Raw genomic sequence first — 57,671 nt, forward strand, 5'->3', positions numbered from 1 at the left:
CGCTGCAGCGCTTCCATAACGACCTGGTAATGAACCTTGGGCGGAACCGCAACGTACAACAGATCGATCTGGCATTCGTCCAATAGTGCCTTATAATTCGTATATATACTCGCTCCCGGGTAGGAATCCGCAAAAGCACGCAGCCCCGCCTCGTCCGTATCGCATGCAGCCACGATTTCGATCGAAGCGCCAAGGTCATTTCGACCAGCCTGCTCAAGCATGTGATTTCCCATTTTGCCCAAGCCGATCATCGCCATTCTAATTGTTGTCATCCCACTTCACTCCAATCAGACTCCAGTATACCAGAAATGTAGGAAACATGGCTTTATTGCATAAATGAACACAGCAATGCGAACATGCGAAGCATGCTCCGCCAAACAACCATATTATGATATTTTTCGATTTTATTTTACATAAAAACTATTAATTATAATTTCTTAAAATAGAAAGACAGGCTTATGCGACTATTTATTTTTTCCAGCAGCCATAAGGCATAAACCGTTTACAACTTTAGATTCAGGAAAATTTACCCACAAAACAAGTTGACAAAAAACCACAAAAAAAGCTACTCTTCCTATTAACAAAGGATTTTTCCTTTCATATCTTCATCACGACGATCATTTGAACACAGAACACACCCTTTGGGTCTATCAACCTATTTGCGAAGCGAGGTGTTTCACATGACAACCGTAGCAGATATTTTGGCGAAAACTCTTTATGATTTGGGCGTTACCCACTTTTTTGGAATTATCGGAAAATCCATATGCCCGGCTGCTCTGAAAATGGTGGATTACGGACTTGAAATGATCCCCGGCAGACACGAATCCAGCTCGGGTTTCGCAGCTGCCGGTTACGCCCTTCAGACAGGCAAACTCGGCGTTGCCTTTGCCACTTCGGGACCTGGCGGCACCAACCTGCTTACAGCTGCTGCACATGCCAAGGCAAATAACCTGCCTGTGCTGTTCATTACCGGCCACCAATCTATACAGGAATTAGGAATCCCCCAATGCCAAGATTCCTCGTCCTATCTCGCCGACCTGGCAGAGATGTTCCGACCTGCAACGCTCTTCAGCAAGCTTGTGGAACGCGGCGACCATTTCGGCACGCTGCTGAACCATGCCCTATCCATTGCACTTGGTCCTAATAAAGGGCCTGTCCACTTATGTCTTCCATTCGATGTACAGACCGAACGCTTGAACGACTGCCGCATTGTCCTGCCGGAACACGAACCATTGCTCAGCGTATCCAATCTGAATCGCGTACTTCCGCTGCTGCAGCAATCCGAGCGGCCGCTGATCATTGCCGGAAAAGGCGTTAACCGGGCAAGGGCACACGATGAACTGGTGCATTTCGCCGAAACGTTCAACATCCCTGTCGTGACCTCGCCTGGCGGAAAAGGCGCAATCGCCTGGGACCACCCGCTCTACCACGGCCCATGCGGCGTTGGCGGCGTTCCCCATGCTGACGAAATGCTGAACCGGAGCGATCTGTTCATCGTGCTTGGTTCACGCTTGAGCGACATGACGATATGCAATCTCAAGCGCGAAAACCACCCTGCTCATCTGATTCAATTCGATACGGATCCGACATTCATCGGTAAAATCCTCGACTCGCATACCTTACATATCACCGGTGATCTGAAAGACAGTCTGCAGTTTTTGCTGGGCACGATATCCGGACACCCGATTCCGAAACCAAAAGAACAACCGCTTCCCCCTGACTACACATTGCCTTTGCCGGAACTGACCGGGCTGTCCCTTGCTTCCATATTGGAGAATATGAGCGACCTTCTCCCCTATGATCATATGCTGTTTGTTGACGACGGAAGTCACGGTTTCCATGCGGTTCAACGTTATAAAGTGAAGAAACCGGGAAGCTTTGTCTTTGATGCTTATTTTGCCTGCATGGGCAATGCCATCGGCATGGCCATTGGCGCAAAAGCGGCCGCGCGCCAGGAAACGATCGTCTGCATTACAGGGGATGGCTGCTTCATGATGCTGGGTACCGAAATTCATACCGCGGTCTGCAACCAGCTTCCCGTCATTTTCATCGTCGTGAACAATAAACAACTGGACATGGCTTTAAAAGGCATGCAAAAAACGACCGGGCGAATCGATGGCACGTTGTACGAAGTCCCCATGGATGCAGCCAAGTTTGCCGAATCGCTGGGTGCGGCGGCATATCGGGCCGAGACCCAAGCGGAGTTCGCTACCGCCTTGCAATCTGCCCAGCGTCTGCAGCAGGTCGCTGTCATTGAGCTTCTGACGGATCGCGATGAGATTCCGCCTACGGCTCACCGCACGCTGAATTTGGACTAGGAGGACAAAGCATGAACGAACAGGTGAATCAAGGGTTGGAGCGCTTCGCCAAGCTGTCCGGAAATTATGGAGCCAAAGCGCTTGCTCCCATTAAAGAGCATTTTCCCGAGCTTTCCGAATTTATTATGGGTACAGCTTACGGCGACATTTTTCAACGGACCACAATCAGCGAGCAATGGAAGGAAGTCGCCATCATCTCTTCGCTCATTACGCAAGGACAATACGAACAGCTGGGGGTCCATTATGCGATGGCCCTTCAGGTTGGCGTGACGGTGGACGAGCTTAAAGGCGTACTGCTGCATCTTGCGCCATGCGTAGGAGCTCCGCGCATTATCAGCGCATTTAATGTTTTGTTGGCTACGCTGGAGGAAATCCAATGATTCACTTTTCTACATTTATATACACGATTCGACTTTATTATTGATCTTTTAACATGGCCGCCTTTATAATATGGTTAAATTATCCTGACCTATGATATGGGTACTCAACGTATTGTTACGACCAGTCATTTTGTCTGCAGGGTAGCTTAACTCATTTTGAAGGAGAGAACGATTATGGGAAGTTTTATTCTGAAACCCGATGTATCCAAAAAGCTGTTAAACATTGAATTGGAGGGTTCTTTCTCCGAAGAGGACGGGCTGCGCTCGATCTCGGCATATCAGGACACGGTTGCAAAGCTCACTCCGGCGGAATACGAATTGCACATCGATTGCAAAAAGCTGAACGTCACTGCACCGGAAATTGTCCCCCTTCTGGAAGGCTGCTTGGCCATGTTTAAAAAGGACGGCTTCAAAAAGGTTATTCTGACGCTCGAAAACAATGCCATTCTGAAAATGCAGCTATCCCGTCTCGGACGCACCGTTGGTCTGGACAATCTAGAAATCATATCGACCGTTACTTCTTAAACACCCAATAAATCAGGCGGAACCATCTGGTGTCATCCATCCGCGGGAGGAGATTAACATGGCCGGAATTCGTATCGTAGACATCGATATCTATCATCCAGCAAACAAGGTGGGCAATGCGTTTTACATTGATCATTTTGATGCAAGGGGTGTGGATATTCGCGGATTGTTAAAAGCACTGGGTCGCGATCAGCGTTACAAAATCGACAACGAGGATGAAAACTCGCTCAGCATGGCTTTTGAAGCCGCCAGCAACGTGCTGGAGAAAACCGGGCTGTCCGGCGCCGATATCGATCTTATCGCTTACGCAAGTCAAACGCCGGAGTACATTTTCCCTACGAATTCCTTGATGATTCATCGCCTCATCAACGGAGCTTCCCATACCATCTGCATCGACAGCAATGCCAACTGTGCCGGAATGACCGCGGCCTTTGAACAGGTGAGCCGCCAGATGCTGGGCAACCCGCGCATACGACGGGCACTGATCATCGGCTCCGATTATGTCGCTCCTCATGCAAGCCCGGATGATCCGGTCTATTTCGCCAACTTCGGGGAAGCCGCGGCAGCCGTCATCGTCGAACGTGACGAGCATGCTGTCGGTTTTATCGATTCCATCTATCAGACGGATACTTGCGTGTACAACAACTCCCTGTTTCCGGCAGAAGGCTTGGCCAAGCTTGGCCAAACAGGAGTGGATGCAGGCGCGCTTCATGTCAAGTTCATTCCGTTCGACGACTCCATCTGCGTGGATGCCGCTTCCGAATCCATTCTTACCATGCTGTCACGCAATGAAATCGGCGTAGACGAGATCAAAGCGGCCTGCTTCTCGCAGCTTTCCATCGCTAACATCCGCGCCGTTTCCAAAAATATCGGAATCTCCGATGATGTTGCCGTATATATCGGCGATGAGTTCGGATACACCTCGACCAGCAGTCCATTTATCGCCTTTCATCGGGCCATTACGTCAGGCCAGATCCAGCGCGGCGACAAGGTTCTGTTCTGGACGGTCGGCGCAGGGTGGCAAAATGTTGCCATGGTGGTGGAATACTGAAAAGGATTGGCATTGGCCCATTCGGCCGACACGGCCGCACGGCCAGCATATCACGAGAAAGCCCTCCTATATGATCCATGGAGGGCTTTATGTTGTGCATATGAGTCATTTTTGCCATGAAGGGAATCGCAAACGGCATTCGGCCGCAGACGCTAAAATATTTTTTTCGTTTCCCGGTCATCCTTCAACATTTCCACGGCCTCGCGGAACCTCAATGAATGCACGATTTCCCGCTCCCGCAAAAACTTGAGGCTGTCCTGCAAATCCACGTCATCCGTCATGTCGATCAGCCATTGATATGTAGCCCGCGCTTTCTCTTCTGCTGCGATATCCTCGTAGAGGTCGGCAATGGGATCACCTTTTGCCTGGATATAGGTTGCGGTGAACGGCACGCCGGCGGCATTGCTGTAGAACAGCGCCCGGTCGTGATTGACATAATGCGCGTCCAGCCCGGCTTTCTCCAGCTCTTCGACGGTAACATCCTTGGTGAGCTTGTAAACCATCGTGGCAATCATTTCCAGATGCGCGAATTCCTCTGTCGCGATATCGTTAAGCAGACCAATGACTTTATCCGGAATCGTATACCGTTGGTTCATGTATCGGAGCGCTGCAGCCAGCTCTCCATCCGCCCCGCCATATTGCTCCATGAGCAGCTTTGCCATATGGGGATCGCATTTGCTTACCCGCACGGGATACTGCAGCTTTTTTTCATAGATAAACATGCAATACGCCTCCTTTTACCGTTCAAAGTGGTTCCTTGCTCCCGTTCCGCTTCAGGGCCGCTACGTTTTCATTTCTTCAGAACATGTGTATGTCGTATGGCAAATGGCTAGAAGCAGCAACTCAACTTGGCGATGCGAAGGCACCTCAACCGATGGAAGAAAATCGTTGAAGTGCCTTTTTTCATGGTCCGCAAAACAGCCCACACGATGCAGCAGCCGATCCGGGCATCGATTATACCTGCCAAGGCCAGGGAGACTGGGACCATTCCCAGGGGTATTTGGAAAATGAATTGCCGAAGTTCTGAAGCGGGCCGTACAACTGCTGGAATTCATGGGCAACCCGCATCCGCTCCTGCGCAAACTTGTTGAATTGCTCGATGCTTTGATAATCCCCGGGATGCGTATCCAAATAGAGCGTCAGCTCTACCAGCACAAAATCCAAGGCCTGAAGCTCTTCAAGCAACTCATAATATTTCAGGTCGCCAGCCTTCGGTTTGTCAGCATCCATCCCCCTTCACCTCGCTTTCCACAAACTTTTTCGACGTGTACGGACTGTACAGCGCAGGCCACAACGTACCTGCTCTCAATGCCTCGGACGGGCTGAACTGGGGCCACCCCATGGGCTGAAACGGAATAAACAGCTGGGGCGGGACAAGATAGGTTCGAATCTCCATCGGTTTGCATGGGTCAAACGGTCCAATAAACGGCCTGTATGCGCGAATCTGAGGATCAATCAAAGAAACTCGCCTCCCTTAATAAACACGATTCTTAGGCACAACGCTATATGCCGAATCCGTTGCGTCACTATAACCTTATGTCGTTACGGACCAAGTTAATCCGAATTTTATTAAGGGTTGAGATTTGGAGATACCGGAATTTTGTCCTGTCGCCTGGATGCGTAAAAGTAAAAAAAGACCTTTGGCTTGTTGCCTCCATGCGCAACAGCCAAAGGTCCAAATATGTTCATAAGGTATGCCGAAAGCAAGTAGAGCCCGTGTAACGTTGCACCCTTCAATTCAAGGAATCTCCCGGTGGCGACGGCCTTTGCCCCGCCAAACCTTGATCCGCAAGCTGTCCTTCGGATTGCAGATCCTTATATATCCTCACTCTCGTAATGCGCAGACGCGTAGACTCTTCCACTTCAAATACGTAATCGTCCAGTTTCTTGGCCTTTCCTTTAGACGGGCTCCCTTCAAGCTCTTTGAACAGCCAGCCCCCGATCGTGTCCACTTCATCATCTTCGATCGCCGAACCTGTCCACTCGTTCACTTCTTCAATCAGGCAGCGGCCGTCCACGGAAAAGATACCGTCCTTGCGCTCCACATCCGGACGTTCATCCTCGAACTCGTCATACAGTTCGCCGACAATTTCCTCCAAAATCTCCTCCGCAGTCAATAGTCCAGCCGTGCCTCCGTACTCGTCAACAACAAGCGTCATCTGGGAGTGCTTACTCTGCATCAAACGTAATACATGGCTGATTTCCATCGATTCGGGCACATTCAGGATCGGTCTGACGAGCGAAGCCAAATCCTGCTGCCGTTCAGGTTCGGCCAATAGCAGGTCCGTGATATGGATGAATCCGATGATTTGGTCCTTGTCTTCCAAGGCAACCGGATAGCGGGAATGCTTCGTTTCGTTAATGATTTTCAGGTTATCTTCAAGCGGCAAATTCGCGTAAAGACAGTGCATGTCCGTTCGCGGCAGCATGACCTCGCGGGCGAGCATGTCCGAGAAATCAAAAATGTTGTCCATCAATTTGATCTCATCCTTGTCGATCACGCCGCTCTTGGCACTCTGTTTCATCAGAATTCGAAGCTCGTCTTCGGAATGGACCTCGCTTTCGCTCGCCGGTTCTATGCCGACCAAGCGCAGCAATGCGTTGGCCGACGCATTCAATACCCAAATGAACGGGAAAAACACCTTATAGAATATGAGCAAAGGCGCCGACAACAGCATCGCGATGCCGTCCGTTTTTTGAATCGCCAGCGACTTGGGCGCAAGCTCTCCGAGAACGATGTGCAAAAAAGTAATGATACAAAAGCCGACGATGACGGAAACCGTCGAGATCAATGCGGTATCCGTGATGCCGAGCTTGCTCATCAACGGTTGTACGAGCAGCTCGGAAATGGCCGGCTCACCGAGCCATCCAAGCCCGAGGGATGTCAGCGTGATGCCGAATTGCGTTGCAGACAAATACGCGTCCAGCTTGCTGTTGACTTTGAGCGCGTAGCCTGCAAGCCGATGCCCCTCGGTCAGAAGTTGTGTCAGCCGGGTCTGCCTCACCTTGACGAGCGAAAATTCAGCTGCCACGAACACGCCGTTCAAAAAAACGAGCATGAACACGCAAAACAGATTAAACAGCAGCTGTCCGAAATGAAATTCCGTATGAATATCCAAGTCGAAGCTCCCCTTTATGATCTATTTGCAGGAATTAAACCTGGATTCCTAACGCAGAATGGCTTTTCGGGATTTGAAATCGATCCCTTTATAATACATGTCTGCCACAAGCAGATTCGGTCCGCAGCAGGAAGCCTCATCACAGAAACAGTTGACGGTTTGGTTTAGCGGATGTTCCGCAGACCATTCATGGAAGATGTCGTCCAGCTTCCGGTCCTGCACATTGCCGAAGGCGGGAATGTCTGCGAAGTCGGTGACGTATACGTTCCCTGTAAACATGTTGACATTGACGCGATTCCTCCCGTCAGGGTCATTGCGGACCGTCACATTGGGCTCGCTGCGCAGGCGGCTGATCAACTTACGATCCTCCTCCGATGCACTGCAAGCAAAAAACGGCAATGTGCCAAACAGCATCCACATATCCTTGTCACGCACATCCAGCAATCGGTGAATGGCTGCTCTCATATGTTCCAGAGAAAGGACCGGCAACGAAGACGCGAAATTGGAATTGTACATCGGATGCACTTCATGGCGGACGCAGCCCATTTCGCGAATCAGTTGATGAATGCCTTCCAGTTTCTCATGCGTGCGGAAATTAATCATCGATTCGGCGGAAATGAACATGCCTGCCTCACTCAGCTTGCGCGAGTTTTCAATCATTTTCTCGTACATTTTCACAGCAACCTCGCGTTTAACCGGTCTGTTGCTGTTGGCAAAACCGACCTGATGAAAATCGTCTGCATTCAAATAATTGAATGAAATATGCATGACATCCAAGTAAGGAAGCAATTTCTCGTATCGGCCGATGTCCAGCGTCAAATTGGAATTGATCTGGGAACGGATGCCGCGTTCCTTCGCATACTTCAGCAAAGGAATGATCATCTCGTCCACCGTCTTCTGGCTGAAGCTGGGCTCTCCGCCCGTCAAGCTGATCGTTTGCAGGTGTTCGACTTCATCCAGCCGTTTCAGCATAAGGGAGATGGGCATGGACGGCGCTTCGCGCATCGTCAGCATATCTCCTACCGCGCAGTGTTCGCAGCGCATATTGCAAAGATGGGTTACGGTCATTTCTACGCTGGTCAGTACATGACGGCCATATTTACGAAGTGAGACGATCGGGTCCCACGGATCATTTGCAGGCGATAACGGCAAGATTGATTCTGGCGCTCCTGAGTTTAGCATGGTCATTGTTCTTCACCTTATTCCTTTTCTTAACCTAAAAAGTTCGATTCATATCATATCCCATCTGTATCTTATGGGAATTACCTTTAATCATAGCACAATTTTGCGGGCTTCGGGATGAAGGCCTCTGTCCATTACATGACAAAAACGCCCGGCAATTCCAGGCATGCCTGCCCTGGATATTGCATCTGAGCGTCTCCGAATCGCATATGTGAGCAATTAGGAAAATTCATTGCAGTCCAGTTGGGGCGGGATCTTTTCCGCTCCTTCTACACCGGTAATCATTACCGACAGCGCTGTAGTAAGATCGATCTCATACGGCTGAGCCAGCATCTGCCCATCGGCATCTTTCAACACCCTGATCCGCGGGCGCTGCGGGATGCGCGGATGAATCGCGGACACTACCCCGACTTCGCCCGTACTGAGCATAACGGATATACCGATCGGGTAAATGGCCACGCAATCGCGAAATTTTGCCAGCATCCATTGTTCGTAGAGCGTTCCCGAACCCGTGTATAACACTTCAACGGCCTGATGGGGCAGCAAGGCCTGCTGGTACACCCGGTTGCTTGTCATCGCATCATAAGAATCGGCGAGTGCCAGCCATTTGGCATACTCATGAATCTCGTTTCCTTTCAAACCGAAAGGATAACCGCTGCCATCAATCCGTTCATGATGCTGCAGTGCGCAATGGGCGGCCAGAAGCGGGATTCCGGGTTCATCTTTCAGAATGCGGTGTCCATATGTAGTGTGCTGCTGAACGATTTTGAACTCCTCATCACTCAATCTGGCAGGCTTATGCAGAATTTCTGCCGGAACCTGGGTTTTTCCGATATCGTGCAGCAGTGCGCCAAGCCCGATCTCCGTCAGCTGATGCCTTGTATACCCCGAAGCCACACCCAGTACCAGGGTATAGACACATACATTGAGAGAATGATTGTATAGATCAAAATCGCTCGTGTTCATGTCCATCAGCATGATCATCGCTTCCTTCTGGCCGCCGATATCGTCCAGAATTGAATCCATCAAACCGCTGAACGCTTTGCCGAAATGCGGCATCCGGCTCTTTGTTTTGACCGTCGACATGTTCTGGAACTGCTTTCTGATCTCCACCAGGGCCCTGCGCCTCGTGTCTTCGTGCAGCATGTCGGGAACGATAATGTCGTCCGTGGCCGCGTCCTTGATATATACATAGCCGATCCCCAACTCTTTGAGGCGTGCAATCAAGCGACTGGTTAATTCGACCCCCTCACTAAGCAAGACCAAACCTTCTTCACTAAATATTCGTTTTCCCAGCTTCATGCCAGGCTGCAATAGGTTTATATGTACCAGACGCACAGCCTATCCTCTCCCGCTCCGTAGATGTAATTGCCAACAGCCGCCGTTATAGCAGAAGGCAAGTCTCGTTAAATATGTTGCCAGCGGGTTCGCAAACATTCGTCCAGCGCCCCTGGTCTTTTCAGTTCCGTTTCAATCAAATCGCGTATGAATTCGGGAAGACGGTACCTCGTCTCTGTTCCTTGGGCGAGGGAGGGATACCCTACATTAAACGTAAACATGTCCAAGGTCCCTATCACGATTTCCTCTTCGCCGCCAAGCGGTTCCCCGTCCAGGGAGATCGAACGGATCCGTTCATATGGACCACCATCAGGGTCAAAAGTGATCTCTAATCCGTCCACGCATAACGTGCCAAGAATATTCCCGCGGAACCCGAATCCGATAATCGGCTTGTCCGTGTACTCAGGCAGCAGACACTGCTCCAAAGCCTCCCGGAGATGACGGCCTTTTAACACTATTGTACAAGCATTGATCGGAGATGGACATAGGGAATGCAACATTCCTTTCGTAATGTCGCCTGAAGGCAAATCACCCAGCAGTTGGCCCGCGTTGACTACCGAAACCCGCGCGCCGGTAAAGCGGCGCACGGCTTGGGCCAGCAGATTGGCAAAGGGGGATTCGTGCACGTAATCGATGGCTAGCGTCCTGTCGCTAATAACCGCGGTCTGCCGAAGCGCTTCATTGGCAGCCATCTGGTCCGTTTCGATCGCGAGCACCACCTTTTCCTCCAGCAGCGATCTGTCGACCGGAACGCAGCCGCCGTGCACCAAAACCGGCCTTCTCGATTCCGCTTTGCGTTCGAGCACCATTTTACCCAGCCACTGACCGAATTTCCCACCAGCTCCGAGCGCCGTCCCGCCAATGATCAAAGGCTCCTCCAACACGTGATGGGTATGTCCGCCCAAAATGAGATCGATGCTATCCGTCTGCTCGGCCAGCCTGCGGTCCGTGGACAGTCCCAAATGGGACAGCACGATGACGACATCCACCTCGGGACGAATCGCCTCGGCCTGTTTACGAAGCGTTTCCACCGGGTCCAGCACATCCCAGCCAAGCAATTCGTAAAAGGACGTAAACGGCGCCGTAGCACCTAATAGGCCGATTCTGAAACCGCCTTTATCCACGATCAGGGAGGGCTTCATCCAGGCAGGAGGGAGGCCCGTCCGTTGATCCAGAACGTTTCCGCATACGACCGGACACTGCAAACCCGAATAGGACTTGGCCAGCTGCTCCGGCGTAAAAGTCAAACCTTCGTTGTTGCCAATCGTAATGGCGTCATATCCCGTCAGATTGATCACGTCGACGTTCGCCGACCCCAGTGTTCCTTCCGTTTCCACCGCCATGCGATCCATGTGGTCCCCTATATCCAAAACCAAAAAGGCTCCGGCTTCGCGCCGTTCCCGTTCAATCATAGCGGCGATGGAACTCATGGAATCAAAATGACTGTGAATGTCGTTGGTATGAAGTATCGTTAATCGCTCATTTTCCATCAGGCTCATCCTTCCGCCAATTATAGGTCTTGACATGCGTATATTCCTCTAATAGATAAGCATAACATTTTCGGCGTCGTTATGATATATTGAAAGGGTTTAGAGATCAAAAAGAGGTGAACTCCAGCATGAAATTGAAAATTCAGTTATTTGCAGGCATTGCCGAACGAATCGGCACGTCTGTCCTTGAACATGACTATCCCGGGGAACAGCCCACGGCTGCCTCGTTAAAAGAAAGCCTTGCCCTCGCCTATCCTGAGGCGGCTGCGCAAATCCGCTCCGCTTTTCTGGCCGTCAATCAGCAGTATGCCCCGGCGAGTGCAGCAATCCAGGCTCAGGATGAGCTTGCATTGATTCCGCCTGTATCCGGAGGAGACGGCTCCGATGCATCGCCTGACCAGCCCGCCATCACCGCCGCCGAGCACCGGACGCCGGATGGCATGTACATGATCACTTCCTCCCCTTTATCCGTCGAGGCCACGACCAGACTGGTGATCACCGCAAACCATGGAGCAACGCTGACTTTCGTTGGCACGACGCGTGAAATGACGGGAGAACAACGAACGGTTCATCTGGAATACGAAGCATATGTTCCGATGGCCTTATCTCAAATGGCGGCCATCGGAGCGGAAATTTCCGAACGCTGGCCTGGCGTGCAGTGTGCGATCAGCCATCGCATAGGTAAAGTGGATGTCGAGGAGATTAGCGTTGTCATTGCGGTGTCCTCTCCGCACCGCAGCGATTGTTATGATGCCAGCCGTTATGCGATCGAAAGGCTGAAGCAGGCCGTACCGATCTGGAAAAAAGAAATATGGGAAGATGGTGCTGAATGGAAAGGGCACCAACTAGGTCCATGGGACCCTACCAAAAACCTTGATAATTAGTCTTTCCATCTCTTGAAAGCTCACATGGATCAGTAAATAAGTCGTTGTCAACCCATTTTTTTCTTGTTATTATTACTATATGTGTCGATATAAGTCGAGGAAAAGGTGGTTTATACGTGAGAGTGCATGTTACTGATCTTAAACCTGGCGATCTGTTAAAAAGCGATGTATACAACAGTACAGGTCTCCACATGCTGATGAAAGGTTCCACACTCAGCGAAGACGATATTTTCAAATTGCTGCAACATGGAATCGATTATGCAGATGTAGAGCACACAGCATCCAACGAACACTCTGATGCACAAACCTTGCCTTCCGATCAAACCCGTCGGTTACAAACTCTGTTTGACGATACGATCAAAGGTACTGAAGTGTTATTCAAACAAGCGCTGGAGAAAGGGTTCATTGACGATGAGCAGGTGAATGAGATCGTCGTTCCCCTCACCACCCAACTGGAAAAACAAAAAGACGTTGTTTCCCTTCTCCTGATGCTGGATGGAGACAATGAATACACATATAACCATTCGCTGCAAGTAGGTATGCTATCATTCTACATCGCCTGCTGGATGGGATACGATCCGGATGAATGCCTCACCGTAGCCAAGGCAGGCTACCTGCATGACATCGGGAAATCAAAAATCCCTGCTGAAATTCTACATAAACCAGGCAAGCTGACTTACGAAGAATTCGAAGAGATGAAGAAACATACCTCTTATGGATATGAGATTATCAAGAAATCCACGCAAAGCGAAATTCTTGCTACCGTAGCGCTGCAGCATCATGAACGCGAGGATGGCAGCGGATATCCTTTGGGCCTGAAGGGGGATGAAATTCATCCGTACTCCCGCATCACGGCTGTGGCAGACGTATACAGCGCGATGACCACAAACAGGGTATATCAGACTAAACAGGAACTGATTTCAGTTCTGTGCGAGCTGTACAGCCTCAGTTTCGGACAACTGAATGGGGAAGCCACACAGGAATTAATCAAGCATATGCTTCCGAATTTTATCGGCAAGCGCGTCCTGCTCTCTACAGGGGAAAACGGCCTGATCGTCATGAATAATCCTGCCGATTACTTCCGGCCACTGGTTCAAACTTCCTCCGCTTTTATCGATTTGGCCAAGGAAAGGGATATTGCCATTGTTGAAATTTATACGAATTAATCGATGACCGTCCAGCAAAACGCTATAAAGGGAAGCCTGACCACAGGCCTCCCTTTTTTAAATCCACGCTCGCTTCCGGCCCCTTCCTTCACACTTGCATACCACGCAGTCCATCGGATGAATTTAGGATGAATTTAGGACTCTACTTAGGCTGTTCCCCCATCGGACTGCGAAGTCACCGATAACCCTTTTTCTTTACGATACATGATCACCAGCATCCGCCAAAAATCATAACTGCCCGTCTCCGTCAGCATATATTTACGATAATAGTCATATGCGTCTTTTGCCCAGGCCGGACAGCTCATATTGGCTAACTTTTTCTGCTGCTCCACCCAAGCTGCCTGAGCATCCACCTTTTTCTGCAACGCCTCAAAGGCCAGCTTCTCTTCATTTGTCATGGGCGCATGCTCCTCCCCGTTCGTGCCGTATTCAGATTTCAAGTAGGCTTCCGGTTCCACTACACCGTCTTCACTAGCCGTATAGCCATAGGAAGGGGCGCTAGTTTTGCGTATTTCGTAGTGAAGGTGAGGGCCCGTGCTCTGCCCGGTGCTTCCCTGATTGCCGATCCGCTGTCCACGTTTTACCTTTTGGCCTGTCCGTACGCCAATGCTGGACAAATGGGCATAACAATGCAGGTAGCCCCGATGGTCCTCCAACGCTACTGTAAGGCCGTAACCGCCGAATCCCGAACCAGTAGCCCCCTCGGCAGCAAAACGCACAATGCCGTCCATAAATGCAAATACAGGCGCATTCCAAGGCACTTTGACCAAATCTATCCCCCGATGAAATGTCTGCCCTCCATGAAGAGGATGGATCCGATAGCCAAATGAACTTGTGACGCGGTATCCTTCGAATGGATTCATGCTCATGGAAATGGAATCACCATCCTTTTCGATTAGTAGATGCACATGTCCCACAATTTGACTGTGTTTTTGATCCTATTATACTCCCCATCTTCCTATGAAAAGCAAAAAAATAACAAAGTTACCCTGCCGATTTTTAAACGCAAAAAAGAACCAAGGGATATCCCTTGGTCCTGTTGGATGCCAACGATCGATTAACCGATGCTGCCTTCCATTTCGAATTTGATCAAACGGTTCATCTCTACCGCGTATTCCATCGGCAGTTCTTTGGTGAACGGTTCGATAAAGCCCATGATAATCATTTGCGTTGCTTCGGCCTCGGTCAATCCGCGGCTCATCAGATAGAAGAGCTGATCCTCGGATACTTTGGATACCGTTGCTTCATGCTCCAGCACAATGTTATCGTTCATGATTTCGTTGTAAGGAATCGTATCGGATGTGGACTCATTGTCGAGAATGAGCGTATCACATTTGATGTTGGCTTTGGCGCCTTCAGCCTGACGGCCAAATGAAGCCAGTCCGCGATACGTTACTTTACCGCCATGTTTACTGATCGATTTGGATACGATCGTGGACGTTGTATCCGGTGCAAGGTGAATCATTTTCGCCCCTGCATCCTGATGTTGGTTTTTGCCTGCTACCGCGATGGACAGAACGGAACCTTTCGCTCCGCGGCCTTTCAATACAACCGCAGGATACTTCATGGTCAGTTTGGAACCGATGTTGCCATCGACCCATTCCATCGTTGCATTTTCTTCGGCAACCGCACGTTTGGTTACGAGGTTGTAGATGTTTGGTGCCCAGTTTTGGATCGTTGTGTAACGAACGCGGGCATTTTTCTTACAGATGATCTCAACGACCGCACTGTGCAGCGAGTTGGTGCTGTAGATCGGAGCCGTACAGCCCTCAACATAGTGAACGAAGCTGTCTTCGTCCGCAATGATCAGCGTACGCTCGAATTGTCCCATATTTTCGGAGTTGATCCGGAAATAGGCTTGCAAAGGCACTTCGCATTTCACGCCTTTTGGAACGTAGATGAAGCTGCCTCCGGACCATACCGCACTATTCAATGCAGCAAATTTGTTGTCTGCCGGCGGAATGACCGTTGCGAAATATTCGCGCAAAATTTCTGGATGCTCTCTGAGCGCAGTGTCCGTATCCATGAAGATCACGCCTTGGTCTTCCAGTTCCTTTTGCATGTTATGGTATACAACCTCGGACTCGTACTGAGCGGATACCCCTGCCAGGAATTTTTGCTCTGCTTCAGGAATACCGAGTTTGTCGAACGTTTCCTTGATTTCGGAAGGTACCTCTTCCCATGTTTTCCCTTGTTTTTCGGAAGGACGAACATAGTATTGAATATCGTTGAAATCCAATTCGTCCAGATCTCCGCCCCATTTCGGCATTGGCATCTTTTCAAATTGTTTCAGAGCTTTCAAACGAAACTCCAGCATCCACTCCGGTTCGTTTTTGATCCGGGAAATTTCGGTGACGACTTCAGCCGTCAGACCTTTACCGGTTTGAAAGATGGATTTGTGTTCGTCGCGAAAACCATATTTGTACTCTTCCAATTCTGGTGCTTTTTTAGCCATCTTGCTCTACCTCCCTATCGTTATTGTACATTGTCCTCATCGTCAATTCCTTTGCGCAGTGCATTCCAGGCCAGAGTGGCACATTTGATGCGTGCAGGGAACTTGTTCACACCGGATAGGGCTTCGAGATCTTCATAATCGTCGAAATCAACTTCTTCCCCTTTCATCAGTGAGGAAAAACGGTTCGCCAGATCGAGCGCCTGCTCCATCGTTTTGCCTTGGATGGCTTCGGTCATCATCGACGCCGAAGACATGCTGATGGAACAGCCTTCTCCCGTGTATCTGGCCTCCTGAACGATTCCGTCCTTCAACATAAGCTGCAGTGAAATCCGGTCGCCGCAGGTTGGATTGTTCAAGTCCACCGTGACGGCTTCATTATCAAACGTTCCGCGATTGCGCGGGTTTTTGTAGTGGTCCATTATGACTCGCCGGTACAGATCATCAAGTTGCATCGCCAAAATACTCCTTTGTCTGGATTAAGGCGCTGACAAGCCGGTCCACATCTTGTTCGGTATTATACAGATAAAAGCTGGCGCGAGCCGTCGCGCTGACCTGCAGCCAACGCATCAATGGCTGGCAGCAGTGGTGTCCGGCACGAATGGCGACTCCGCTGGCGTCAAGCACGGTTGCCACATCATGCGGGTGAACGTCGCCCAGATTAAAGGTAACGACACCGACATGGCGTTTGGCAGGTCCATAGATGGTCAGTCCACCGATTTCAGACAGGCGTTCTGTGGCATACGCCGCCAGCACGCTCTCATGCCGGGCAATTTCGTCCATGCCGATCTGCTCCAGGAAGTCAATCGCAGCGCCAAGCCCTACTGCACCGGCAATAATCGGCGTACCGCCTTCGAACTTCCACGGCAGCTCTTTCCAGGTGGAATCGTAAAGACCGACATCGTCAATCATTTCACCGCCGAACTCGACGGGTTCCATGGACTCCAGCAGCGCCTTTTTGCCGTAAAGCGCACCAATTCCGGTAGGACCGCACATTTTGTGGCCGGAAAGCGCATAAAAATCACAATCCAAGTCCTGCACGTCAACCTTCATGTGCGGTGTGCTTTGCGCTCCGTCCACAACGATAACAGCACCGTTGCGATGCGCAATTTCGGCAATTTGTTTCACTGGATGGATGACACCCATCACATTGGATACATAAGCGATCGCGACAATTTTAGTATTGCCCGTGATCGTTTTCTCAACATCGGCCAGATCGATATTGCCGTCCGGCTGAAGCGGAATGTATTTCAACGTCGCTCCAGTTGCCTTGGCCACTTGCTGCCATGGAATCAGGTTGCTGTGGTGCTCCATCGCCGTAATCACGATTTCGTCGCCTTCCTTGCACACGGAGCGTGCATAGGAAGAAGCGACGATATTTAAAGCCGTCGTTGTGCCGCGGGTGAAAATGATCTCCTGCGTGCGACGGGCATTGATGAATTTGGCAACCTTCTCGCGAGCGCCTTCGTAGGCGTCCGTTGCCCGGCTTCCAAGCGTATGAACTCCGCGATGCACGTTGGAGTTCTCAAAATCATAATAATGCTTAATCGCATCGATAACCGACTGCGGTTTCTGCGACGTCGCCGCATTGTCCAGATATACGAGCGGGTGTCCGTTGATTTCCTGGTGGAGGATCGGGAACTGCTCGCGGATGGATGGGTTCATCGACCCAGCTTCCGTTCGATCAGGGATTGCAATTGGGTACGCAATGCTTCCAAAGGAATATCCGCCACCACCGGAGCTAGGAAGCCGATGATGATCAGGCGTTCCGCATCCGTACGGTTAATCCCGCGCGACATCAAGTAATGAACCTGCTCTGCATTGACTTGGCCTACCGAAGCTGCGTGACCTGCCGTTACGTCATCCTCATCGATCAGGAGGATCGGGTTAGCGTCTCCGCGTGCTTTCGGGCTCAGCATCAACACTTTCTCTGTTTGCTGTCCGTCCGCTTTGGTTGCGCCTTTTTCGATCTTCGTGATTCCGTTGATGATCGCCGAAGCTTCTTCGCGCATTACCGCGCGTGTGATCATTTGGGATGGCGTATTTTTACCGAAGTGACGTGCTTCGGTCGTGTAATTGATTTTTTGCGATCCGGAACCAACCGCGATCACTTTGGAATCGGAGTTCGAACCATTGCCTTTGAGCACGCTCATCGTGTTGCTCGCCGTATCTCCATTGTTCATTTCCCCGACGATCCATTCGATCGTTGCGTCGTTCTCCAGAACAGCGCGGCGGAACGATACGTCCGTCACTTGAGCATCCATTTGATGGACTGTCGCATAACGCACTTTCGCGCCAGCTTTGGCGATGACTTCTACGACGCCGTTATGGAATACAGGTGCAGACAGCTCGCTCGAAACATAGTTATCCACGTAAGTAACGGAGCTGTTCGTATCCGCAACAACCAGCACGTGCGGCGCAAATGTGGCAGAAGCATCATCGGTCAATAAAACGGCTTGCAGAGGCACTTCGATTTCCACGTTTTTAGGAACATAAAGGAATACTCCACCGTTCCAAAGCGCTGCATGCAGCGCAGCAATCGAATGCTCATCGGCTTTGACAGCCGTATTCAGGTACGGTTTCACCAGGTTTTCATGTTCACGAGCCGCCGTAGCGAGATCCGTGAAAATAACACCTTTGGCCGCGAGCTCTTCCGACAGTTTCGCGTATACGTTGCCGGAATTGCGCTGGATGACCAGACCGCCTTCGTTTTGATCCTGTACCAGGTCTTTGATGCTCGCAGGAGCATCATCCAGGGAAGTCAGGGCTTCCGCTGCTTTATATGTTCCATATTCGCTGATATTCCAGCGTTCGATTTTTTGCTTTTCCAGTTTGGGAAGCGCGAGTTCGCCTGCAAGCTTCAGTGCTTCAAGACGCTGCTCAGTCAGCCAGCCGGGTTCTTGATTGCTTTCCGACAAGGCGCGAAGCGCTTCAGATTCAACCGGAAGAATGGTTTGTGTAGTCATGAAATTTCCTCCTCCGTTTAGTCTTTACGCTTCTTGGCCTACAGTTTCGTCTGTAATTCCCAGTTCTTCTTTAACCCAATCGTAACCTTCTGCTTCAAGGCGTTCAGCAAGCTCAGGACCGCCGGATTTGACGATACGGCCTTGCATCATAACGTGAACGTAGTCAGGCGTGATGTAGTTCAACAAACGTTGGTAGTGAGTGATGATCAAGAAACCGCGATCTTCGCTCTTCATGGCATTGACGCCATTCGCTACGATTTTCAAAGCGTCGATATCGAGACCGGAGTCGATTTCGTCCAGTACGACGATTTTTGGATCAAGCAGCATCATTTGCAGAATCTCGTTCCGTTTTTTCTCACCGCCCGAGAAACCTTCGTTCAGGTAACGATGCGCAAATTCCGGGTTCATGTCGAGATCTTTCATTTTGCCTTCCATTTGACGAATGAACTTGATCAGGGAGATCTCGTTGCCTTCGCCGCGACGTGCATTGATTGCGCTGCGGAGGAAATCGGAGTTGGTTACGCCTGCGATTTCGCTCGGATATTGCATGGCCAGGAACAGACCGGCGCGTGCGCGCTCATCCACTTCCATCTCCAGCAGGTCTTCACCGTCCAGCGTTACGGTTCCATCGGTTACTTCATATTTAGGATGTCCCATCAATGCGGAAGCCAGCGTGGATTTACCGGTTCCGTTCGGACCCATGATCGCGTGGATTTCTCCACCTTTCATTTGCAGGTTGATTCCTTTCAGGATTTCTTTGCCTTCGATCTCCGCTTTCAGACCTTCGATGACGAAATTCGTAGCCATGTGTATTGTTTCCCTCCATTGGTAGAATTGATGTTAGCTGTCAAAACGAAAAAGCACCCATCATTGTATCTGAACAGGGCTTCCCCTGAATTTCCGGTTGTCTTCAACCATCAGCATAGAACTTTAGAATAATTCTAATCTGATTCTCACTGATTATCAAGACATTTCCTAAAGAAAGGATGTCTTTCCTTCAAACATTATTCTACATGATTCTATAATAAATCGGGACTTGAATCAAATTAGAATGCGGTGCCGCGGCAATTGAACAGTGAGAAAAATCACTGAAATTGACAAACGGCATCTTGGACCCTTTCTTTGTAAAGCCAAAAAAAGGACTTATCCAGATTATGGACAAGTCCTTTCCGCGTTAATCCGCTCGCAGCGCTTCTTCAATTCGCTTCACCCGTCTGTCATATTCCGCAACGTCCAGCACCGGCGTCATTTCGCGCAGCACCGGACCATTAGGAACGGAAATCCAAGATTTGCAGCCATTGTATTCGGGCAGCACAGGGATCTCCATCGGCTCATTCAGACGATATACGCGAAGCAGCAGCACATGAAGCGGATCTTTTCTTTTCCATTTTAAACGCGCTTCCGCAAAATCCGAAGTCCACATATGAAATTCTTGCAGTCGCTCCAGCGTTTCCTGATCCCGGATCTCAAGATCCTTCGTCACTTCGGCGTACGCCGTCAATTGGATCGCCTGCAGATCCGGGGACCACCCCGCCATGGATTCATCTACACGCGGTTGTTCTGCCGGCTTGATCAATTCTTTGCGTTGGTGCTCATAGGTCGGATACAAATAGAAAGCAGGGCTTTTCAGTTCGAAATGCCTCGTTTCCTCCACGATGCCGCCTTTGCGCATCACCAAAATTTGACGGCCGCTTTCCAGCTCTTTGATCGCAGAAGCCCATTCCTTCAGAGCCGGAGCCGTTGGTTGTGACATGTCGTTCCCCTCCCGAATCGGTCTTTGTCAGCAGTATAGATGCTTGGCGCATTTCTGACAACTTATCCTTTCGGAAGAGGAACCTTCAAGCCGGGTGAGTATTTATTATCCAAGGAACGAGCGCAGCATCCACATGTGTTTTTCCAGATCGGCCTTAAAGCCGGTCAACATGTCCGAGGTCGGTTGATCCTCCGCTTCCTCTGCAGCGTCAATGCCCTCCTGATACTCGTTCGACAGCGTTGCGAAATCCTCGATTAAATTCTGGACCATCGCGTTTGCATCTTCTTTTCCGGATGCCTCCTGAATGGTGGAGAGCTCCAGATACTCTTTCATCGTAGCGGCAGGGCTGCCTTTCAGGGTCAGCAAACGCTCGGCGATTTCGTCCATCTGTGCCGTAATTTCGTTGTAAAATTCCTCAAATTTCACATGCAATGTATAGAAATGCGGGCCTTTGACGTACCAGTGGTAGTTGTGGATTTTCACGTAAAGGACGTTCAGGTTGGCCACCTGACGATTCAGTATTTCTTGAACGGTTTTTGCTTGATTGGTTTTATTTGTTGTAGCCATGCATATCCCATCCTTTATCTAAAATTAGCCTGTCATGCCATGCTTCCCGGGTTCATGCGCGGGCACCACAGAGACTTTACCAATGATTCGTGATCTCCCGGGCACTTTCTCCGTCGGGCCTATCCTGATTTTACCCATGCTTCCCCGGGTTGAACCAAGCTTGAACGCCCTGCAGCAAAAAAAAGTACAAAAACGCGGGTATTTCCGATATACTGACACTTATACCAAGCAGAGAAGTAGGTTTTCTGTTTTCTTAACCATGGAGGTGGCATCCTTGACTCAATATCATCCATTGACTTCCCAAGACGCGATGGAACTCGCAAAAACGATACCCGGTCCATTCACGGCCGATTCCGAGTTGGAATGCCGCGAGATCGGCGACGGCAACCTGAATTTGGTTTTTCACATCACGGACCGAAACTCCGATAAAAGTATCATTATCAAACAAGCCCTCCCTTATGCGAAAGTCGTCGGTGAGTCTTGGCCCCTTTCCTTGGAGCGCGCCCGGATTGAAAGGGAAATTTTGCAGGAGCAATATCGCATTTGTCCGGGATCGGTCCCGGCGGTCTACCATTATGATGACGTTCTTGCTTTGACGGTGATGGAGGATTTGAGCGATCACACCATTATGCGCAAAGGCCTGATCGACGGCATGTCTTATCCGCTCTTCGCCCGCCATATCGGAGAATTCATGGCGCGGACGCTGTTTTTCACCTCGGACCTGGGCATGGATCAGAAATCGAAAAAAGAGAAACAGGGCCGCTTCATCAACCCTGACCAGTGCAAAATTACGGAAGACTTGATTTTCGACGAACCTTACCGCATTGCGGAAAAAAACAACTATGAAGCCTCCATCGAGGATGAGGCCGAAGCCCTTCGCACGGATGCAGCATTGCATCTTGAAGTTGCGCTGCTGCGGGAAAAGTTTTTGACCCATGGCGAAGCTTTAATCCACGGCGACCTTCACACTGGAAGCATCTTCGTTACCCCGGAATCGACCAAAGTCATCGACCCGGAATTTGCATATTACGGACCGATGGGTTTCGATATCGGCGCGGTGCTGGCCAATTTGCTGCTTCATTACGCTGCCGTGCCGGGGTGGATTCAGGATGACGCTGCCCGGAAGGTTCGCGAAATCGAAATGCTGGACATGGTACGGGATGTATGGACCGAATTCGAATCCCGTTTCCGTGCCTTATGGACAACCCATTTGCTCGATCCTGTGGCGAAAGCCCCGGGCTATGAGGATCATTATGTACAAAAACTGCTGCGTGACACTGCCGGTTTTGCCGGCGCCAAAATGGTCCGGCGCATCGTCGGCCTTGCCCACGTCGCGGATATCGACACGATTAAGGATGCCGCTTCCCGCGAGCGGGCCCAACGCAAATCGCTGGCCATCGGCAAAGCATTGATTAAAAGCAACCGCAGCTTGAATTCGATCGACGAACTGCTCGATACCGTGGCTGCGGCCGGATCCACGCTGGAACGCTAAAAACAGGAACGGGGGAACACCATGACAACAACCGATTATCAACCTCTGTCTTCCCTTATATGGAAACAGGACAAGCTTGAAATGCTGGATCAGCGACTGCTTCCCGAAAGCATCGTTATGCTGAAGCTGTACACGCCGGAAGAAGTATGGGAATCCATCCACTCCATGAAGGTCCGCGGAGCGCCAGCCATTGGCATCGCTGCTGCCTTTGGCGTGGTGCTGGGTGCCAAAGCTTATGACGGCTCATCCATCGAAGGATGGCTGGAACATGTCAAATCGATCTGCGCCCACCTGGCTACATCGCGTCCTACAGCCGTGAACCTGTTCTGGGCACTGGATCGCATGTTGAACAAAGCGCAGGAATTGGCTCAAGCCGGAGCCTCCATCGATGACGGCAGCGCCGCCTTGGAAGCGGAAGCCTTGTTGATCCAAAAAGAGGACGAGGAAGTGTGCCGTATGATCGGTGAAAATGCGCTGCCACTCTTCGAGCACGGCATGGGCGTGCTGACGCACTGCAATGCCGGCGGACTCGCTACGGCCAAATACGGTACGGCGACCGCGCCGATGTACCTTGCCAAGGAACGCGGCATCGAACTCAAGGTATTTGCGGACGAAACCCGTCCCGTGCTGCAAGGCGCACGCCTGACTGCATTCGAGCTGCAGCAAGCCGGCATCGACGTTACGCTGCTATGCGACAACATGGCCGGCATGGTCATGTCCAAAGGATGGATTCAAGCCGTTATCGTTGGTACGGACCGCGTGGCGGCCAATGGCGACGTAGCCAACAAAATCGGCACGTACAGCCTCGCCGTATTGGCGAAGGCCCACAATATTCCGTTCTATGTGGCAAGCCCGCTGTCCACCATCGACTTGTCCACGCCGTCCGGCGATCTCATTCCGATCGAAGAACGCGCAGCCGAGGAAGTCACCGAAGGATTTGGCAAACGCACGGCGCCGCAAGGCGTCAAAGTGTTCAATCCTGCGTTCGACGTGACCCCGAACGAATATGTAACGGCCATCATCACGGAAAAAGGCGTCGTGCGCGCACCGTTTAACGAAAACCTTGCCGCATTGTTTGCGGACGAGCAGGCTTAATAATAATAAAAATAAAGAAGGCTCCCCTCCGGGAGCCTTTTGTCATCATGTCGTAATTAAATCGAAATTAAATCATTTTCAATAGAGCTTCGACGCCGCTCATGCCCACGGTAATGCCCATCGCTTCGGCTTCGGTCGTTACCGATTCCATTGGCGCATGCAGCAGCTGATCCAACGTGCGTACGCCGACCGCACGGGCGGCAATGATTTTACGGTCCCCTAGCTTCTCATTCAGCAGCCCAACGTCCAAGGCACCACACATGATGTATCCCTTCGACGTATTTATCGTCAGCAAAGTGGTTTTGGGCAGCTTCACTTCCACGCCTGTCAGAACATGCCCTTCCACCACGATCGGTTCCATGGTCACCATCTGTTCGTTCCTCCTCTTCATCGCAGATCACGATAAAGTGTATGCCTGAATCAGGGCGGCTGTGTGGACATCTGCCCGGGTTTAATAAGATCTCGATGATGGGCCGCAACCTAACTTATCAACGTTAATCTAATAGGGTTTACGTGCACCCACGGTTCGAAGCGAACCTCAAGAATACGGATTCGTCGTTCCGTTTTTGAAGTTGTCTTAATTAATCATATTGCAACCATTTGTGTCTTAATATGATATGATATAAGCAGAACTTTTCCTATATGTAGGGTTTATATGTATTTAATTCACAATTAGACAATTGGAACTATATAAAACTCCATGTATTGGCAATACCATTATGTAAGCAAAAGACGGTTACTTTCTTGATTATAAGGGAGGAACTCCAATGTTCTTTAACATAATTTTAAGTGTTAGTGTAGCCCTGTCCGTACTAGCACCTGACACTTCAATTAACGCTGGTGAATTAATCTACAGCTATACTAACCGATTTATCACTGTAGCGAATCCTAGTGATTCAATCATTGCGCCTAAGGATGTTCAACTTATCATCTCAGGCACTTATAGCAGTTATAATGCTTATGAAAAATCTTTTACTTTAGATCCTAATAACGGTGAAGATGCAAACCTGTGGATTAAAAATACCAGCACGGACACACTTTATGCGAGAATTACTATGGGCAGTAACAGCCCACTTGAGGTTTCAATTGATAAGGACAGCCAAAAAACAATTAAAATGGGTGCAACCAAAACAACCGATGTCAAAGTTTATGTTTACAGCAAAACGGGACATAAGATGGATATAACCATCAGCGCAAGACAATTTTAAAAAGGTACATATAAAGACCAACCTAATCCGAAACAGAAAGAAAGTGAATTAGATGGCTAGACCAAAGAAGAAGAACCGTTATATGCTCATCATGTGCATCTCAACAATAATCACATCTATAAGCTGTATGTTAATAGAAACCAGCAGCAGCGTTACAGGAGTGACAGTAAAGATAATCTGCTCCTTAACTATTCTTTTATCTTTATACAATCTATACAGATTCGGTAGGTACAACTAACATCAAATAACAACAGTACATAACGCCCAGCCAATGTGGCTAGGTTTCTTTTATGTGTTCCTTCTCTTCAACCGATTGACCCTTGCAATGATCGTCGTCATTTTTGCAGCCGCTAATCCCTCAGCCGTGAATATGTAATAATTAAAATAACATGATGTATGGGGCAAGTTCTACCTGCTCCTTTTCTCTTTCTACCAAAATGATGGTGCCTCAACCCTAGGACAAAATAAATAGCCTGAACCCTCGTTGAGAGGCTCAGGCCACCTTCATTTTTTGATTTCCGTTTTTTGATCGGGATAAGGTTTTCCTTCCGCATCATCCTCAGTGTATACATACCAGTGAGTGTACACTGGTTCATCTTTATCCGTTTCGACGTTCTCTGGCATGCAGATGAACCGGTAGACCGCAGCATCTTCTCCGCGAACCGTTAAAGTAATTGCAAGCTCCGGGTCGCCCCAACTTGGATACTTTATACGGTACTGACCATCAATCACCTCGCTTTGAAAGGATGGACTTGTCATGAATGCTTGGGTCTTCGTAAAAAGAAGCTGCACCTCTGCTTCGTTAAGTTCTTCTTTGAGCTTGTAAGTAACTTCAACCCTAGGAGTGGAGTAACGAATCTCCGTCTTTTGGATAAGTGGAAAATTCTGCTTGATATCCTGCCTGAAAGCTTTAACCCCTTCCGAAGACACTTTGGTGTACGAAGTGCACGCCGTCATGAAGAGAACCAGAGCCAGAACCGGCGCCATCCGGAATACGCTGAAGTATGGCGTAGTGCTAAACCTCATCCGATCACCTGCTTTTTGAAGATTCGCCTGTTTCCTTAAAGTGAACCTTGGAAGTTGGGAGAACGATTTTCCTCATTCACCAAACCGCGAATAAAGGTGTCAACATCGGGAGCCAGCCAAGTGATCTTGTAACCTTGGTTTTTATCGATATGAACAACCTCGGGCTCGCCAGCATTCCCGGATGCCCGATAATCCAGCATCACTACCTCTGACTCAGCCGGGCACTCGCATAGCACTACGCCAATTTCCGGGTAGCCTCCCTGCTCGATGATGAATCGGCTGCCGGCTTCTCCACACAGTGAGTGTTTCTTCTCCCGCCCAATGCCCAGCATGCCCGAAATCTCAATGCGTCTCTTCTCGGTAGCGTCCGCATCGCTGACAGGGAAATACCGATAACGGGGGACTCCACCATTATGTAATTTCATCATTTTAATATATGATGCGGGCAGCTTGAAAACCAATTGTTCCTCCACGGCAGCAATCTGCTCATCGGTCGGCGGGGCCAACACAAATTGTTCTGCGGTTTCTGCGTGATCATCCCAAAAATCCCCGATTTCCGCTTCGCCAATGCTTGCCGTTTCGATTGGGGTTCCGGCGGCAGATTGGGCTGTCCCTACAGCCTTCTCATCGGTTTTAGTTTTGCTCCGAATCCATTCCAGAAATTCTTGCGTATCCTCATCTCCCGGATCCAGTCGGTCTGCCTTTTCAAAGGCTTCACGGGCATGCTCATATTGCTCCAAATAATAATAAGCCAGACCGATGCGATAATGCCAGAGCGGGTCATCCTGTCCCTCTTCCGCAACCGACAAGAACTGCTCGACTGCTTCTTCGTAACGCTCCAAATTATTCAGCGCTCTCCCCAGATGGCTGACCAGGGCATAATCCCGCTCTTCCTCCTTGATCTCTGTAATCGAATCCACGATTTCTTCGAATTCATCCTGTTCATGCCAAGCTTCGAGCCGTTCCAAGAGCTCATCTCTCATTGGCCTTGCCTCCCTCTCCTATTCTTTGTAGAAATTATATCATTTAGGTGCTGCACACTCCACAAAGGCGATCGATACCAAACATCCGTCGTCTAAAACCGTGCAGACTTCTCTTCATTTTGAAAACGGGTCCATGTCCTCTTTTCTTGTACAGTTTTTGTATACTCGTTTCGTTTAATATCAAAAAGGATTTTTATTTCTTGGGAGGTAGGTTATGAACGTTTCATTAAAAAAGTATGCTGCTGAATTCATTGGAACTTTTGTTCTGGTTCTATTCGGCTGTGGCAGTGCCGCAACGGCAGGGGGAGAGCTTGGATATTTGGGCATTGCATTGGCATTCGGGCTGTCTATTGTGGCGATGGCCTACGTGATCGGACCGATTTCCGGATGCCATATCAACCCGGCGGTTTCACTCGCCATGTTCATGAGCCGTAAATTAAAGGGTGCCGACTTTATCGGGTACGTTATTTCGCAAATCCTTGGTGCGATCGCGGCCTCTGCCCTTCTGTACGCCATCATCGTCTCCGCAGGCATGCCCACGACGGGGCTCGGTCAAAACGGTTTCGGCCCCGGCTACGGGATCGGGATTACGGCGTTCATGGCGGTCATTGTCGAGGTCGTTTTAACCTTCGTATTTATTTACACGATTCTGGGCGTGACCTCCAATGAAAGCAATGGAAACATCACCGGTCTGGTCATCGGACTGACGCTCGCTTTCGTACATATTCTTGGCATCGCCTTGACGGGAACGTCCGTCAACCCTGCAAGAAGCTTGGGACCAGCTCTTTTGCTCGGCGGACAGGCCTTATCCCAATTATGGGTGTTTCTAATCGCCCCGCTTGTCGGTTCTGCATTGGCCGTTGCTGTGTATCAAGGGCTGAATAACCATAGGGGAAAGTAAGGATATAACGCTCTTCTATTTTTTAACGTATAGCCTCCGCTCCTTCCAAAGATGGTGGGGGCTATTTTTTTTATTTTTTATTTCAACTTGAATCATATCTGTATACAGCAATCTCTGCTTATTAGGCAACTCAAAGTCTTGATGAAAATGGCCAAAGTACCATTGCTTATACACTACCTTCTCATAAAAATATAGATGCATCTCATCCAGATCCATATAAATGCCAGACCTCTGCTCAATGTATTCCAAGGCTGTGGTTGAGCAAGTGTGAGTAAGTATGTAATCCATTTTCCAGTTATGCCTCTCTAAGTTCTTCAATCCTTCTTGGTACTCTTCTAGTGATGGCATCTCTCGACTCCACCAGGATTTACCTTCCTGTGAAGCAGCCCCTCCAAACGTTAAAAACTTCTTCTCTTCAATAGTGGAACACCTGTCCACGCATCAGATGAATAACGCTGTTGTTGATTCTATGCACCATACCGCCATTCCATTGTTCGACTGGATACTCTTCAAGCAAATCAAAGTTCTCAGGAAATCTTCTTTACTCACGATTTGATGCGTTACACAGTTAAAAATCGATATCCCAATGTACGTAGCCTAACGAAAAAACCACTTCAAGCATCATGAAGTGGTCCCATGGAATTTGGTTACTGCTTTTTTTTCATATGCCTTATGTCCGATAATTCCTTTCGAATGGCCAATATGCGTTCAAGTTCCGTTTTGCGGTTCTGCTCTTCGTTCGCCAGATTCAAATGATGCGCATCCATTTCAACAGGTCCTTGACCACCAAGCTTCTGAGGCGGAGCAGCTCTGCCCGGCTGAGCCCGTTTAGGGAGCTGGCTTCGTTTTGATTTCATGATTTTCTCGAAAATGCTGTCTCTAGGTGGCATGCCGATCATCCTTTTTTTTACGTCAGTCATTATATCATCGGTATAATCCACAAAAAATATAAGAGACAAACGTTTACTCTACTAGCTTGGGGTCTGCTTTCTCAACGAAGAAATGTCCACCCGTCGACCTAACGGTATATAACTCGTCAAATCCTTCACGATATGATGGGGATTGCATTTTCTTCAATGTACTCTTGATGCCGATTTCCGGAATTCTTTCTTCCCCCGTCCTTTTCCCGTTTCTTTCCAACGAGAGGGCATAGTCGGGCTCAAAAAAATAACCGATGACTTTAAATCGATGTTCTTTGGCACAGCCTATATATTTCTGCCGCTCTTCCATGGTCGGATTGGTGTTGTCGATGACAAAAGGCTGCTTGGCCTCCAGCGAAGCTTGTATAAACAAGTTCTCCCGATTTCTCGTCCTCAACATGTCGAGATTAATCCTCATGTGTGTTTGGAAAAACCTCTCCCTGTAAAACGTCGATTTCCCAGAAGCCTGAATCCCGATAAAAATGACGCATTCCATGCCTACTCATCCCTTGAAAAATAAATATGATTCCTTTTCCACAATCAACTTGCCTGAAGCTGTATTTCGTATCCTTTTATTCGGTCACCAAAATCGTCTTTTTCATCACGTGCTCCTTTCAATGCTAGTGTCTGTGTGCTCAAACCCCATATACGCACCCTATTTTCTCTGTATTGAACACTAGGATTATTACAATTTTAATGATATAGTTAATGATGTTCATCATTGCATTTGTCAAGGCACCTGCCTACGCAGTGCAATTTACATAAGTTTCGGCAAAGGCAATGTCTGGATGTAATCGTGTACAAGGCCAATGTCAGACGACACATATCTTTTAACGGGGCTGGGATCAATGAAAGAAAACTTATCCAATAGTGAAGACGTCGGCTATTTGTTTAACGTCGATATTCTAATCAAGAGCCGCTCGAACGCTTTGGCAATGCAGTCCCTCTTGGAACTCTTAAATGCAGGGGAACCGATCGCGGATTTTCGGATCCAATCCGGCATCGAGCTTGGCAAAATTATCGAAGCGACCATCCAAGCGAAAAAAGACTCCATTATTGCACGGCAAGGAAAAAAAGTGCAAGTGCAGACACAAGCACAACCGACCGCTCCGCCGGAGGCTCCTGCTTCCAAAGAGACCGGTTCGCCTACCGGCAATTCGTTTGATGCATGGATTGAAACGCTAATCAAGGAAAAACGACTGACGCGGATCGTTGTGAACAACAAAAAAGGCAAACATCAGAGCATTCCATGCCGAATTTTAAATTTTGACCGGGACAACGATATGGTCAGCGTATATCATGTGGATGAAAAACAGGTTTATTCTTTTAAAACCAATGAAATCGATGAGTTTTTATAATATCGCCAAAAACAAACGAAAGCAGCCTACGCCGGAAACGTCATCACTTCCCCGTAAGCTGCTTTTTCCTTCATTTTCGGCTTGCTCCGCGCTGCCACAAATCGAGCGCGAACAGCAGCCATCCGAGAATGAACGCTACGCCTCCGATGGGCGTGATGGCTCCCAACATTTTGACCCCTGTTATGGTGAGTGTATACAAACTTCCCGAAAAAACGATAATGCCGATCAACAACAACCTCGCCGCCCAGCGAAGTTTGGCCGATTCACCGAGTTGCCCTGCCGTCAGCCCGATGATCAGCAAACCGAGGGCATGAATCATGTGATACTGCACCCCGGTTTCATATACGGCGATGGCATCGGCCCCAACGAACTCCTTCAGCATATGCGCTCCAAATGCGCCTATGGCTACAGACAGCATCGTCAATACGGCACCAACCGTCATCCATCTTCGTTGCATGTTCTTCTCTCCTCTTGATTCAGTCTTCCCACCTTCACTCTGCACCATGTTTATTGTAACGAAATGCCGGGGCATTTGCCAGTTGCGCAGAATGACGCCGTTCATTTCCTCCCGGCACGGATGAGGCTTAATCTCGTATACATGCTGCATGCATACAAAACCTTGATTTTTATCGTTAATTATGGAAAAGTTATAAGGTAAAATTGCAGCAAGCTAAGGATTGCAGCTCCGTCAATGAAAGAAAATGAAGTTTAAAACCCTACTATAACGGATAAGGAGGGACATTACGTTATGGATCAAAAGCCTGGGCATGAATTTGGCTTCCCTGAAGCATCCCCCAACCAGGATTATCATGCAAACGATCAATCATCTAACCCAAAAACAAAACATTCCGGTCCCGGAATCGCCAGTTTCGTGATCGGCATCACGGCGCTGCTTGCCTACATCGTCATATTTGTTCTGGTGACAGCCGCGATAAGCAGCTACATGGGCCATGCGCTCACTCCCGAGCAAGTGGAACAGCTTGCATTGCACCCGGCCATCATCCTGGCCTCCGTCTCGATGCTGGCCTGCATCATTCTTAACCTGGCCGGCTTAATCGTCGGGATCGTCGGCCTGGTCATACGGAATCGCAGGAAAGTATTCGCCGTCATTGGAACCCTGCTGAATGGCCTGATGATTCTGGCCTGCGCAGCTCTTGTGTTCGCCGGGATCTATCTACTTTAATGATATAACGTTTTCAACATTCCAATTGGACAAAGGAGATCGACATGCCACGAATCAAAATTTTTTCGGACAGTACCAGCGATTTGAATCCCGAATGGATTCAGACTTATGACATCGGCGTCATTCCTCTTTACGTCGTTTTCGGGGACGAATCGCTAAAGGATGGGGTGGAAATCACCCCTGAACAACTATATGCGCGAGTGGACCAGGACGGACGGCTGCCCAAAACGGCTGCACCCTCCCCTGCCGATTTCATGGCTGCTTTCAGACCCTACATAGAACAGGGAGACGACATCCTGTATATCAGCCTGTCCTCCGAGCTTTCTTCCACATATCAGAACGCCAAAATTGCCAGCACTGAATTCCCGGAGGGGCGAATTTCCGTCGTAGATTCCCTTAATCTGTCTTCCGGGATTGGTTTGCTCGTCATGAAGGCGGTGCAGGCGGCTGAAAAAGGGCAAACCTTGGCTGAGGTCACCAAGCTGGTGGAAAGCGTGCGGCCCCATGTGCGAACAGAGTTTGTCATTGACACCCTGGAATATTTGTATAAGGGCGGACGCTGCTCCGGCATGCAAAATCTGATCGGCAGCCTGTTGAAGATCCGTCCGGTCATTCGTGTGGCCGACGGGAAAATGACTCCGGCTTACAAAGTGCGCGGCAAACGGGAGAAAGCGATGGATCAGATGCTCCAGAACAGTCTGGCCGATAAAGAGCAGATCGATAAAGACCTGATCATCGTTGTGCACACCATGGCGAAGGAGGATGCGCTTGCTCTCCAAAAAACGCTGCAGGAGCAAACGGGGGCCCGCGTAGAAATCACGACCGCCGGATGCGTAATATGCAGCCATTGTGGTCCAAAAACAATCGGCATCATTTATCATACCGTAGTCTAACCAAACATCGAAAAAGGGCATTCCTGCACGCGGACGTCGTACGCCGGACAGGATGCCCTTTTTATGTGAATCAATAACTTTTCGTCTTCAGCTCGTTCAAATGTTTGAATACATATCCCTGCTTGCGCGCTTCGTCGATAATGGATGCCAGCGCCTCCGTATTATCCTTTGAGACCGAATGAAGCAAGATGACCGCCCCGGGATGTAATTGCTTGAGCACTTGCTGACGCGCATAATCCGTCCCCCGCTGAACGTTTGTATCCCAATCCTTGTAAGCTATGGACCAAAAAACGTTCACATATCCTTGGGCACGGCTCTCGGCCAATGTACGGTTGTTGAAGATGCCGCGCGGCGGGCGCAAATAGGACGTTTGTTGGCCCGTGAGACGATGGATCTCCGTTTGAACCTGTGCCAACTCCGTTTTTATTTTTTCATTGGAGATGCGAGTCATGTCCGGATGGCTCCAGGAATGATTCCCCACGACATGCCCTTCCGCTGCCATGCGTTTCACGAGTTCCGGCTGATCCTTCAAATAATGGCCTGTGACGAAAAAGACGGCAGGCACCTTCTTGTCGCGCAAAACATCCAGAATCGCCGGCGTAAATCCATTCTCATACCCGTTGTCAAACGTGAGGTACAATTCCTTTTGTTTCGTATCTCCCAAAAAAATGGCATCATTCTGCTGCAAAATGGCTTTGAAGCCTTCTTGATCAATGGACGGCAGCTGGCCGTTCTCGCTTTTTTTGAAACCAAAATGATAAGCCCCGTTAATCGGCGATGCATCCACTTGTCCCGTGCCCACCAACATGCCAATGGCCAGCAAGGTCAATTTGGCGCAAAGTAAAAATCGCTTCATCATATTCTCTCCTGTTCCTGAGTATAGGCGCGTCGTTCTCCGACACAGACGTACACGCATCTACAGGTAATATGCCACAGGACTTTCGAATATATGTAACGGTGCAGCCAGCCTTTTCCTCCACCAAATAACGGAAGCAGTCTCTCAAATAAATAGCTATAATATTGAAAATATGTTAAAATATAATATATTCAGAGTGGGAACAAGGGGGATACCAATGTCAGCACAAGAACGCAACCTTACCTGGCAGCATTCAAGCTTAAGTCGAACGGAACGGGAACACGGTAATGGCCATCGCAGCCTCACCTTATGGTTTACCGGATTGTCCGGCGCGGGAAAGTCTTCTCTGGCCTTTGCCCTGGAACGAAGAATGCATCAGCAGGGTCTGCGTTGTTACGTATTGGACGGAGATAACGTCCGGCATGGGTTGAACAAGGATCTGGGTTTCAATGCCGAGGATCGGCAAGAAAATCTGAGACGGATCGGCGAGGTTTCGAAGCTCATGGTGGATGCCGGGTTGGTGGTACTGTCCGCATTTATCTCGCCTAACGCAGAGGACCGGGAGATGGTTAGGCAACTGTTTGAACCCGGAGATTTTGTTGAAATCTATGTCCGTTGTTCGATCGAAGAATGTGAACGACGCGATCCCAAAGGACTGTACAAAAAGGCACGCAACGGTGAAATCCCTCATTTTACAGGCATTTCAGCCCCTTATGACATTCCCTCTAACCCTTCTCTCATCATTGACACGGAATTATTGCCGCTGGAGGACGCCGTGGACCAAATCATGCAGCATTTGGAGCATATTCAGGCCCTTTCTTTGCCACTCTCATCGGTCAGCGGCACAATATCATGAACTTATTTCCGCAAAATGCAAAGGCGCAGCTGTAGTCTGCGCCTTTTGCATGCCTGCTTTTAACGTAATCCTATGGCACCTTATCCTTATCCTTATCCTTGTCCTGCCATGCCTGTCTGCATGCTAAGCAGTTTGCTGAAGGTCCCAACGGGATCCGCCGAGAGCTGTTGGTAGCCACCCTGCTGAATGACCTTGCCCTCCTCCAAAACGATGACCCGGTCCGCCGTACGAATCGTGGACAAACGATGCGCAATGACGATAATGGTTATGCGTCCCCGCAATTGTTCCAACGCGGCATGAATATGCTGTTCATTTTCACTATCAAGAGCACTCGTTGCTTCATCCAGCACCAGTACGGACGGATTGCGCAGCATCGCCCTGGCCAAAACAAGCCGTTGGCGCTCGCCGCCCGACAACCGAACACCGCGATCGCCTATGACGGTATCCAGGCCCTGAGGAAGCTTGCGGACGAATGCTCCGGCAGACGAAAATTGCAATGCCCGCCACATCTGCTCCTCGCTTGCATGGGGATCGACCAACTGCAAATTTTCGCGAATGCTTGAGTGAAACAGGAACGGGTCCTGGGACACATAACCAATCGAGCTCCGCCATTTCAGCAATCGGTCCTCCGACAACGGAAGGTCGTCGATCACGATTTGTCCCTCTTCGGGACGTACCAGCCCCATGATCAGGTCGATCAGCGTGCTTTTCCCCGCTCCGGATTTGCCTACGATCGCCGTCATGCCTTTGGCCGGAATCGAAATGTTTGCTTGATGCAGCGCGTACGAAGGACTGCCTGCATACCGGTAACTGACATTGCGGCATTCGATGCTTCTCGTCAACTCCAGAGGCTGTACCTGGTCAAATGTCATGCCCGTTGCTGTATGGCTTTGGAAAGCCATGTCCGCTTTGCCTCTGCTTTTCCGCGGTCCAGAGATGGTTGACTCCCGCTCACCAGCTTCTTTCTGCAAGGTTCCTTCGGTGATGCCATCGCTGATTTCCCGGCTGTTCTCCGTCTCCACCTGCAGCTCGCGAACGATCCGGAATGCAGGCAGCATGGAGCTGATGTATTCCAGATTGGACTGGATCGACGTAAATCGCGGCCACAATCTGGAAAAAATAAGAATAATCAGCAAAAGGCTGGTAGGCGGAACGACAAGAACGCGCAGCGAAATATAAATAAAGGCAGCAATCATCACGGCTGCAGACACCCGGTGAATCAACTGCGTTCTGCTGTTCAAACGAATGAACTGGACCACGTTCTGTTCAATCCGTTTGCACATCAGCTCGAACCAGCTGATATGGGACGATTCCAGCATGTTGCTTTTGATATCCTTGATGCCGTTGAAATGCTCCGTAATCCCGTTGTAATAATGCTGCGAATATTCCGTCGTCTGGTCCCCGATTTGTTTGGCCTGCTTGACAAACCTTTTCAGGGCAACGAACAGCAGCAGCCCGCAGACAATCACCAGCAAGGTCAACTTTACCGATAACAGGAAGGCCAGACCGATCTGGATGGCCGTAAAAATGATCGATGCTGCCATCTGCAGCACAATGCCGGTTCCCTGGCTTACGCGGGCAAGCTCTGACGTCAGCACATGGCTGAAATCGGCTTTTCGTTTCCGAAGAAAAAATGGCCAATTGGCCATGATCAGCGCACGATAGGTATCGAGGCGCAGCGTCCGCACGAATTGCTGCTGTATGCGGGTGTTCCGCACCGTCTGCAGTCTTTGCAACCATGCCTGCCCGGCTACGATCAGCACAAAAGCAAGCAGCACGAGAATCAGGCGTGTATGTTCGGGGAAACGGCCGAGCCATTCCGAAGCCCACGGCAATTGAATGCCTGCGCTGCCAGGATCGAAAACGCCGATCAACCCGAGCATGGGTACAAGCATGTAAATGCCGATACCCTCCATCAGGCTGATGCATATCATGCCGATCAGGTTCCAGTACAGAATCGGTCCGGTAATTTCATGCAGTTTACGCATATAAAATCGCAGCTCGGAAATCATGACTCACCCCCTTTCCGTCATCGTACTGCGTTTCATGCGGCGCCAACACCACAGAAACGGACGTAACGGAAAATATAGAAAATGCAGGGACTTGGGCAGCGGCAGTTGGGCTACGTCCCAGGTGCTGGGATACAAGCGTTCTTTGAAAAAGAGAAGCTTCTGGCCAGGGCTTCGGAGAGCGAACAGATACGAACGATAGATCTTGAGATCGTCGGGCGCAGCCAGCATGCCTTGCATAAACAACAACGCCTGTCGGGCAAGCCGCTCTCCTTTTCCCTCCATACTTGATTGCAGCTCCCCCTGACAACGCTGCAAAGGGGTATTGAACAACGCTGCGGAGAGAATGAGCGCCTGTCCGGCAATCGGCAAGCGTCCTTCGAGCTTCATTCGCCGGGAAGCAGCATCCAGGTCAAGGGGCATCGTTCGCAGCATACGGTCAATGTCATACAGCCAGCGCAGCCGGAACCAGCCGTGTCTTGCCCCATGAGTGACCAAGTACGCAAACAAATCCTCGCGCTCCAGCATGCGAACCGGAGTCGAGGTATATGCGCTGACCCTGCTCCTCTGCCACAACGTTTCGAAACCGGCTTCCCGGCCCGTGTCCGGATTTAGTCGCCAATGAATCTCCACCTGCGTTTTTCGAACCGGATGCTTGTAACAGATATGATGCTCGCGCCACTTCCAGCTGCTTACGCTTCGTCTTCCTTTATCGTCCTTGCATATGTAACCGAGATCCAGCAGCACGGCTTCCGCCTGTTCCACATCGTCAAACGGGATTAACAGATCCAGGTCTTTGGAGGTGCGCAGGGAAACATCTCCATACAGGTCATGGGCCAAGGCAGGACCCTTCATCGTAATATTGCGGATCCCGGCTTGCGTCAGTCTTCCGCATACCCGTTCCATCTCTGCCGTCAAATGCAGCATGCGAAACGTATTTGCCGTATATTCCTGCTTCAGGCTTTCCACAACAGCCGGAGGAAATGGCACGTCATGCATCGCGGTGATGTTCAGATAAAGGACGGCGTACAATCTATGGTGCATCGCAAGCTGCAAAAATAGATTCCAATCCACGCCTTGCAGCCGTTCCCTTCCCTCTTCGGACGAGAGCTTCCGAAAATCTCCGTTCAACATGCTTAGCATGAGCTTGAGCTCCTGTGGAAAACCGGCAGTGCAGCGTTCAAATTCATGTGTCATAAACAATCTCCCCAGACTCCTTCTTCGAACAATGTTTGCCAAACACGCCTACCACCGTATACTGTTCCATCGTATCGGCACCGGTCACGATCAGTTTGCCGCTGCGCAGCCAGGCATGGGCAGCCATCCGTCCCTGTTTGTCACGCGCAGTGCCCATATACAGCGTGCTGTCGATGCCGCGCCGTTCCAGCATTTTCATCGCGGCGATGGCCATCACCAGGCAGCGGCTCTCCCACCAGGCGAACTTGCTCGCCATGAGGATTGCTTTGGAAATGTTGCGTACGGTTAAGACATCGGCGCGATTTAATCCGTCCGATGACGTCTCTACCATAGGTGTTCCAAGGCCCGGTGCTATTTTGGCAAACGGCATCGCTTTGAGAATTCTGGCCCAGCCGAGTCCGAAATACGCTTCCCAGATCAACGAACGCATCTCGCTCGGCAAAGAACGATACGTTCTGAGTTTGCGGAGCAGCATCGTCCTATTCTCCAGGGAGCACGTCGATTAATCCTTCGCGGGACAGATGCTCCAAAAATGCAGTCACGCTGCTCAAGCACACCTGAGGATCGACCTCGTATTCGGAAGACAGCACATCAACGATTCCGGCCACCGTTCGCTCTTCGGACAACAGTTCCCAAATCCGGCCGCCGGTGGTCCCCAAATTGTAATACTTTCCGCTCTGGATGCTCATCATCACTTTCTCTCCACCCATATCGCTAACGAGATTGCCCTCTTTGCGCGTAATCCGGTCTTGCTCTTCCAATGGTTTGATTGCCGTCATTATGCGGTATACACTCCTTTGCTTATGTGATTCGTAATCCGGTCCACCATCTCGAATGCGGTGAATTCGGTACCTGACCTCATGATTCTGGATACTTCCACACCTGCCGAGAGCCGTGACACCGTCTCAAACAGCCACTGCGCCAACCCTTGGCGGGCAATCAGGCTGCTGCGAAACGTATGCGTGCACAGCAGATGCAGCCTTTCAAGCCCCTCTACTTCATGCAGTTGAATCGGGCCTGGCGCCGCATCCGGCTTAGGAGCAAGTTCGAATATGCCTCCCAGAGGTACCGGACTGTCATGAAAATAGTGCTGAACCGGAATGGCGTATTTGGTGATCTCCGCATGCACCGTAGCATAATGCTGCGATTCCATGCCAAAGCCGTCCAGACTGGCCTGCCACAGCTTCTGTTGGGGATACCCCGGAGATACGATCGCTCTTCCTCCTGCATCCCAAGTCAATGCAACGATATCATCGGTCAACAAGGGATATCCCCGTGAGGCCAAGGCTGCCGACAGGGTCGACTTGCCTGCCCCGGAATGTCCCACAAACGCATATGCCCATCCATCGATGACGACTGCGCTTCCATGGAGGGGAAGAACCCCGCGCTGCATCATAATGACGGCCATGCATGTGCCCAGAATGTAAAGCCTCGTTTTTTTCTCGTCGGCATCAGGCTCGGGGCTGATCAAGATGCGCCGCCCCCGTTCCATGTAAAACATGCCGACATGGTCAATCCGAAAAAGAAAGCATCCGTCTCTTGCTACAAAATTGCCATTCCCTACATTCCACTCGGCCCACAAGTCGTGCAGCTCGGCTGTTTCAATATGTACATCGGCGTGACCCGGTTCGGTTTGGTTTCTTGCAACCTGAAGTTCGGGCATCGAAATATAGCTGCTCCAGCGCAATCCATACGCATCGTATTGTACAGGCAACAAGCTCAGGCCCTCCTTTGCACCACATATATGAAAAAAGCCCTTATATTTATTAGCAAAAATAGAAGGGCTGGGCGAAAAGATCGATGTTCCGTCTTTTCGCCCTTTAAGTATGATCAGACATGAATCACATGTAATTATTAGGAAACCGGATTGTACAGGTCAGCATCGTGATCAGAGATCCAGTCGATTTGTCTCCAACCAATCCCAGCCATCGTCTGATTGACTTCCAATACTTCAAGAGCTGGCGCTTGCCATTCTTTTTTCTCAGCGTTCATCGTCATCACCTCCTTTAAAGAATTCACGTTGGTTCAGAACTGGCGCATAAAGCGGTATACAATCAGGCTGTGCATCATCAGCCTCAGATCCGGATGGGAGGCCAGCTCAGGCCGTGGTTCCCCGATGTTCGCCATCGCGGTCCGGATGCGTTCCGTATTCAGAATGCCCGCCACCCTGCTGTCTGTGCATAGATCATGCATCTCGGCGATGAATGCCTTCCAATCCGGGATCATGCGGTGCAGCCAGTCGGCAGGCTGTACCCCTCGCACACGCTGATTCAGCCTGACCTTGTCCGGCAGTTCCGGCGAAGTCGCCCGGCGAACCAGAGCCCGGTCCGTGCCATTCCTTACATACTGCTCGATCGGGACGGACAAGCAAAAGCGGACCACCCGTGCATCGCTGGTGGGATCGCGCTCCCATGCCCGATATCGAAGCGAGCATTTGGTAGCTACGGCACCGTTTTTGTTGGCAATCGCCAAATTGTTGAACTTCTGCGCCCTTACCTTGATCGCGTCGGCACGTGCCCCGCCCTGAAGCACGATCAACGTGTTGAGTCGTTCAAGCACTCCCGTTTTTTGCGCAAAGTCCGGGTGAATCATTTGCGGATGGGCAGGTGCCTCGCCTGCTGACGTCTTCTGAAACCAGCTCGGGTACGCTTTGCGTCCCGTAATTTTCGCGATGCGGGTAAACGGCATGCCCGTATGAGCGCTGTATTGCTGCATTTCCCGGATCCAACGGAGCCATCGGCCGTTTTTCAGCAGCCTGGCATAGTAATCCAGGGCAGGCCCCCACGAAATGGTGAAGTTTCCTCTGGCACCTGTCAATAGGACACCCGCATTCTGCAGGCTGGCCTTCTCGTAAAAACCGCGAATCCAGAACGAATTCTCGAAATATTTATACGGCATTTCCATCATTTCAAGCCATGGATCCACTTCGCTGAGCGGGCTTCTGCCCTCAAAATCCAAATAGTTCTCCGCAATGTTTCCGACATGGTCCACGGTAGAACGAATGTACGGCCGTTCGTCGGCCAGCAGTGTTCTGGACGTGTAGTCCTTAAAGTCGGACACGGGCACATAACTATAAGCATTCAGTTGTTTCCCCTGTTTGCGGAGCGTGCCTGAAGCAAACCCGACGACGGCGCCGGAATCAAGCCCTCCGCTTAATGCTGCCGCCACTTGCCGATGGGTTCGCAGACGGGAATCGACGGCTTGGGCAAACACCTCGCGAAAAGCTTCAACATATTCGCCATCGGATTTGAGTCGCAGCGGTTCGACTTCATCCCAGCGGTGATACTGCTTTAAGCTCAACTTTCCCTCATGAAACGTCAACGTGTGTGCCGGGGGAATCTGCTGCACTCCCTGGTATACGGTAGATCCGATATCTGCCGAGTCGAACATCTCGGGGATCGCGAGAAATTCGGACAACCAGGTTTCGTTCAGCTGTTTGCGCACCCCATGCAATCCAAGCAGCGGTCCCATCAACGTACAGAAAGACAAGCGCGGCCCATCCAGTCGGTAATACAACGTCCGCATGCCCATGATGTCCCTCGCGGCAAACAGCTTGCGCTTGCGTTCGTCCCAGATGGCAAACGTAAAATCCCCCAGCAGTTTGCTGGCCACGTCTTCACCCCAGCGACGGTATGCACGAAGGATCAACTCGCTGTCGGATAACCTGTCGAGATCCGCACGCGATAGTTGAAGCTGGTCCGCAAGCTGTTCACGGTTATCGAGGATCGCATCTGCCGTTATGCACAATCCGCTCTCTTCTTCATAGAAAGGAAGCTTTTCAAGAACCGACTCCGGCGTGATCCATTGCGCGTGACAGCTGAAATAAGCTTCATCTCCCTTCCACATTCCGGTGGTATCCACCGGGATGTGTCCAAGGCCCTCGTACAGGCGCCAAGTATCCTCCCAACACGCCTCTCTGCCTCCCGGATGAACAATGCCCGCAATGGCACTCATGGCTTTTCACCCCGCATGCCTCTGCGCTGGGAAGCCCAAGCGCTGATCTGTTGTCCAAACGGCACCCATGCCTTGATGCGCTGTATTTTGCCGTTCGCCGAAGCGAGTTGGGATCTCAACCGATCCCGCTCCCGGTATCCCTGTTCCAGCCTCAGGTCGGCTGCACGAAGAGCGGCTTGCAGCTGCCTGATCGTAGCCAGTGCCTCCAGCCCGGAATCCTCTTTTTCATCCGTTACGGACGAACGTATTGAATTGGTGGCCTCGGCGCTTCGGCTTCCAGTTTGCATACGATATCCTCGCTGCAAGTCCCAGTTTGTAGCTTTGCGGAATTGGTTCGTCAAGCGCTGCACGAGTTCTTCATCCGGATGCTGTTCATAATGCACGCCCGTCCATCGTTCAGCTGCTTCCAGCTGTTCCGCATATCCCATTCGATGAAAAAGTCCTGCACCGAGAGCACGGCAGTACGTTTCCGTTTCTTGTTTGGTTAATATTTCATTCCAGTTGTTAACAGAATTTTTATGAGCTTCCTGATGCCCGGAGAGATAAGGATCTCCCACACCCATGCTGTAAAACATATCGGACTTGGCACTGTCCAGGAAACGTCCGTATTGCTCCATCCCCTGTTCATAGTCCACGCCAAGGAAATGACACATTTTTTCAAGTTCTCCCTGCGGGTCGACGACCAGCTGCTCATATTGAATTTCGTAGGCTCCGGCATGTTCTTCCGCGAAATAATCATTTAACCGCATGATGCCCAATGTCAGATCCACGGCCTTCATATTCAACTTGGAGCTGTTCAGACTGCCGATCAGATCGAAGCCTTCGCCTGTCCTGCGATTCACTTTTTTATAGGATGCTGCAATGGAAAGTGGATTGCGTTGGAGGTGAATGCGGCTGGCTTGCGGAAAAAGCCGATCGAGCCATTCAAGCATGCAGTAGTAACGCGGGGATTTGTCAACGACGAGTTCCGCTGAATCTCCTTCCAAGAACCCGTTGTATATTTCCATGGCGAAACTGCGACACGCTCGCTCGAATACTTCTTCGGATACCATGGCGTTATAAAATTGCCGAATGATCGAATGACCGCCGTATGCTCGCGGCTCGTTTGTTGGAAGATCAACCAGGCTCATCAGGAACCACATCTCCTGCGTAGCAAAGATGCGACTGTGATTTTGCAGCATCACGGTTGAAAGCGAGCTTCCGCTTCGAGGGACGCAGAGCAAAAATATAAGTCCGTTTCCTAGAGAGTCTACCAATGGCCCTACTCCTCTCCTCGTTCCGTTAAAACGAAGTTATGTAGTGGCAAAGCTAAGGGGAACGTAAATAATGAGGTGTATCATTAATGAGTTTTCATGATACAAACTGTCTATATCTACACTCTATGATACGATTTGTATCATGTCAATCTTTTATTTTCTCTTTTTCATATTTTCTCTGTTTATCCTGCATTTTTTGACCTTCCTCCCCATGCCCATATATCTTTATTCCTCTCAACCCGTGATTTATGACACCTTCCAACGAAAGAAACCCCGGACACCTGCTCTACAGCGAACAGGCTCCGGAGTTTCTAGAGGTTTGGACATTACACAACATGCCAAGCGAAATCATGTAACGGAACGAGGCTCCGGCGACTGCGGCAAACCGTGCCCCGGCCAGCCGGGCCCATCTTCGCGATCGGCGTTCAGCGCATCCTCCACGCCCTTCTGCACTTTCACGGTCATCAGTACCGCCATGCCTGCGATAAAAAAGAAGAGCAAGGAAAGAATTCCCCAGCGCGCAGAGCCGGTGATTTGGCCAACCCAGCCAAAAACGAACGGACCGAAAATGGAGGCAAATTTGCCCGTAATATTAACGAATCCAAAATACTCCCCGGTTCTACCTGCAGGCATCAGGTTGCTGAACAAAGATCTGGCCGTTGACTGGCTGATTCCCTGCACTACGCCGACCAATCCGGCTAGCATGTAAAAATGGGACGCCTCCTTCATAAAGTAACCGAGAATCACGATGCATACATACACCGACAAACTGATCATCAGTACCTGCTTGGCCCCCCACCGCCTCGCCCATGCACCTAGCAGCAGCGTGCACGGAAAACCGACAAATTGCGTCAGCAGCAAGGCCAGCATCAGATCGGTCGTGCCGATGCCAATGCTCGTTCCATAGATGGTCGCCATCAGGATAATCGTGTTAATGCCATCATTAAAGAACCAGAAGGCGACCAGCATGCGAATCAGCTGTGGAAATTTTCGCATTTGACTGAATGTCCCTCGCAGCCTCGATACGCCCATATTGGCATACCCCATCCAGGAAGAGGGGCGATCCGTGCTTGCAGGCCTGCGGGGAGCATGCCGAAAGATAGGAATGGAAAACAGCAGCCACCATGCTGCCACCGAAATGAAGGCGAGTCTTGTCCCGGCCAGCGTATTTTCCAGTCCAAACCAGCCGGGCTGTTGAATCATCAACAGATTGATCGCCAGCAAAATGCCGCCGCCAATGTAGCCGTAGGCATACCCTTTGGAAGATACCATTTCTCTTTCCCTGATGGGAACCAGGTCGGGCAGCATGGCATCGTAAAAGGTGTTTCCTCCCGCAAAACCGATCGTAGATACAACGAGCAGAATGGAAGCGAACAGCCAGTCTCCCTCACCGACAAGGCTGAAGCCCAACGTAGAAAAAATACCGATCAGCGTAAATACGCGCAAAAAGTCTCCTTTTCTGCCGGACAGGTCCGAAAGCGCCCCCAGCAGCGGAGTCAGCAACGCCACGCACAGCATCCCGACGGAATGGGTATATGCCAGGTAGGATGCGGCCGTGTCCGCATCGAGAGAAGCTGCCGCAACCGAAGCATAGAAGACGGGCAGTACTGCTGCCAATACCGTCGTTGCATATGCCGAATTAGCCCAATCATAGGTGATCCAAGCTCTAACCGCACGTTTGTCCAATGGAAATCCTTCCTTTACATACATCCTCCAATTGTTTCCAATCGGGTAACTCCTTCCATTGTACAGGATGTGCATTTCGTTTGTTCACCGGATTTGTAAAAACATAGCCATCGGATTATTTCGAAAATGTTGCTTCCGATGGGACTATGCATCGTTTTTGCTACAAATGGTTTCATTTTATCTTCCCGCTCATCACATATCGTCCCTGTCCGTGAATATACTTAATTACCGACAGGTCAAACTGTGCCACGTAATTATTGGGGGGTGCCTACATGTCAAATTCACGCCAGCCATACTCGTTCGTTGTTTCCCGGGAGGATTGGTCGCTTCACCGCAAAGGGTACCAGGACCAGCAGCGACACCAGCAAAAAGTGAAAGACGTCATCAAACAAAATCTGCCTGATCTGATCACCGAAGAAAACATCATCATGTCCGATGGACAACAAATCATCAAGGTACCGATCCGCAGTCTGGATGAGTACCGTTTCGTGTATAACTTTCAAAAACAAAAGCATGTAGGCCAAGGGGACGGCGACACCCAAGTCGGCGATGTGATCGGACGCGATCCGGCTGCGCAAAAGCCTGGCAAAGGCGAAAAGGCGGGTGACCAGGCGGGTTACGACATCGTCGAGGCCGAGGTCAGCATCGAAGAGCTGGAGGATATTCTTTTTTCCGAGCTGGAGCTGCCCAACCTGAAACAAAAGGACAAAGACCAAATCGAAACGCACACGGTCGTTTTCAACGATATCCGCAAAAAAGGCATGCAGTCCAACATTGACAAAAAACGCACCATTCTTGAAAACCTTCGCCGCAACGCCACCAGCGGCAATCCGGGCATTCATCACATCAGTCCGGACGACTTGCGCTACAAAACGTGGGAAGACAAAGTCATCCCGCAATCGAATGCCGTCATTATCGCGATGATGGACACGTCAGGTTCCATGGGTTCATTCGAAAAGTACTGCGCCCGCAGCTTTTTCTTCTGGATGACCCGTTTTCTGCGGCGCCAGTATGAAAAAGTAGAGATCGTGTTCCTCGCCCACCATACGGAAGCAAAAGAAGTGACGGAAGAGGAATTTTTCACGCGCGGGGAAAGCGGAGGAACGATCTGCTCCTCCGTATATATGAAAGCACTCGATATCATCGATTCCCGTTACCCGCCTTCAAGCTACAACATCTATCCGTTCCATTTCTCCGATGGAGACAATCTGACCTCCGATAACGAACGATGCGTGAAACTGATTGGCGAGCTGCTGAAGCGCAGCAACATGTTCGGTTACGGCGAAGTCAATCAGTATAACCGCAGCAGCACGTTGATGTCGGCCTACCGCCATATCAAACTCGATCATTTCATGTACTACGTCATCAAAGAAAAAGGCGAAGTGTATAAGGCTTTGCGCAGCTTCTTTCATAGACAGGAAAACGGAGTCGCCACGTAAACAAGCAGAGCAGTGCATTCGGATTCTGGCCATTGATTTTCAAGGCCGAACGGCCAATCCCAATCACGCCCCAACAACTATTGTATGCACGGCAATATCCGGCCGTTAATCAAGTGACCCGTGAAGGGTCACTTTTTCGCTAAGCATATCCTGTACGGCTTGTTCATATGATGATGACAACCTTGATTCCCAGGCGTGCAGCCCGTGTGCTGCATTCGGCCGAAAATGCAATCCGAGGAGGTAACCCATGAAGCAGGACGATATTACCGCGCTTGAGCGCTCCATTGCCGAAATTACCGAAATTGCCGCAGGCTTTGGTTTGGATTTCTACCCGATGCGTTACGAAATATGCCCTGCCGACATCATCTATACCTTTGGAGCTTATGGCATGCCTACCCGTTTTAGTCACTGGAGCTTTGGAAAAACGTTTCATAAAATGAAAATGCAGTACGACTTCGGGCTCAGTAAAATATATGAACTCGTCATCAATTCCAACCCTTGTTATGCGTTCCTGCTGGATGGCAACAGCCTGATTCAGAATAAGCTGATCGTTGCGCACGTGCTGGCCCACTGTGATTTTTTCAAAAACAATGCCCGCTTCTCCATGTCCAACCGCAATATGGTCGAAAGCATGGCCGCAACGGCAGACCGAATCAGCAATTATGAGATGGAATACGGTACAGAAGCCGTTGAATCGTTCATCGATGCCGTATTGGCCATCCAAGAGCATGTCGATCCACAATTGATCAAGCCAAGGCATCTGGATAAACAGCGTTATATGGAATTGAAGCTGAAAGAGCAGCGCGGAGAGAAACCGCCCAAACCCGAAGGTCCATACGATGATTTGTGGGCCCTCGACGAATCCAAAGCGGAGGTGCCCGCTCCGGAATCCCAGATCCAAGTTCACCACTTTCCGCCTGAACCCGAGAAGGACATCATGTGGTTCATTCAGGAATTTTCCGAGGTGCTGACCGATTGGCAGCGGGATATCATGAGCATGATGCGGGAAGAAATGCTGTATTTCTGGCCGCAGATGGAAACCAAAATCATGAATGAAGGCTGGGCATCCTATTGGCATCAGCGCATCATCCGCGAAATGGACTTGACCAGCGAGGAGACGATCGAATTCGCCAAGCTGAATTCCTCGGTCGTGCAGCCATCCACCCAAAGCCTGAACCCTTATTATTTGGGGTTGAAAATTTTCGAGGATATCGAACGCCGGTGGGATCATCCCAGCCGCGAGGAACGCGAACGGTTCGGACGTTTGCCGGACCAAGGACGCGCCAAAATATTCGAGGTCCGCGAGCTCGATTCCGATACGTCCTTCATTCGCAACTACATGACCAAACAGCTCACCGAAGATCTGGACTTGTATGTGTTCGAAAAAAAGGGGCCTGAATGGAAAATCACGGACAAATCGTGGGAGAACATTCGGGATCAGCTTGTATTTTCGCGCATTAACGGCGGTTCCCCTTATCTTGTCGTCCAGGATGCCGACTACTTGCGCACAGGCGAGCTTGTGCTCAAGCACCGTTATGAAGGGATTGAGCTTGACCTCAAATACATGGAGCGTACCCTCCCTTACGTGTACCGGTTATGGGGACGTACCGTTCATCTGGAAACCAAGGTGGAAGATAAACCGATCTGGTTTTCCTATGACGGGAAAAAGCATCATCGCAAGTTTATGTAAGCTCGTAACAAAAGAACGAAATCGACCCCCATTACTATAAATATTTACTTTTTCTAATAGTCAAAGAACCTGATCTCTACCTATAGGGTCAGGTTCTTTTTTGCAAATCTCTCTGGATTCGATTTGCTTGCCTTAGTTACATAAAAACGAATCCTTTCGGAATCGGTTCATAATCAATATCTAAGATTGCGCTTCATGGCACCGTGCTTGAACGAAGTGATCACATATCGCTCACCGTTATCCAACACTTTGTAAGAGACTACGTATCGATCCACGATGCAGTAATACGTATTGTGGTGCTCACGGGACGGCATCAACGTGCCCATGGTGACCACCTTCTGTTCCACACGGCGAATCAGATTCATTTTGTATTCCATCGTTTCTTGATCCGTAAAATGTTCACTCTTGATCTGACGAAGTCGGTTCATCGCCGTTGTGGTCCATTAAACCATCAACTACAGCTCACCACGCTTCACCATTTCAATCAAGTCATCTGTCGAATGCAGCTTGCCTTGCTCAATGTCTTTCTCGGATAATTCCATCATTAGTCGTATTTCCGGATCGGTATCCAGCTCATCCACCGGGTTATACACTTCATATTCCAAGCCGGCAATACGAATGAATTCCTTATGATCTTTCTCATAGGAGACAATGACGGTGCCATCAGGAGCTTTCAGACTAAAGTTCATCCCTTTCAACCTCCCTCGATGGTATCGCTAAACCTGCTGATGAGAATCTTATTCTGAATTATAGCATACGACCGTGTTGCAACTCAGCCATGAAATAATGACATTTTGGATAATTACACTTGCGGAATAGGATTCAATGCCGTAACACGTTCACTCTTGGTCTCTAGATGCTCCAGCCATAGCTCCACCAACTGCGTGCCATTATCAGTCGATATTCAGCCCTTCAGCATATTTACGGGCGTTGCTCGTAAATTCGCTCGTTGTTACCACATAACCGCCTACAGCACCTTGCTTAACCATCTGGGAGTGAATAATCGCAATCGGATCAAAACCGACCAAATTCATGTCGTTATAGCATTTCACTTGACCAAGGTATAGTCCCTCTTCGATTTGTTCTTCAATATCGATGCCGAAGTCTCCTGAGCTCTTCGTCACGTGGATATTGCCACCTCGGACAGATGACATAATCTCTGCGACAAAATGTTCGAACAACAATGGATTTTCTTCTTTATCCTCTTCCAGGTCCCGTTTAAAGCGGTTATACAATCCGATTCGAAGAGTTTCCTTCATATCTTCATGGGATGAGAATGCTTCAAGAGCATTGTTACGATAGTCTTCTAACATTTGTTTTTGATTATTATACTTGTACACGAGGTAACATGTGAACATCAGCAAGATACTAAACAATATAGTCATTCTACTTCACTCCTTTACATTCCCATCATATCCAACGCTACGCCGTTTCAATCCATTTGTCTGTTGTCAGCCTAAAGCCAGATAACCGCTATAAGAACTGGAGGAAGCACATATGCCATCCACTGATTTAAAAGCACTGGAATACACCATTGCGGAAATTACTGAGATTGCCACCGGTCTGGGACTGGACTTTTACCCTATGCGATATGAAATTTGCCCGTCCGATATTATCTATACGTTTGGTGCATACGGCATACCCACTCGTTTCAGTCATTGGAGCTTTGGTAAAACGTTTAACAAGATGAAGATGGAATATGAATTCGGACTGAGCAAAATCTATGAGCTCGTAATCAACTCTGATCCGTGTTATGCCTTTCTCCTCGATAGCAACTCCCTTGTCCAAAATAAACTGATTGTCGCCCATGTCCTCGCCCATTGTGACTTCTTCAAAAACAACGCCCGCTTCTCCAAAACGAATCGCAATATGGTTGAAACCATGACCGCTACGGCTGAACGAATTCGGGATTATGAGATGACCTACGGAACGCTTGTAGTTGAACAATTTATCGATGCCGTTCTTGCGATTCAGGAACATGTCGATCCTTCCATCGTGAAGTCGTACAACATGTCCAAGGGAGAGTACATTAGATCCATGCAGAAGTCTAAACCAACCAAGAAAAATCCCACCTCCACACCGTATGACGACTAGTGGTCACTTGAAAAGATACAAGAGGAAGAGAAGCAAGAAATTCGTACCTATGGCACTTGATGGGCTGTTATTATGCGAAAAATGTGGAAATCCAATGTTTGGTAAGCAAATAACCGTTGGGAGTACGAAAACATTTTACACCTGCAAAAAGCATAACTATCTACGTATATCGCCTTCACTTCTTGAAACTGCTCTGCTGGAAGAGAGTGCAAGGTTCATTACACAATTATTTCAGACTTATTTTCCAGAAGTCTACACCATTACACATGGCGACCTTATTAAGTTTTATAAACAGTCGTTAACGGAAAGCAAGGAAGCCATAGAACAATATAAGCAAGAACTGTATGAACATACTTCGCTGTGGTTACAGGAGTCGTCTTTAGACTTAAAAAATTCACTACTCCATCTACACAATCGTATCGAAATTGAAGAATTAATTCAGGAACATTATCCCATCAAGCTTGCTGAATTACAGCATCAATACGAGCTCATGCGAAGATTGCAACATTCAGTCGATCTTGTAACCGAGGTGTTGTCCTATGACACTAAAGAGCAAGAATTATTTATTCGTGATGTCATTCATTCCGTTAACCTCAATCCACCCTCACTGAGCATTCAATTTCGAGATCCCTTCCAAGGAAAGGCGGTCGTCGTTCATGTTGCCATTAGCTAATATCATTCGCCCTGGAATGAGGGCAGTACTCTATGGTCGTCACTCAACGGGAAAGCAAAATATGGACACCCAATGTTCCATGGCGAACGAATTTGTTGCAAAGTACGATTGTTCTCTTGTAGCAAACTATCTAGATCCGGCTGTGTCAGCTCGAAAAAAATCATTGGATGACCGCCCCGGTGTATCCCAGTTACTCAAGGATGCGATTGATGGTCAATTTGATGTAGTGCTCATGAATCATCATGATCGAATGGCAAGAAATCACATGGAGCATCAGAAGATCCGAATGATTTTAAGAGGTTGTAACATCCCTGTTGTCATAATTAGCTCAGAGAGCTTATATGATTCCGGGGATTTCATGGTGGACCTTATAAAAGATGGGACTTCAAAATTAGAGGTAGAGAATACCCGAATCCGCACACGCGATACTTCACGAAGCATCCTGAAGAAAGGAAAATGGACAGGAGGTAAAGCTCCCTTTGGATATCGGTATGACAAAGTAACAAAAACCTTCTTGCAGGACCAGGATGAATTAATCATCGTTCGGCGAATTTACGAATTGTATCGTAATTGTGACGGTTTCCAGTCTATCGCTTCTATGATCAGTCATGAGTTTAGTAGATCAATGAATAAGTCAGCGGTGCGCTGGATTATTACCAATCCATTTTACGCAGGGTACATGAGCCATCAACGAAAAACCGAGCAATCCAGAAACAGCATTACACCAATTGATCGTTGGACAATGATAAAGAGTGATCTGATTGAACCAATTATGACTTTGGACGAATGGAAACAAACGTGGGCGATCTATGAACAACGAAAAACAGGTGAACTCCATCCTAAAATGTATAAAACGAGCTTTTACCTTAGCAATCTGTTAACATGTTCTGTCTGCAATCAAAAGTTGACCTGTAAAGACCAAAGTACATTTGATAAAAAACGAGGTAAGCTATACGGGAAGAAGTGGTATTGCTGCCCAAGTTGCAAATATAAAATAGAATCAGATCGGATGCACGCCGTCGTCGATGCCCTGCTGAATGATCTGAAATCGCATAATCTGGAGAATGTTACTTCATCGGTATATGATCAGATGCTGAATGAACGTCAGCTTATCGTTGAACAGTTAGATAAAAGTAAAGCCTTATTATCTGAGCTAAAGAAACAATTACAACTTACTGAATTACATACCAAGAAGCTTGCAGAGAACGTAAAAGACTTAGAAACCAGGGATGACAACACCAAGATGGTACAGGTACTTACGTTACAAAAAGGACATTTGACGAGCCGAATCGAAGCACTCGGTGATAAAATCAAACAATCTTTAAGTCATCTTCAGTACCTCGATCTTATTGAAGCAAACCCAGCAGAGATTACACGCAACATACAGTCAATAAACGTTATGACCAGTCAGGATAATGCTCACGATATTCGCAAGATGGTGACTTATCTGGTTCAGCAAGCTATTTTCACTCCAACAACTAGGGACAGTAAAAATATTATTACTAAAGGGGAAATCGCAATTCAAACCAGAAGCAGCCTCGTCAGAACGATTATCACTTAACCAACCACCCTAGACGGGAAGGTTGGTTTTTTTAGTGATCCTGGTTAATAGCTCAACCCTTACGATTAACTAGAAGATTTAAACGGCGGTTTGAAGAACCAATAATATTGGAATTATTCTAAGATAAAATTGAAATCATGACCGAATTGTAGTAGCCTGACTGATCAACCGTTCGATTCCTTCTAATTCTCGTTCAAATTTATTACGCTTGTCTAATAATAATTTCTTGTATGTTATTGTTCCTTTTTGCTCTTTAAAATCTTGAACCAGTTTTTTCACATCATCCGGAGATCTTTTTAAATTCGCTAAGCAAAAAGCCTTCTGCAGCATTGCTTCCAAATAAAAATTATAATTTGAAAGGTCATCCTGACTTGGAATTGATTCGAACTGAGCATTAAATCGATTTATGAAACTAATACATAATTCCATGTTACTCTGTCTATAGAATCTTGCACAAAAAATAAGAAATTTTTTATAAATACTTTGGATATTAGATTTGCTCCAATCAGTATGTTTCAATTTTTCAATATACTGTTCACACCTCACTCTATTCGAACCCGCTAAATTTCCGATTTGATTCACATAAATATCAATTTTTATTCTTTTCATACCGGGTTCTTCTGTTAAATACTCTTCAGCTAAATCAAGTTTCCTTGATCCAATTAGGTATCCACAAACTGTTCTTCGTGTCTGAATATCAATCAATTTCTCCTTAAGAACTTTAAACTTTGCTTCAAGTCTCAAGAACAATGCAAATAAATCATTTGTGTTAATAGCTCCCGACTTATGCTTTAATAATGATTTCTTTTTGGCACTTAAAGCTGTGATAATTATACAAATTAATTGTTGTTGTTTACTGAAGTATCGTGGATCATTGACTTCTCGCCCGGATAATCTGTCAATTAAAGGGAAATTTTTTATTATTTCATCTGTATTTACCTTCTTGAAAAATTTTATGAGGATGTCAATTTTAGGATTACATTGAAATGCTCGAGACATATACCTTACATCACTCGTATTTCTAAAATTGATTGTATACAATTCAGCTAATACTTCAGAAAGACTAAGCTCCTTGTCAAATTTAATTTCGTTGATCAAATCAGCTACTCGTTTCACATCTCTGAAATATTCTGTTTCTCTAAGGCGAAAAACATTTATTACTTCAGTATCAGAATAATTACCATCTATATAATCAACAATTAATTCATTTACTGTATAATAAGATGAATTTCTGTGTTTTTGTAAAAAACCAATGTTCACCAACACTTGGGCGCGTAGATTTCTTTCACCAAATTTTTGAGTAAATTTCAGTTCTTCTCTTAAGAAGCTTAACAACTCTTCATTTACTTGGAATATATTTGTTTTGGCACAAATATAACAAAGACTAGCCAGAAAGTACTGGGATTCTTTAGGCATATTCTCAATTGTATTCTCAAAACAAAACCTTAAAAACTCTTCAAGTAAAGTATTCAAATCAGTATTCTCAAACGTATACTGCGTTTCGGTTTCATATTCGATCCTGATTTCTTTGATGGGTTTTAACGACGAGCGTAAAGTGTAACACAATGAGATAATTAGTCCAGGATTACCCTGAGTGAATTTTTGGATCCATTCCCAATCTGCAGCATCTAGGTTGTCCAATCTGTTACTCTGATCCTTCATGTACGTGGTCATTAGCTTCCTTGTTTCAGTAATTTCAAATTGATTTAATGGGAATGGATTCTCTCTTTCACCTAACCCATATCTACTGGTAATAAGTAATCTTGATCCTGAATTACTATAACGAATAAATTTATGAGCGATATCTGAAAATTCGGCAAGATTACTCTGTACAATTTCTGTTTCTAAATTATCAAGAATTAATAATGATTTTTTAGCAAACATATCTTCCCACACCATGTTTTCAATCTGCTGAAAAGATAATTCATTTGTAGGGATATAAACTAATGTTGCTAATTTATTAATTAGATCCTGATGATTTCCTATATTTTTTTCAAATCGTTTAATTTCTCCGTTTTCAAATACAGAATTCTTAAAACTCATAAAATATATTCGATCAAATTCCTGAGTCGGCGAGTAAATCAAATCTTCAATAAGTTGAAGAACCAAAGCTGTTTTCCCTAATCCTCCAGATCCTATAACTGATACTGGAGTATGTAACTTCAACTCATCTTTTAGTGAACGAAGTTCAGACTCCCTACCAATTAATTTTTCAAAACTCTTACCAACGGGATATTCGATATATACAAGAGGAATTTCAAATTCATCTATATCAACATTAATGAATTGATTCCACTTAGTTAAATAACCATTCTCGCTTAATGATATTATGACTTCCTTGCACTTACTTTCAATAATTTCATAATCCTCATGGCTAATGATTCGAGAATGCATGACATTATTTCTTTGTCGAATAAGCACTTGAATATTAACTGAAGATAGGGTGTTTTTTTTCTTACTGCTATGTGCCTTTATAATATCGACAAGTTGACCAAGATGTAGATATTTTAGTAACTGATTAAAATTGACAGGTGCACTTATTCCATTTTCTAAGGCTAATTCTGTTGCAATTTGAACAACCTTTGTATTCACATCATCTTTACTCATAAATTCTTCAATGTAATTTCGAAGTAAATTTTCTAAAAAGAATATCATTTTGTAGCCATTAATGTTTAGCATATAACTCCCCTTTTTGAATTGCATTTAATGAAGTCATTATACAACGATCAGACCGAATTTTCACTAAATCTTAACAATATTAGCACCTTAGCTAAACGAAGGCTGGGCATCCTATTGGCATCAGCGCATCATCCGCGAAATGGACTTGACCAGCGAGGAGACGATCGAATTCGCCAAGCTGAATTCCTCGGTCGTGCAGCCATCCACCCAAAGCCTGAACCCTTATTATTTGGGGTTGAAAATTTTCGAGGATATCGAACGCCGGTGGGATCATCCCAGCCGCGAGGAACGCGAACGGTTCGGACGTTTGCCGGACCAAGGACGCGCCAAAATATTCGAGGTCCGCGAGCTCGATTCCGATACGTCCTTCATTCGCAACTACATGACCAAACAGCTCACCGAAGATCTGGACTTGTATGTGTTCGAAAAAAAGGGGCCTGAATGGAAAATCACGGACAAATCGTGGGAGAACATTCGGGATCAGCTTGTATTTTCGCGCATTAACGGCGGTTCCCCTTATCTTGTCGTCCAGGATGCCGACTACTTGCGCACAGGCGAGCTTGTGCTCAAGCACCGTTATGAAGGGATTGAGCTTGACCTCAAATACATGGAGCGTACCCTCCCTTACGTGTACCGGTTATGGGGACGTACCGTTCATCTGGAAACCAAGGTGGAGGATAAACCGATCTGGTTTTCCTATGACGGAAAAAAGCATCATCGCAAGTTTATGTAATCGCCGACGAACCGGCTGCGAAGCAGAACCTGGTTGGTACAATGCCAAAAAGGCTGCCCTACAGGGGGCAGCCTTTTGTCACTGGATCAACGCCTGTCGTTTGCCAACCACGCCATGTTACGCTTTGCTGAAATGTTGGCGCAGCGGCATGAAGAAATCATTCTCTACTTCGCTTGCCGGCAGCGGCCGGCTGAAATAATAGCCCTGAATTTCCCGGCAATCGTTCTGCATCAGGAAATCCAGCTGTCCTTTGGTTTCGATGCCTTCCGCAATCACTTCCATATTCAAATGCTGCGCCATCGATATGATGGTGGCCACAATGGCTTGATCGCTCACATTCTCCGTAATGTCCGTCACGAAAGAACGGTCGATCTTCAGTTTATTGATGGGATATTGCTTCAGGTAACTAAGCGAACTGTAACCCGTGCCGAAATCGTCCAAGCTGATCTTGACGCCGAGCGCCGACAATTCGTTCAGAATGCTGGTCGATACGGATGCATCCATCATCATGCTTTCCGTAATTTCGAGTTCGAGGTAACGAGCCTCCAACCCGGAATCCTCCAGCGCATTTTTGACCAGCTCGAGCAGATTGGCCTGATGGAACTGCTGCGAAGACAAATTGACCGAGACCGGAATGAGCGGCCCCCCGCTCGCGTGCCAGCGCTTCATCTGCTTGCATGCTTCACGCAGCGTCCAATTGCCGATGTCATAGATCATGCCGGTCTCTTCCGCGATCGGAATGAAGACGTCGGGCGTCAGTATTCCTTTCTGCGGATGCTTCCAGCGGATCAACGCCTCCACGCCGATCATGCGGCGGTCCGAAGTACGAATCTGAGGCTGGTAATACAGCACCATTTCATCGCGTTCCAGCGCTTTGCGCAAATATCCCTCAAGTTCGATTCGTTCATACAACGCCGAATCCAGCTCGGCCGAATAGAATTTGTAGCCGTTTTTGCCGTTTTTTTTGACCTCGTACATGCTTGTATCAGCATGCTTGAGCAGCATGTCCGCTTCTGTCCCGTGCTCCGGGAACATGGCGATGCCGATACTTGTAGTCACATAGAAGTCATTGTCCTTAAGCCGGTAGGGCAGTTGAATCGCCCGCACGATTCGTTTCGCGAGTTCTTGAACACGATCCGCATGGCCCTGTTCATTTTTGACGACCAACGTAAATTCGTCCCCGCCCATGCGCGCAAGCATGACGTTCTCCATCGCATCGGAATCGAAAGCCTGAATCGCGCCAACAATCCTTGCACTTACGTCCTTCAGAAAAATATCCCCGATGGAATGTCCAAGGGAGTCGTTGATCATTTTGAAACGGTCAATGTCCATAACCATCACCGCAAACGTTTCGCCCGCGGCCTTGTGGGTGGCGATGGCTTCCTCCAGCACTTCGTCCAGCTTGCGCCGGTTCGGCAAGCCAGTAAGCGGATCATGCAAGGCCTGATGGCGAATATGTTCCTGGGCCTGCTTTTCCTTGGTGACGTCTTTGATCAGGATATGGCTGCCCACATGACTCCCCTCAATCAGGACCGGAACTACGGTGATGTGAAGATCGATCGACTGACCATGAAGCCCCTTCATCGTAGCCGTGTAATACTCCTGGCTGCGAGTGCCATCTTCCCAAGAAATGTCCGCAGGGTCGGACGTCCAGTGGATGTCGATACGCTCTACGATCTCGTCTATGGAACAATGGATGACATCCTTCTCCAAATATCCCGTAATGCGAGTGACCGCAGAATTGATTCCTTTGATGTACCCTTCGCAATCTACGGAAATAATGGCATCGGCATGATTGTCGTACAAAGCCTGGTACCATTGCTCGTTTTCTTGCAAACGGCGGTCTTTCTGGGAAAAACGCTGGTTAATGATAATGCCGCTTAATGCCAAACCCAGGGTAATGAACGTGCCGATCGCAATCGTGTATCCAAGAAACAACGGTTCGATCCGCAAGCCCGGCACCCCCATGCCTCCCTCCGAAACGTGAAAGTGAGCTGCCGACATACCCGTATAGTGCATGCCCGTAATGCCCAAACCCATGATCAATCCACTACCGAGTTTATACATCCACAGCCGCTTGGAATGGCGTTGGCGAAAAATGAACATGAGCCACAACGCCGTGAACGAGGCGGCGGCTGCAATCAGGATGGATAACCAGACCTTGGCGGGTTCATAGCTCACTGGAACGGACATCGCCGCCATGCCGACGTAATGCATGCAGCTAATGCCGATCGTCATCGACAAACCTGCAATGGCAATCTGCTTCACATGCCCGCCCTTTCGGCCTGCAATGTGCAAGGCGACTCCGGAGGCCACGACAGCAAAGAGAACGGACAACACAACCTTACCCAACGAATAAGAAACGTGATTGGGGAGCACAAAGGCCAGCATGCCGACAAAATGCATCGACCATATGCCAAGCCCCATCGCCATGGCCCCGCAGCCAAGCCAAACCTTTCGGGAGGTTCCTCGGGCCAGACTAACGCGGCCAGCCAAGTCAAGCGCGACGTAAGAAGACAAAACGGCAATAATGTAAGACAAAACGACCAGTTCAATGTTGTACGTTCCGTGTAGGTGCTCCACTCCGTCTTTCCTTTCAACCGGGATCAATCTTGTATGTATGTTTCATGCTTTTCATAGCTAATGAAGCGAATCTTAAAAAAGAAGCGAGTGCACTGTCAGGCGACAGGCACTCCCTTCGCAACAACATCATGGTATTTGCCAGCAAACTCAAACGA

Annotated in this window: 55 protein-coding genes and 2 pseudogenes (1 of these 57 cut by a window edge); 20 read left to right on the plus strand and 37 right to left on the minus strand. The window is 48.7% G+C overall.

From position 1 onward, the window contains the following. Positions 1-272 carry the beginning of a Gfo/Idh/MocA family protein gene (locus RSX24_RS03855; protein ID WP_343259729.1) on the minus strand. Its footprint begins 700 nt before the window's first position, so only the first 272 of its 972 coding nucleotides appear in the window; the start codon lies at positions 270-272; the stop codon falls past the left edge of the window. A gap of 408 nt (positions 273-680) precedes the next feature. On the opposite strand from RSX24_RS03855, the gene RSX24_RS03860 reads away from it, so the two are divergent. The 4 genes from RSX24_RS03860 to RSX24_RS03875 all read left to right on the plus strand — a co-directional run bounded on the left by RSX24_RS03860 (position 681) and on the right by RSX24_RS03875 (position 4,274). Further along, positions 681-2,318, plus strand: a complete 1,638-nt coding sequence (locus RSX24_RS03860) for a thiamine pyrophosphate-binding protein (protein ID WP_343259730.1) — start codon at positions 681-683, stop codon at positions 2,316-2,318. Positions 2,319-2,329: 11 nt separating this feature from the next. After that, entirely contained in the window at positions 2,330-2,698 is a 369-nt protein-coding gene (locus RSX24_RS03865) for a carboxymuconolactone decarboxylase family protein (RefSeq protein ID WP_339277166.1), read from the plus strand. Positions 2,699-2,872: 174 nt separating this feature from the next. After that, a complete protein-coding gene (locus tag RSX24_RS03870) occupies positions 2,873-3,223 on the plus strand; it encodes a hypothetical protein (protein WP_236421172.1) in 351 nt (116 codons plus the stop codon). Between the two features lie 58 nt (positions 3,224-3,281). Continuing rightward, complete coding sequence (locus RSX24_RS03875) at positions 3,282-4,274, plus strand: 3-oxoacyl-[acyl-carrier-protein] synthase III C-terminal domain-containing protein (protein WP_236421171.1); 993 nt, start codon at positions 3,282-3,284, stop codon at positions 4,272-4,274. Between the two features lie 152 nt (positions 4,275-4,426). On the opposite strand, the gene RSX24_RS03880 is transcribed toward RSX24_RS03875, so the two are convergent. From RSX24_RS03880 to RSX24_RS03910, 7 genes are all read right to left on the minus strand, one after another. Next, positions 4,427-4,996, minus strand: a complete 570-nt coding sequence (locus RSX24_RS03880; RefSeq protein ID WP_236421170.1) for a manganese catalase family protein — start codon at positions 4,994-4,996, stop codon at positions 4,427-4,429. A gap of 232 nt (positions 4,997-5,228) precedes the next feature. After that, a complete protein-coding gene (locus tag RSX24_RS03885) occupies positions 5,229-5,504 on the minus strand; it encodes a spore coat protein CotJB (RefSeq protein WP_236421169.1) in 276 nt (91 codons plus the stop codon). Further along, positions 5,494-5,733, minus strand: a complete 240-nt coding sequence (locus RSX24_RS03890) for a spore coat associated protein CotJA (protein WP_290371506.1) — start codon at positions 5,731-5,733, stop codon at positions 5,494-5,496. The genes RSX24_RS03885 and RSX24_RS03890 overlap by 11 nt, the downstream gene beginning before the upstream one ends. Positions 5,734-6,007: 274 nt before the next feature. Further along, the gene (locus RSX24_RS03895) at positions 6,008-7,393 is read right to left on the minus strand and encodes a hemolysin family protein (protein ID WP_343259731.1); all 1,386 of its coding nucleotides are present in this window, start codon (positions 7,391-7,393) and stop codon (positions 6,008-6,010) included. 48 nt (positions 7,394-7,441) lie between these two features. Beyond that, positions 7,442-8,581 (minus strand): radical SAM/CxCxxxxC motif protein YfkAB, encoded by a 1,140-nt coding sequence (gene yfkAB, locus RSX24_RS03900; protein ID WP_236421167.1) that lies wholly within the window; start codon positions 8,579-8,581, stop codon positions 7,442-7,444. Positions 8,582-8,794: 213 nt separating this feature from the next. Beyond that, positions 8,795-9,877 carry an HD-GYP domain-containing protein gene (locus tag RSX24_RS03905; protein ID WP_343260059.1) on the minus strand — a complete coding sequence of 361 codons (1,083 nt, stop codon included), beginning with the start codon at positions 9,875-9,877 and terminating at the stop codon, positions 8,795-8,797. 104 nt (positions 9,878-9,981) lie between these two features. Then, a complete protein-coding gene (locus RSX24_RS03910; RefSeq protein WP_343260060.1) occupies positions 9,982-11,412 on the minus strand; it encodes a bifunctional metallophosphatase/5'-nucleotidase in 1,431 nt (476 codons plus the stop codon). A gap of 119 nt (positions 11,413-11,531) precedes the next feature. On the opposite strand from RSX24_RS03910, the gene RSX24_RS03915 reads away from it, so the two are divergent. Together RSX24_RS03915 and RSX24_RS03920 are read left to right on the plus strand one after the other, a co-directional pair. Beyond that, positions 11,532-12,287, plus strand: coding sequence for a molybdenum cofactor biosynthesis protein MoaE (locus RSX24_RS03915; protein ID WP_339277162.1), 756 nt, complete (start codon positions 11,532-11,534; stop codon positions 12,285-12,287). A gap of 116 nt (positions 12,288-12,403) precedes the next feature. Further along, entirely contained in the window at positions 12,404-13,453 is a 1,050-nt protein-coding gene (locus tag RSX24_RS03920) for an HD-GYP domain-containing protein (protein ID WP_236421166.1), read from the plus strand. A 146-nt stretch (positions 13,454-13,599) separates the two neighbouring features. Here the strand turns inward: RSX24_RS03920 and RSX24_RS03925 are convergent, their stop codons facing one another. From RSX24_RS03925 to RSX24_RS03960, 8 genes are all read right to left on the minus strand, one after another. Next, entirely contained in the window at positions 13,600-14,322 is a 723-nt protein-coding gene (locus tag RSX24_RS03925; RefSeq protein ID WP_290371504.1) for a M23 family metallopeptidase, read from the minus strand. A gap of 188 nt (positions 14,323-14,510) precedes the next feature. Beyond that, the gene (gene sufB / locus RSX24_RS03930; protein WP_339277159.1) at positions 14,511-15,908 is read right to left on the minus strand and encodes a Fe-S cluster assembly protein SufB; all 1,398 of its coding nucleotides are present in this window, start codon (positions 15,906-15,908) and stop codon (positions 14,511-14,513) included. 20 nt (positions 15,909-15,928) lie between these two features. Then, positions 15,929-16,360 carry a Fe-S cluster assembly sulfur transfer protein SufU gene (gene sufU / locus RSX24_RS03935; RefSeq protein ID WP_236421164.1) on the minus strand — a complete coding sequence of 144 codons (432 nt, stop codon included), beginning with the start codon at positions 16,358-16,360 and terminating at the stop codon, positions 15,929-15,931. Next, positions 16,350-17,570: a cysteine desulfurase gene (locus RSX24_RS03940; RefSeq protein ID WP_339277158.1), complete on the minus strand. Its 1,221-nt coding sequence runs from the start codon at positions 17,568-17,570 to the stop codon at positions 16,350-16,352. The genes sufU and RSX24_RS03940 overlap by 11 nt, the downstream gene beginning before the upstream one ends. Continuing rightward, positions 17,567-18,871, minus strand: a complete 1,305-nt coding sequence (gene sufD / locus RSX24_RS03945; protein WP_236421162.1) for a Fe-S cluster assembly protein SufD — start codon at positions 18,869-18,871, stop codon at positions 17,567-17,569. Before sufD ends, RSX24_RS03940 begins: the two co-directional genes overlap by 4 nt. A gap of 24 nt (positions 18,872-18,895) precedes the next feature. Then, complete coding sequence (gene sufC, locus RSX24_RS03950; RefSeq protein ID WP_339277157.1) at positions 18,896-19,678, minus strand: Fe-S cluster assembly ATPase SufC; 783 nt, start codon at positions 19,676-19,678, stop codon at positions 18,896-18,898. Between the two features lie 367 nt (positions 19,679-20,045). Then, positions 20,046-20,624: a DUF1802 family protein gene (locus tag RSX24_RS03955; RefSeq protein ID WP_343259732.1), complete on the minus strand. Its 579-nt coding sequence runs from the start codon at positions 20,622-20,624 to the stop codon at positions 20,046-20,048. 105 nt (positions 20,625-20,729) lie between these two features. Further along, positions 20,730-21,191 carry a Dps family protein gene (locus tag RSX24_RS03960; protein WP_236421159.1) on the minus strand — a complete coding sequence of 154 codons (462 nt, stop codon included), beginning with the start codon at positions 21,189-21,191 and terminating at the stop codon, positions 20,730-20,732. 274 nt (positions 21,192-21,465) lie between these two features. Between RSX24_RS03960 and mtnK the strand changes: the two genes are divergently transcribed. Beyond that, positions 21,466-22,683, plus strand: a complete 1,218-nt coding sequence (gene mtnK, locus RSX24_RS03965; RefSeq protein WP_343259733.1) for an S-methyl-5-thioribose kinase — start codon at positions 21,466-21,468, stop codon at positions 22,681-22,683. 21 nt (positions 22,684-22,704) lie between these two features. Next, entirely contained in the window at positions 22,705-23,778 is a 1,074-nt protein-coding gene (mtnA, locus tag RSX24_RS03970; protein ID WP_236421157.1) for an S-methyl-5-thioribose-1-phosphate isomerase, read from the plus strand. 67 nt (positions 23,779-23,845) lie between these two features. Here mtnA and RSX24_RS03975 read toward each other — a convergent pair whose 3' ends face one another. Beyond that, the gene (locus tag RSX24_RS03975; RefSeq protein ID WP_236421156.1) at positions 23,846-24,148 is read right to left on the minus strand and encodes a YunC family protein; all 303 of its coding nucleotides are present in this window, start codon (positions 24,146-24,148) and stop codon (positions 23,846-23,848) included. Positions 24,149-24,545: 397 nt separating this feature from the next. Between RSX24_RS03975 and RSX24_RS03980 the strand changes: the two genes are divergently transcribed. After that, positions 24,546-24,986, plus strand: a complete 441-nt coding sequence (locus tag RSX24_RS03980) for a hypothetical protein (RefSeq protein WP_343259734.1) — start codon at positions 24,546-24,548, stop codon at positions 24,984-24,986. A gap of 504 nt (positions 24,987-25,490) precedes the next feature. Here the strand turns inward: RSX24_RS03980 and RSX24_RS03985 are convergent. Both RSX24_RS03985 and RSX24_RS03990 read right to left on the minus strand, forming a co-directional pair. Further along, complete coding sequence (locus RSX24_RS03985) at positions 25,491-26,012, minus strand: hypothetical protein (RefSeq protein ID WP_343259735.1); 522 nt, start codon at positions 26,010-26,012, stop codon at positions 25,491-25,493. Between the two features lie 35 nt (positions 26,013-26,047). Beyond that, on the minus strand, positions 26,048-26,995 hold the full coding sequence (locus RSX24_RS03990; protein ID WP_343259736.1) for an SMI1/KNR4 family protein: 948 nt from the start codon (positions 26,993-26,995) through the stop codon (positions 26,048-26,050). 214 nt (positions 26,996-27,209) lie between these two features. Between RSX24_RS03990 and RSX24_RS03995 the strand changes: the two genes are divergently transcribed. Next, entirely contained in the window at positions 27,210-27,896 is a 687-nt protein-coding gene (locus RSX24_RS03995; RefSeq protein WP_343259737.1) for an MIP/aquaporin family protein, read from the plus strand. A gap of 647 nt (positions 27,897-28,543) precedes the next feature. Here RSX24_RS03995 and RSX24_RS04000 read toward each other — a convergent pair. Together RSX24_RS04000 and RSX24_RS04005 are read right to left on the minus strand one after the other, a co-directional pair. Beyond that, positions 28,544-28,786: a hypothetical protein gene (locus RSX24_RS04000; protein WP_343259738.1), complete on the minus strand. Its 243-nt coding sequence runs from the start codon at positions 28,784-28,786 to the stop codon at positions 28,544-28,546. A 73-nt stretch (positions 28,787-28,859) separates the two neighbouring features. Continuing rightward, positions 28,860-29,312, minus strand: a complete 453-nt coding sequence (locus RSX24_RS04005) for an ATP-binding protein (RefSeq protein WP_236421148.1) — start codon at positions 29,310-29,312, stop codon at positions 28,860-28,862. Positions 29,313-29,664: 352 nt separating this feature from the next. Here RSX24_RS04005 and RSX24_RS04010 point away from each other — a divergent pair, with 352 nt between their 5' ends. Continuing rightward, positions 29,665-30,174: a hypothetical protein gene (locus RSX24_RS04010; protein WP_343259739.1), complete on the plus strand. Its 510-nt coding sequence runs from the start codon at positions 29,665-29,667 to the stop codon at positions 30,172-30,174. A 70-nt stretch (positions 30,175-30,244) separates the two neighbouring features. On the opposite strand, the gene RSX24_RS04015 is transcribed toward RSX24_RS04010, so the two are convergent. Continuing rightward, positions 30,245-30,631 carry a DUF423 domain-containing protein gene (locus tag RSX24_RS04015; protein WP_236421146.1) on the minus strand — a complete coding sequence of 129 codons (387 nt, stop codon included), beginning with the start codon at positions 30,629-30,631 and terminating at the stop codon, positions 30,245-30,247. A 291-nt stretch (positions 30,632-30,922) separates the two neighbouring features. On the opposite strand from RSX24_RS04015, the gene RSX24_RS04020 reads away from it, so the two are divergent. Both RSX24_RS04020 and RSX24_RS04025 read left to right on the plus strand, forming a co-directional pair. Then, entirely contained in the window at positions 30,923-31,357 is a 435-nt protein-coding gene (locus RSX24_RS04020) for a hypothetical protein (RefSeq protein ID WP_339277147.1), read from the plus strand. A 44-nt stretch (positions 31,358-31,401) separates the two neighbouring features. Next, a complete protein-coding gene (locus tag RSX24_RS04025) occupies positions 31,402-32,250 on the plus strand; it encodes a DegV family protein (RefSeq protein ID WP_339277146.1) in 849 nt (282 codons plus the stop codon). A 70-nt stretch (positions 32,251-32,320) separates the two neighbouring features. On the opposite strand, the gene pdaA is transcribed toward RSX24_RS04025, so the two are convergent. Further along, positions 32,321-33,106 carry a delta-lactam-biosynthetic de-N-acetylase gene (gene pdaA, locus RSX24_RS04030; RefSeq protein ID WP_343259740.1) on the minus strand — a complete coding sequence of 262 codons (786 nt, stop codon included), beginning with the start codon at positions 33,104-33,106 and terminating at the stop codon, positions 32,321-32,323. A 217-nt stretch (positions 33,107-33,323) separates the two neighbouring features. Here pdaA and cysC point away from each other — a divergent pair, with 217 nt between their 5' ends. Next, on the plus strand, positions 33,324-33,962 hold the full coding sequence (cysC, locus tag RSX24_RS04035; protein ID WP_343259741.1) for an adenylyl-sulfate kinase: 639 nt from the start codon (positions 33,324-33,326) through the stop codon (positions 33,960-33,962). Between the two features lie 92 nt (positions 33,963-34,054). Here the strand turns inward: cysC and RSX24_RS04040 are convergent, their stop codons facing one another. From RSX24_RS04040 to RSX24_RS04080, 9 genes are all read right to left on the minus strand, one after another. Beyond that, positions 34,055-35,974: an ABC transporter ATP-binding protein gene (locus tag RSX24_RS04040; protein WP_343259742.1), complete on the minus strand. Its 1,920-nt coding sequence runs from the start codon at positions 35,972-35,974 to the stop codon at positions 34,055-34,057. Between the two features lie 3 nt (positions 35,975-35,977). After that, positions 35,978-37,168: a nucleotidyltransferase domain-containing protein gene (locus tag RSX24_RS04045; RefSeq protein WP_343259743.1), complete on the minus strand. Its 1,191-nt coding sequence runs from the start codon at positions 37,166-37,168 to the stop codon at positions 35,978-35,980. Then, positions 37,158-37,643 carry a lasso peptide biosynthesis B2 protein gene (locus RSX24_RS04050; RefSeq protein WP_339277139.1) on the minus strand — a complete coding sequence of 162 codons (486 nt, stop codon included), beginning with the start codon at positions 37,641-37,643 and terminating at the stop codon, positions 37,158-37,160. The genes RSX24_RS04045 and RSX24_RS04050 overlap by 11 nt, the downstream gene beginning before the upstream one ends. Before the next feature lie 4 nt (positions 37,644-37,647). Continuing rightward, positions 37,648-37,947: a lasso peptide biosynthesis PqqD family chaperone gene (locus RSX24_RS04055; RefSeq protein WP_343259744.1), complete on the minus strand. Its 300-nt coding sequence runs from the start codon at positions 37,945-37,947 to the stop codon at positions 37,648-37,650. Further along, positions 37,947-38,885, minus strand: coding sequence for an aldolase (locus RSX24_RS04060; RefSeq protein ID WP_343259745.1), 939 nt, complete (start codon positions 38,883-38,885; stop codon positions 37,947-37,949). Before RSX24_RS04060 ends, RSX24_RS04055 begins: the two co-directional genes overlap by 1 nt. Positions 38,886-39,022: 137 nt before the next feature. Beyond that, positions 39,023-39,160, minus strand: a complete 138-nt coding sequence (locus tag RSX24_RS04065) for a paeninodin family lasso peptide (protein WP_236415856.1) — start codon at positions 39,158-39,160, stop codon at positions 39,023-39,025. Between the two features lie 33 nt (positions 39,161-39,193). Further along, on the minus strand, positions 39,194-41,122 hold the full coding sequence (locus tag RSX24_RS04070) for an asparagine synthase-related protein (RefSeq protein WP_236415857.1): 1,929 nt from the start codon (positions 41,120-41,122) through the stop codon (positions 39,194-39,196). After that, entirely contained in the window at positions 41,119-42,378 is a 1,260-nt protein-coding gene (locus RSX24_RS04075) for a sulfotransferase family protein (protein ID WP_343259746.1), read from the minus strand. Before RSX24_RS04075 ends, RSX24_RS04070 begins: the two co-directional genes overlap by 4 nt. Positions 42,379-42,726: 348 nt before the next feature. Next, positions 42,727-44,064 carry an MFS transporter gene (locus tag RSX24_RS04080; RefSeq protein ID WP_343259747.1) on the minus strand — a complete coding sequence of 446 codons (1,338 nt, stop codon included), beginning with the start codon at positions 44,062-44,064 and terminating at the stop codon, positions 42,727-42,729. 272 nt (positions 44,065-44,336) lie between these two features. On the opposite strand from RSX24_RS04080, the gene yhbH reads away from it, so the two are divergent. Both yhbH and RSX24_RS04090 read left to right on the plus strand, forming a co-directional pair. Then, positions 44,337-45,503 (plus strand): sporulation protein YhbH, encoded by a 1,167-nt coding sequence (gene yhbH, locus RSX24_RS04085; RefSeq protein WP_236415859.1) that lies wholly within the window; start codon positions 44,337-44,339, stop codon positions 45,501-45,503. A 247-nt stretch (positions 45,504-45,750) separates the two neighbouring features. After that, positions 45,751-47,193 (plus strand): SpoVR family protein, encoded by a 1,443-nt coding sequence (locus RSX24_RS04090; RefSeq protein ID WP_236415860.1) that lies wholly within the window; start codon positions 45,751-45,753, stop codon positions 47,191-47,193. A gap of 173 nt (positions 47,194-47,366) precedes the next feature. Here RSX24_RS04090 and RSX24_RS04095 read toward each other — a convergent pair whose 3' ends face one another. The 3 genes from RSX24_RS04095 to RSX24_RS04105 form a co-directional block, all read right to left on the minus strand. Continuing rightward, positions 47,367-47,621 carry a hypothetical protein gene (locus tag RSX24_RS04095; RefSeq protein WP_343259748.1) on the minus strand — a complete coding sequence of 85 codons (255 nt, stop codon included), beginning with the start codon at positions 47,619-47,621 and terminating at the stop codon, positions 47,367-47,369. Positions 47,622-47,648: 27 nt separating this feature from the next. Continuing rightward, a complete protein-coding gene (locus RSX24_RS04100) occupies positions 47,649-47,882 on the minus strand; it encodes a hypothetical protein (protein ID WP_343259749.1) in 234 nt (77 codons plus the stop codon). A gap of 204 nt (positions 47,883-48,086) precedes the next feature. Next, positions 48,087-48,578 carry a restriction endonuclease gene (locus tag RSX24_RS04105; RefSeq protein ID WP_343259750.1) on the minus strand — a complete coding sequence of 164 codons (492 nt, stop codon included), beginning with the start codon at positions 48,576-48,578 and terminating at the stop codon, positions 48,087-48,089. A 112-nt stretch (positions 48,579-48,690) separates the two neighbouring features. On the opposite strand from RSX24_RS04105, the pseudogene RSX24_RS04110 reads away from it, so the two are divergent. From RSX24_RS04110 to RSX24_RS04120, 3 genes and pseudogenes are all read left to right on the plus strand, one after another. After that, positions 48,691-49,195: pseudogene (locus RSX24_RS04110) on the plus strand (SpoVR family protein); the annotation flags it as partial. Positions 49,196-49,336: 141 nt separating this feature from the next. Next, positions 49,337-49,960 (plus strand): recombinase zinc ribbon domain-containing protein, encoded by a 624-nt coding sequence (locus RSX24_RS04115; RefSeq protein ID WP_343259751.1) that lies wholly within the window; start codon positions 49,337-49,339, stop codon positions 49,958-49,960. Further along, on the plus strand, positions 49,944-51,521 hold the full coding sequence (locus tag RSX24_RS04120) for a recombinase family protein (protein WP_343259752.1): 1,578 nt from the start codon (positions 49,944-49,946) through the stop codon (positions 51,519-51,521). The genes RSX24_RS04115 and RSX24_RS04120 overlap by 17 nt, the downstream gene beginning before the upstream one ends. Positions 51,522-51,656: 135 nt before the next feature. On the opposite strand, the gene RSX24_RS04125 is transcribed toward RSX24_RS04120, so the two are convergent. Continuing rightward, positions 51,657-54,200 (minus strand): hypothetical protein, encoded by a 2,544-nt coding sequence (locus RSX24_RS04125; protein WP_343259753.1) that lies wholly within the window; start codon positions 54,198-54,200, stop codon positions 51,657-51,659. A 91-nt stretch (positions 54,201-54,291) separates the two neighbouring features. On the opposite strand from RSX24_RS04125, the pseudogene RSX24_RS04130 reads away from it, so the two are divergent. Further along, positions 54,292-54,933: pseudogene (locus tag RSX24_RS04130) on the plus strand (SpoVR family protein); the annotation flags it as partial. Between the two features lie 117 nt (positions 54,934-55,050). Here the strand turns inward: RSX24_RS04130 and RSX24_RS04135 are convergent. Further along, entirely contained in the window at positions 55,051-57,516 is a 2,466-nt protein-coding gene (locus tag RSX24_RS04135) for an EAL domain-containing protein (protein ID WP_343259754.1), read from the minus strand. Positions 57,517-57,671 lie beyond the last annotated feature (155 nt).

The sequence above is a fragment of the Paenibacillus hubeiensis genome (genome assembly GCF_032334105.1).
GTDB lineage: Bacteria > Bacillota > Bacilli > Paenibacillales > Paenibacillaceae > Paenibacillus > Paenibacillus hubeiensis.

Coding starts and splice junctions, on each gene's coding strand:
- RSX24_RS03860 (WP_343259730.1), top strand. CDS start 681: ATGACAACCGTAGCAGATATTTTGGCGAAAACTCTTTATGATTTGGGC.
- RSX24_RS03865 (WP_339277166.1), top strand. CDS start 2,330: ATGAACGAACAGGTGAATCAAGGGTTGGAGCGCTTCGCCAAGCTGTCC.
- RSX24_RS03870 (WP_236421172.1), top strand. CDS start 2,873: ATGGGAAGTTTTATTCTGAAACCCGATGTATCCAAAAAGCTGTTAAAC.
- RSX24_RS03875 (WP_236421171.1), top strand. CDS start 3,282: ATGGCCGGAATTCGTATCGTAGACATCGATATCTATCATCCAGCAAAC.
- RSX24_RS03880 (WP_236421170.1), bottom strand. CDS start 4,996: ATGTTTATCTATGAAAAAAAGCTGCAGTATCCCGTGCGGGTAAGCAAA.
- RSX24_RS03885 (WP_236421169.1), bottom strand. CDS start 5,504: ATGGATGCTGACAAACCGAAGGCTGGCGACCTGAAATATTATGAGTTG.
- yfkAB (WP_236421167.1), bottom strand. CDS start 8,581: ATGACCATGCTAAACTCAGGAGCGCCAGAATCAATCTTGCCGTTATCG.
- RSX24_RS03905 (WP_343260059.1), bottom strand. CDS start 9,877: ATGAAGCTGGGAAAACGAATATTTAGTGAAGAAGGTTTGGTCTTGCTT.
- RSX24_RS03910 (WP_343260060.1), bottom strand. CDS start 11,412: ATGAGCCTGATGGAAAATGAGCGATTAACGATACTTCATACCAACGAC.
- RSX24_RS03915 (WP_339277162.1), top strand. CDS start 11,532: ATGAAATTGAAAATTCAGTTATTTGCAGGCATTGCCGAACGAATCGGC.
- RSX24_RS03925 (WP_290371504.1), bottom strand. CDS start 14,322: ATGAGCATGAATCCATTCGAAGGATACCGCGTCACAAGTTCATTTGGC.
- sufB (WP_339277159.1), bottom strand. CDS start 15,908: ATGGCTAAAAAAGCACCAGAATTGGAAGAGTACAAATATGGTTTTCGC.
- sufU (WP_236421164.1), bottom strand. CDS start 16,360: ATGCAACTTGATGATCTGTACCGGCGAGTCATAATGGACCACTACAAA.
- RSX24_RS03940 (WP_339277158.1), bottom strand. CDS start 17,570: ATGAACCCATCCATCCGCGAGCAGTTCCCGATCCTCCACCAGGAAATC.
- sufD (WP_236421162.1), bottom strand. CDS start 18,871: ATGACTACACAAACCATTCTTCCGGTTGAATCTGAAGCGCTTCGCGCC.
- sufC (WP_339277157.1), bottom strand. CDS start 19,678: ATGGCTACGAATTTCGTCATCGAAGGTCTGAAAGCGGAGATCGAAGGC.
- RSX24_RS03955 (WP_343259732.1), bottom strand. CDS start 20,624: ATGTCACAACCAACGGCTCCGGCTCTGAAGGAATGGGCTTCTGCGATC.
- RSX24_RS03960 (WP_236421159.1), bottom strand. CDS start 21,191: ATGGCTACAACAAATAAAACCAATCAAGCAAAAACCGTTCAAGAAATA.
- mtnA (WP_236421157.1), top strand. CDS start 22,705: ATGACAACAACCGATTATCAACCTCTGTCTTCCCTTATATGGAAACAG.
- RSX24_RS03975 (WP_236421156.1), bottom strand. CDS start 24,148: ATGGTGACCATGGAACCGATCGTGGTGGAAGGGCATGTTCTGACAGGC.
- RSX24_RS03980 (WP_343259734.1), top strand. CDS start 24,546: ATGTTCTTTAACATAATTTTAAGTGTTAGTGTAGCCCTGTCCGTACTA.
- RSX24_RS03985 (WP_343259735.1), bottom strand. CDS start 26,012: ATGAGGTTTAGCACTACGCCATACTTCAGCGTATTCCGGATGGCGCCG.
- RSX24_RS03990 (WP_343259736.1), bottom strand. CDS start 26,995: ATGAGAGATGAGCTCTTGGAACGGCTCGAAGCTTGGCATGAACAGGAT.
- RSX24_RS03995 (WP_343259737.1), top strand. CDS start 27,210: ATGAACGTTTCATTAAAAAAGTATGCTGCTGAATTCATTGGAACTTTT.
- RSX24_RS04000 (WP_343259738.1), bottom strand. CDS start 28,786: ATGCCACCTAGAGACAGCATTTTCGAGAAAATCATGAAATCAAAACGA.
- RSX24_RS04005 (WP_236421148.1), bottom strand. CDS start 29,312: ATGGAATGCGTCATTTTTATCGGGATTCAGGCTTCTGGGAAATCGACG.
- RSX24_RS04010 (WP_343259739.1), top strand. CDS start 29,665: ATGAAAGAAAACTTATCCAATAGTGAAGACGTCGGCTATTTGTTTAAC.
- RSX24_RS04015 (WP_236421146.1), bottom strand. CDS start 30,631: ATGCAACGAAGATGGATGACGGTTGGTGCCGTATTGACGATGCTGTCT.
- RSX24_RS04020 (WP_339277147.1), top strand. CDS start 30,923: ATGGATCAAAAGCCTGGGCATGAATTTGGCTTCCCTGAAGCATCCCCC.
- RSX24_RS04025 (WP_339277146.1), top strand. CDS start 31,402: ATGCCACGAATCAAAATTTTTTCGGACAGTACCAGCGATTTGAATCCC.
- pdaA (WP_343259740.1), bottom strand. CDS start 33,106: ATGAAGCGATTTTTACTTTGCGCCAAATTGACCTTGCTGGCCATTGGC.
- cysC (WP_343259741.1), top strand. CDS start 33,324: ATGTCAGCACAAGAACGCAACCTTACCTGGCAGCATTCAAGCTTAAGT.
- RSX24_RS04040 (WP_343259742.1), bottom strand. CDS start 35,974: ATGATTTCCGAGCTGCGATTTTATATGCGTAAACTGCATGAAATTACC.
- RSX24_RS04045 (WP_343259743.1), bottom strand. CDS start 37,168: ATGACACATGAATTTGAACGCTGCACTGCCGGTTTTCCACAGGAGCTC.
- RSX24_RS04050 (WP_339277139.1), bottom strand. CDS start 37,643: ATGCTGCTCCGCAAACTCAGAACGTATCGTTCTTTGCCGAGCGAGATG.
- RSX24_RS04055 (WP_343259744.1), bottom strand. CDS start 37,947: ATGACGGCAATCAAACCATTGGAAGAGCAAGACCGGATTACGCGCAAA.
- RSX24_RS04065 (WP_236415856.1), bottom strand. CDS start 39,160: ATGAACGCTGAGAAAAAAGAATGGCAAGCGCCAGCTCTTGAAGTATTG.
- RSX24_RS04070 (WP_236415857.1), bottom strand. CDS start 41,122: ATGAGTGCCATTGCGGGCATTGTTCATCCGGGAGGCAGAGAGGCGTGT.
- yhbH (WP_236415859.1), top strand. CDS start 44,337: ATGTCAAATTCACGCCAGCCATACTCGTTCGTTGTTTCCCGGGAGGAT.
- RSX24_RS04090 (WP_236415860.1), top strand. CDS start 45,751: ATGAAGCAGGACGATATTACCGCGCTTGAGCGCTCCATTGCCGAAATT.
- RSX24_RS04095 (WP_343259748.1), bottom strand. CDS start 47,621: ATGAACCGACTTCGTCAGATCAAGAGTGAACATTTTACGGATCAAGAA.
- RSX24_RS04100 (WP_343259749.1), bottom strand. CDS start 47,882: ATGAACTTTAGTCTGAAAGCTCCTGATGGCACCGTCATTGTCTCCTAT.
- RSX24_RS04105 (WP_343259750.1), bottom strand. CDS start 48,578: ATGACTATATTGTTTAGTATCTTGCTGATGTTCACATGTTACCTCGTG.
- RSX24_RS04115 (WP_343259751.1), top strand. CDS start 49,337: ATGGCACTTGATGGGCTGTTATTATGCGAAAAATGTGGAAATCCAATG.
- RSX24_RS04120 (WP_343259752.1), top strand. CDS start 49,944: ATGTTGCCATTAGCTAATATCATTCGCCCTGGAATGAGGGCAGTACTC.
- RSX24_RS04125 (WP_343259753.1), bottom strand. CDS start 54,200: ATGCTAAACATTAATGGCTACAAAATGATATTCTTTTTAGAAAATTTA.